The organism is Mucilaginibacter lappiensis (assembly GCF_900155965.1).
GTDB lineage: Bacteria > Bacteroidota > Bacteroidia > Sphingobacteriales > Sphingobacteriaceae > Mucilaginibacter > Mucilaginibacter lappiensis.
Window position 1 is genome coordinate 692,058 of sequence record NZ_FTMG01000001.1, and the last position, 57,671, is coordinate 749,728.

A 57,671-nucleotide genomic window follows, 5' to 3' on the forward strand; every position below is an offset into this window, starting at 1 on the left:
CCCTTTACTAACCCCAGCCTTATCAGCCAGTTCCTGAATGGTTATACGTTTGTCTTTTCTTATTTCTTTTAAACGGTAGCTAATCTTCAGGATAATATCGTCTTGCATAGTAATTACTTTCGATCAAAAGTAATCAAAATTTAATAATGATACCCGTTACGCAATACAGGAAAGGGACTAAGGTACCTAACTTTATTTTGACTGATCTTAATCCTATAACTTATTTGAATAGTAATACAGGCAAGTCGAGCGGAATCAAAAAAATAGCCACTAGTTATTATTCAAAATCATGGTTTACACTATTTCAAGGAAAAAAATCACATATTATTGATTATCAATAATATAACACCGTGTTAACCATAAAAAGTGTAAACCATGTAAACCCACTTTTTAGCAAGTGAGCAACCTGTTCAAACAGTATACGTTATTATAAGGTTCGCTTAATTAAACCCATCAGTTACGGGCTTCCCACGCCAGCTTTGTGGCATTTTCAATCCAAATACCCAGGCTATGGTAGCAGCCGTATCGTACGTAATGATCACATCTTTTATTTCATGATTTTTTTTGACACCAACACCGTTTATTATCCATGGTATTTGTATCTCATCCAATGATTTACCACCATGTCCTTTATTAATACCACCGTGATCGGCTGTCACTATAATAATAGTTTCGTTTTCGATACCTGCATCTTTTAGGGCCTGAACAATTTTACCAATGCGCGCATCAACCTTTTGTAATTCCTCATAATAAGCGGGGGTCCGATGACCTATATTATGCCCCACACCATCAGGCTGGCTCACATGGATAAATGTAAAAAGGGGTTTCTCTCTTTTAATGACACTCACCGTAGTATCCACACAAAAATCATCTCCTGCATCGCCACCCGGTATCACAATATTGATAGCATCTTTTTCTATCAGCGGAGCTATACCACCCCAACTATAAATAGCAGCAGTTTTAGCTTCTGGCCTTTGATCACGGATAACGCTAAAAATAGTTGGAAAAATACCATACTTAGTGGTTGTGACTGACGGAATTTCAGGAACTTTACTATTCCATTCTGTATAGCCATGCTCTGTTATGCCTGCTCCCATTAACATTGATGCCCAATTATCGGCACTTGATGATGGCATTACACACCTTGCTTTTAACGACCATGAGCCTGTTTCCATCAGATGTTTTAAGTTAGGCATTTTTGCGTCGGGCACAGCGTAAGCCCCAAAACCATCACAACCTATCAATACGATATGTTTTACATGTTTAATTTGTGCACTTAGTTGTGAAACTAAGCCAATCAGGCAAAGTATAATAAATGATCTTTTCATAATATAATGGTTAAACTAATCAGGAATTAAGGTTAATTTTTCTGGGCGAAATGGTTGGCACAACCTCGTAGCCCATTTCATGTTTGGGCATACCCAGTTCGATAGGCGACGGACCAACAAAAGATGTGCTGGCGCCTTTTAATGAGAAACTTCCGCGACTATCTATTTCAGCTACCGTGTAGATGGGATCTTTATAAGGTACTGTGTATTTGATATAAGGATATTTCTGATCAATTTCTGCATTATAACGCATCTTAACGTAGGAATCACCCAACCATTGGTAAGACATGCTATTGATCTGAACATAAAAGATATCATTAATCTCATTTTGATAATCCAGGTGATGGTGACCACTAAATACCAACCGTACTTTTTTAAAACCTGCATCCTGATTAGCTCGCTCCAGAATCAGCCTGATCTGGGTAGCATTTTCAATACCACCCATATCGTTATCTAAACCTTGATGACAAAATATAATAGTGGTAAGTTTGGTTTGCTGCAGATCTTTTTCCAACCATGCCTGTTGTTCTTTACCGATAAAACGCGCATATCCTACCGGTCTGTCTGGCGAAGGATTGTGCTCATTTCCATTTAACACTACAAAATGATACCCGTTTTTATCAAAGGAATAATATTTAAACGGCGCTTTCCAGAAAGCGATCACCTGATCATGGGAGAAACCACCGTCATTATCATGGTTACCAATCACGAGATACCGGGGACCAGTGAATTGTTCCCATATTTTTAAAAATGGAAGATTTCTTTCATAGGGTCGGCAAAAATCACCTAACTGAATAATGAAATCAATCTTTTGTTTTTGCATATCGTCTACGAAAACCTGCAAACGTTTTTCACCGTCATGCATAATGTCCTGATGTATATCCGCACATATCCCAAACCTGATATTCACTTTAGCCGGAGCGTTCGATAATTGTACAGAAACCGGCGAGGCGATTATTTTTTTAAATGGGGTGATCATCAAACCACCTACTGCCAATTTTTGAATAAAGTTTCTTCTGTTTTGATTTTTCATGGGATAAACGAACTATGTTTTAGCTTACTGTGCAATGCTACCTATTACTGCACCAATAGGATTTACTGAGGTGAAGTTAAATCCTAACAATTTGGCAATGGTTTTTGCGTACTGATCCTGATAAATCTGTCCATTATTTTTCACCTCGCCCAGTGGCTTTATCTTAGGGCCCATAGCCATTAACCAGGTATCATTAGCATGCGGAATACTGGCGCCATGACTTGTCCATTGTTTTCCTTCCCCTCTCCCATGATCGGGCATCACTATGATAGTGGTATTGTTCTTATAAAAGGAGTCTTTCTGCATATAATTCCACAAACTACTAATCATAGCGTCAATGTTATGGATGGCATCCAAATAGAGATCATAATTACCTCCGTGTGCATGATCATCTGTATCAGCAAGGTCAAGGTAAACTACCTTTGGATGTTTGGCCTTAATATATGATTTAGCCAGTGCGTAGGTAGTAGCATCCAAACGTTCGCCGTCACCCCATATCTGAGGCTCATAATGCTGAATTTCATTGGCCAGTTTTTCGGCCTCTGTAAGATTATCTCCTTTAATGTCTTCAAACGGATTATTAACCATTATGCCATTCCTATTCCGGTTTATAATTCTGGCCACAGCATCCCACGATGCAAAAGCTACAACTTTGCCTTTATATCCTTTTTGCTGATCAATAAATTCCAGTACATTTTTGTTTGGGTTATCAGGATAGTCGTTTGAGTTCACTTTAGGATCTGCGTACCCTGTTAAGTTTTCACTTCGGCCTGGGTATGAAAACCAATACGGGTTTTTAACATTTACCGGGCTTCCTAAATCACGGTTGCCGTACAATTGCCCATCTTTCGCAAAAATACTCCATACAAAAGGCATCAGCTTAGCTCTTCGCTCCTGTTGATCCTCAGACCAATATTTTTTTATTCGCTGAACGGAATCCTGAGAGTTATATCTTTTGTTCAGGATCAATGCTTTCTCAGCACCCTGAAAAACTTCGTGCCATCGCAAGCCATCAATGGACACGATAATAATATTTGCCGCCTTGTCAGCTGTAGCTTTCTGAGCGGATGCGGTTATGCAGGTTACCAACAAAAACATTAATAAGAAGGATAGTTTTTTCATTTCAGTTAGGGTTATATTTTTAATTAATTAGGCCTCGTACTTAACATATTCATCATCAAAACTGCCATCGCTATACAGATTCAGCAAGGAGTAGCCCGGTACAGTTTGTTTATAAGAGCTTTTGCCATCATCACCCGGCTCCCACCAAAAACCACTGGCTGCACCATTACACAAATAACTCACATCGTTGTACCATACTTTATCCAGCAGGTGAATATGACCACTCAAACAAACTTTGATGTTTTTATTTTTGTTAAACACATCAATAAACTTCATAATATCCAGATGATTGTAGCTGCCACTTACTTTAAATGGACCAATAAAGTCAGGTTTATTATCAGTGATACCTGTACAGCTCAGGAGTGGGTAATGTGACATGATCAACGTTGGCTTACCATTGCTAGCTTGTACATCCTGAACAAACCAGTTCCATTGTTCTTCATCCAACATCCCTGGGGTTTTGGGATGATTACTATCCAGCATAATAAAGTGCCATCCATTCTTGTCGAAACTGTAATAACTATTCTTCAAACCCAACATTTTAAGTACACCAGGTTTACCAAAAAGTTCATCTCCTTTACCCTGCCACCACATGTCATGATTTCCAAGCACGCTATACATCGAAATTTCATTAACTAAGGATATGCTATCTTTCCAACAGTTCCATAGCTCAACAACACGCTCTTTTTTAATATTATCGTAATCGGCTGCATATATAGAGTCACCACCATTCAGGATCAGATCAACCTTATCTTTTTTGATCATTTCCAAACACTTTTTAAAACGGGCTACAGCATTGTACTCAGGTCGTATATGCACATCGGTAATGTGCGCTATTTTTAAAACCTTTTTCTTTTTTTGCTCCGAATTAAGGGGAGATGCAACAACAACATTGCTTAATGCCGCTGCTCCGGTAGCCAGCCCGATCTTTTTGATTAGATCCCGTCTTTTCATATAATTTGATATCGCTAAAAATTGGGTTTACCGATGTCAAATATAAATACTACACAACTAGTTTACAAATACTATACAAAAATTAACATATTTTAGTATTTTATTTAACATTGGTAAACATTCAACTGAATGAACTTCATATTTTTAAAGGCTTAGCCATAAAAAAACAACTTCATAGACCTACTTTTCATGACTCATCATTAATTATTTTCGGAAGTTATTTGGCGGGAAGCAGAAAGAATTTCTGTGAATAAGGAATAGCGTTGCCGATGCAGATTGCCAATTACAGCGGTAATATAAGCTCACCGGCTGTAAGCATGTTCTTATTATGGGTTGAAAGGTCTTTATGTAGATCTGGTATTAACCAGAGATAGCCAGTAAATAGTCCAGATTTTGTTGAGTACCATATGATTTGCCGGCTAAGCGTACTTGCTGTTCTTGCCTAATTCCCTGTAGTTGCACAGTTTGCTGCTGAACAATGGTCTGTTCATTAACCAGCAATTGATATGCATCTTCTGAAATGATCAGATCATTATCCAGTTCCCTAGTCTTGGCCTGAAGCCGGGAAGCGATGTTGACAGGCAAGCCCATAACCGACAATTGTGGCGCGTTATCTAAACCGAATTCGCCCACGAAAACTTTTCCGGCGTGTAAACCCATACCTATTTCGAGTGGGCCACCATAATAGGGTTCAGCATAAGCTTCATTAAAAAGGTTAACCGTATGAAACATTACTTGGGCGGCCTGGTATGCATTATTCACAGCTACCTTAAGTTCGGTTTGTAAACCAAATACTATATACAAACTATCGCCGGCAATTTCTACCACCCTGCCTTCGAATTTTTTCACAATTTGGCCAAAAGCTGTGAACAACCGTCGAACAATCTGTATAACGGTTTGACCTGGCTGTGATTCCATCAGTCCAGTAAAGTTCCGGATATCCAAGAACATAATGGCAAGCTCCTGCTCCTGATCAGGTGCAGCAGAGTTTGGGTTCAGCATAAAGTAATTATTTTCCATAACAGTAGGGACGATTAGCCACTTAAAACATTTTAACAAATGTAAAACGGTGACAAAGCTATGGCAAAGCAAAAAAGGCCAATGGTGCTTGCTTATCGGTGAAAACCTTAATAAAAGCGGTAAAGAAATTTAAAAGACCGTTTTGCAAAGGCTTTAATAAACTCAACAAAAAAGCCACCAGGTAAATCCGATGGCATTAACATTATATAGTTTGGTAAAACTGCAGGCGTATGAATGTATACTTACAGTTCTGTCATCGCTTTAAAAGTTACTTTACCTACATTATCAGGCTTACCTTTTGGAGCTGGGGTAATTGCGCCTTTTAGTTTTCCATTCAGCTTAATTACCGTGATCTTACGGAAGGCATAATTTCCTTTTTCATAATCATAGGTTTCGCCGTCATCATCATATAATGAATAGGTACCGGGTTGTTCACCATAGTACTTTACCTCTATATCAACCTTCTGCCCTGCTTTTGGCGCATGCAACATTACCGGCATCATAGGTATTATACCCCCATCCTTTACGTATACAGGAATCTTATCCAAACCAGGTGTTACGTTGATTACCTCGCCGTTACCGGCATATTTTCCGCTATAAAAATCATACCATTTACCTTTAGGCAATATTACTTTACGGCTGGTTTGCCCGGCAAACATAGGAGCCACCAATAAGTACTCCCCTGCCATATATTGATCCTTTACTTCTTTAGTCGCCGCTTCTTCATACGGGTTTTCTTCCAGATTCAGTTTCTTATTTTCACTTCTGGCTTCGGTATTTGTAAAACCGTCTTCCAGATACATAGCTCTGAATGGCGGAATACCTTCAAAATGATATTTAGCAAACTCGCTATACCAGTAAGGCATCATCTGCATCCGCAAGTTGGCCATTGTTTTTACCTGTTCGGCAACCTCAGAAAACGACCATGGTTTGGTGCCACTAGCCCAGGCATTGATCATAGCCATTGGCGAAAACACGTTCGATTGAAACCTGCGCAACCATTCCTCGGCTGTTTTAGATGAACGCACTTCAGGTGTCCACAGTACTCCGGCAAAGCCGCTGTTCACTAGCGCTGTTATGAAATCGCGATGGTCGTAATAGTCATTATAAATCACATAAGGAAATGATGCGCCGCCGCCGTTTGAAGCACGTACCAGACCAAAAGTGCGTTGGTTACGATTGTGATAAATTTCGCTGGTATAACGTTGCATCATAAGTCCGTAGGTCTGACGCATTTGTTCGGCATCGTGTCCTGAAGGAAAAACAGCTACATCAGGCCATAAATAATTATCGCCACCATCAACCTCATCCATCTTATAGCCACTAACACCAATATCTATTTTACCTTTTTCCAGTTCCCCAAAAAATATCTTCCGGGCCTCAGGCATACTGATATCAGGTACGATGCCATTCCAAACGGTATGCGAACCACTGTATGGCAAAATATCTTTATAAACAGGAGCCTCAGGCGATACGTAGGGATTTGTCCATAAGTTTAGCCTGATATTCTTTTTCAACATGTCCTGCACCAGCGTTTTTGGATCAGGGAAGCGGGTTTTGTCCCACTCAAAAGTACAGGGGTATGATTTACTTTGCCAGCCGGGTTCAAGACCGATGAAATCCAGTGGGTAACCTTTTTCCTCAAAAGCCTGCGCCTCCGCAGCTACGCCTTGTGCATCGGTTAAACGCTGCATGCGTTGGGTGAAACCCAGACCCCAACGCGGTGGTAAGCAACCACCACCATTCAACAAATTATAACGTCGTATAGCATCTAAAGTTGTTGGGCCTGCAAATACATAAATCTCCACACCTGCAGCGGGCACCAGGATTTCTACTCCATCAGAGTACGGATGTGAGTTCCAGTTTTTGTCCAGATTTCTATCCTGTACATCGGGTACTGTTTTACTATCCCGCCTCACTGCTGTACCGGCATACACATTAATATATCTGGCCGAGTTGATGAATACCCCGTAGCCATTGGAAGACACATAAAATGGTGTAGGCGCATGGGTGCGGCCATTATCCTTACCCGCATAATTATCTACATGCAAGGAGAGCACTTTACCCCGTTGAAATACAGTTTGAAAGTTTAAGCCAAAACCAAATATCTGCTCTTTTCTCTCCAGCGGGAAACGAAGGTAGGTTTTACCATCCTGTACGCGACCTATAATTTCGTCCTGGGCTAGTGGAAACGTTACCTTGGGCATTTGCTGTAAGCCCGCATAGTATGGCTGAGCCCCAGCAACTTTCAACAGATCAAATTCTTCGGGCTTACCAATCACTCCTTTCCATATTCCCGGTTCAACCTCTGTCCAGATAATAGATTGCGCCTTGAGTATTTCTGTAGAACTTAAAAGCAAGGAAATCATCAAAAAAAACTTCAGAATTTTCATTTCGTTATTGAGGTATAATGGTGTAGGTTTTACCTTTTTCGGTGGGAAAGTCAATTACATAACCCTTATTAAAGCTGATATCCGCCAGTTTGACATCATCAACTTCTTGGTATGTTGGTATTGCGGGTGGCCTACTCAATATGTTTTTATTTACGCCAGCAGCGGCTTTACTATTTACTTCAACCACCTTTACAGGGATAGGCGTCCGAAGCCGGCAATTGCCACCCAGGTTTGATTTAATGAGTACTTTAGTCAATTTACCTTTTTTCCAATCGATGGCTACTTCAAAATTACCACGGGCCTTAATACCCTTGATACTGCCATCGGCCCAGGCATCAGGCAGGGCTGGCAAGAGTTCTATTTCGCCGTTTTGGCTTTGCAATAGCATTTCGGTCATACCGGCCGTTCCGCCAAAGTTTCCATCGATTTGAAAAGGCGGATGTGCGTCGAACAAATTAGGATAAGTACCGCCACCACTCATTTGCTCTTTCTTTTGCACGGGATTCATATAGTTAAATGCTGCACCTAGTATTTTGTAAGCGTGATTACCATCGTGCATACGCGACCACCAATTCACCTTCCAGGCCATTGACCAGCCTGTACTTACATCTCCCCTGTATATCATGGATTGTTTGGCGGCAGCGGCCAGCTCTGGTGTATTAAACACGGATATCTGTCTGCCAGGAAACAGGCTGAACAGGTGAGAGATATGTCTGTGTGTATCCACCGGATCGTCCCAATCCTGGAACCATTCCTGCAGTTGTCCGTGCTTACCTATATGAAATGGATACAATTTATCATAAGCGGTTTTTACCTGTGCTGCAAAATTCTTATCAATGCCCAATACCTGTGCACTGCTGATGCAATCCTGGAATAATTCTCGAATAATAGACATATCCATGGTAGAGGCCATACTTATCAAATATTCCTTGCCATTAATTTTGATGGTATTCTCGGGCGATGTGGAGGGATTGGTTATCAGATATCCTGTTTTAGGATCGGTTACAAGCCAGTGCAACATAAACTGCGTGGCACCTTTCATAATTGGATAAGCGGTTTTACTTAAAAATATTTTATCGCCGGTAAACAAGTAATGATCATACAAATGCAGACTCATCCAAGCACCGCCCATTGGCCATGCCGACCATTTTACCGAACTTTTAGGATCATCATCACAACCACCCACAGTTGAGGTTTTAGCCCATATATCGCTGTTATGGTGCTCAACCCAGCCCTCCTGGATGTTATAGCTTTCTTTGGCGGTGATAGCACCATTTACAGTTAGCTCTTTTAAAAAGTCAAATAAAGGCTGATGACATTCTGAAAGGTTGGCATTTTCGGCCAGCCAATAATTCATCTCCGTGTTGATATTGGTTGTATAATTGCTACCCCATGGTGGTGATACCTGGTCATTCCAGATACCTTGCAAATTTGCCGGAGCACTGCCTGGCCTTGAACTGGCAATGAGTAAATAGCGTCCAAACTGGTAATGCAGGGTTTGTAATTGTTTATCGGGATTGGCTACACTAAAATTCCGGAGCCTTTGATCTGTAGGTTGCTTTACCATGTTGGCATCAGCACCCAGATTAAAACTCACGCGCTTAAACAACCGTTGATAATCTACTATGTGCCGTTGTTTGAGTTTTTCATATGTTTTTTGCCATGCTGCAAGTAAAACGGCATTGGCTTCAACAGCCGGATCTTTTCCCTGCAAACCTGGCGATTTGTTAAAACCATTAAAACTGGTAGCCTCTGTTAAATAAATAAGCACCTCATTGGCGCCGCTAACCTGCAACGTATTATTAACAACACTTACGCGCCCGCCCTCATTTTTAATCTTCAGGTTGATCTGAAAGTTCATTCCTTCACCTTTGGGTTCATCGTAAATTACCTGCCGTGGTTCATAATCACGATTGGCTACATAGCTTGGGGCCTTTCCTTTTAATATAAGTTTATTATCGCCTTCGTTCGCTATAGAAAAATGAAGTTTGCTTTGCAAATTAGCGGTAAAACTAATAGCACCCTTTGTGTTGGCGGCAATACGTATCATCATTACCTTATCCGGGTAACTGATAAAAGTTTCACGAGTATAGTGTACACCGCTAGTCTCATATTTTACGGTTGAAACCGCTTTATTTAAATCCAGGTCACGATAATAATGCGTAATGTCGGTCACATTAAAATCCAACAACAGGTCGCCCAAGGGTAAGTAACGAGCAGTGTACGGACCCTGCAAATGTTTTTTCCAGAGGTCTGCTGCTTTGTCAAAATCATTATCAAATATGGCCTTCCGTACTTGTGGCAGATACTCTGGCCCTTGCGGGTTGTTACCAGATTCCGGATAACCCGACCACAGATTATGATCGTTTAGTTGGTAATGCTCCTGCTTTACCCCACCAAATACCATAGCCCCTGTAGTGGCATTGCCCAAAGGCAGGGCCTCTTCCCAGGCAGCAGCAGGTTTGCTATACCATAATTTTAAATAAGGATCATCACCATGCGTTTGAGCCGATACCATGCCAGCGCTTGCCATGTAGATAATAACCAGGTAATTTTTAATAGACTGAACTTTATTAAGCTCCATATTATTTGGTTGTTATTAATTTGTAAGCCGCCACTTTTTTACCCCAAAAGGTAGGCACATATAAAATATGTTTTATGATACCATATGCAAGATCGGCAGTATTTACCTTTTTTTCCTGTATGTCCAATAAAGTTTCAATTTTGCCATCGGCAGTTACATAAAATATATGGCCCGACCAGCATGTGATCAGGAAATCGCCATTGCCAACAGGCCCAAGTCCATCGCCACCACAACTAAGCGTAATGATCGGGGTTAAATTTCCTTTGCTGTCAGATTTCATGAATTTTTGTCCACCGAGGATATAAAGATCAGGTCCTATAGCTTTAAGACCGTTCACTCCTCCTATGTTTGTTAAAAACACACTTACTTTCCCTTTTTCAATCCGGTGAATCTTTTTGGTTTTGCTATCGGGTACATAAACTATTTCCTTATCGTCCTCTGTAATCATGATCAGCAGCTTTTGATTACTTTGTCTTGATGTCTTGAGATTGAACACATGACCGAATGAATGGATATTTAAAGCCATTTCGATCTATTCCTTGGTAACCGCAGCGTATTATTACGAGCACATTATTCTCTAACTATTTCTTCCTTTCCGCTTTTAGCATTTCAGTTCCGGCTAATAAAAATGCACCGGTACCATGTGTATCGTTCAGCTCTGTTGGACGGGTATAGTAAAATTTGATATCCGTATCCATATTGGTACCGATACACACATCCTGCAGCTGACCATCAACTGTAACTTTAGTCAATAAGCCTTTCCAACCTTCCTGGGCTATGGCTATATACTTTTCATTGATCCAACCCTGGTTCACCGCCCGGGCAACGGCATAGGTATACATGGCCGTAACTGATGTTTCCAGATAAGAGTCTGGTTTATCCAATAACTGGTGCCATAAACCTGTTTGATCCTGGTAACGGGCATATCCTACTATTTGTCTCAATAATAATTTAATTATTTCTGCACGTTTAGGATGATTGGCCGGCAGGTTATTTAACAGCTCTACGGTTGCCATAGCTATCCAGCCATTGCTGCGCCCCCAGTGGCCGACACCATTTGTCTGGTCATCGGAATAATAATTATGAAAGAACAAACCTGTATTAGGATCATACAGGTATTTGTTAAAATTCTCTACCTGTTTTATAGCGTCATCAAAATATTTACTATCACCGGTTTGTTTACCCATACGTGCCAGGAAAGGGATACTCATAAACATATCGTCTGCCCAAAGGGTCATATTGCGAGGTACCGGACGCGAAAGTGTACCATCGGGTAAACGCAGTTGTTTGTTTAAGATATAATCGGCCGACCTGCTCAAATACGCCTTATAATCTTTCCGGTTGGCTAATGCATCTACATCAAATAACCCGGCCGACATAGCACCGCAGGCATCCAGATTACTAATGCTGAAAACAGCACCATACTCTACTTTTGGTACTTTAGCTTTACGAAGAGCCTCGAAATAACCCAGGTTATCAAAAATAAAAGCGAAGTTACGTTGTGAATAATCTGAGTATTTTTTGTCGCCGAGTACATCTGCCATTTGTACCATACCAATTGTTAATACACCGTTCACGTACATCCATTTATTGTACTTACTATCCGCTTTAATATCTGGTGAAGAAGCTAAACCTTTGGTTGAATCGTATTTTTCTTTGGTATTGGTATTGATAAATTTAAAGGAGGTATTTTGAATTACATTGTCTGCAACCTTTCTGATTACCTCTTCGGTATTGCTGCTTTGCCCCAAAACCGTGGTTGAGCAAAGGATCAGCAACGGGTATAAAAATCGCTTCATGTTTTATTATTTTTTGGTTACGTAGTTTTCTTTTTATTTATAGCTCTTACCGTTTTTATCGGTGTCGCGATAATTGGCCCAGCTTTATTGGTAAAGTTTTCCCTGACATAGGTTCATAACTTAATATGCCACCAACTTGAAATTATTGGATTAGCCTGAAACCTGCCAATAACTCATCATTCAACTCTGGTCGATATTCGCGTTTAGCAGGTGGTATCGGCCTTATTTGGTTCACTGATTCACATTTTTCTCAGATAAATCTCCTTTCCATTTATATCATAATCCAAATGATGAATGGTTTTAATGATATTAAGCACATATGGTAAGGTGTTAACTCTCGAAAAGTGAATAGTGGTTGTCAGATGGTTTACCCTGGTATGGTCATAATTGATATGAACATTATAGATATTTTCCAGCCGCATGACCAATTCATCAAACGGGATGCTATATAGATTGATCTCATTTGATTTCCACGCGGATACCTTTTCTGCATCTATTAGTCTAATCTGGTGGGTACCTGCTTTTTGATCATAAACTACCTCTTTGCCAAGCGTGATCACACCAAAGCTTGATGATTTGTTACCGACTTCAACCCGGCCACGGGTAACTGACAACCGTACATCACTAATATTTTTATAAAACTTCACGTTAAATGCAGTCCCTAGCACACGTGCATGTAAGCGGCCATAATGTACTGTAAATGGTGAATGATCATCATGTTTTACATCAAAATAAGCCTCACCATCAACTAATTCTATCTCTCTCGTTTTCCCAAAATGTTCAGGGAACTTCAGTATCGAACCTGAGTTTAACCAAACTGTTGATCCATCAGGAAGTTGTATGTTTTTAATATTCCCTTTGGGACTGGATACCGCTATCCAATTAGCCTCGTCATTAGCCGATAATTTTTTATACAAAAGCCCGCAGCAGCACATCAGCAGTAAAGAAGCAGCTATGGTATACCTTGCGGTTGTGGTTTTGAAGAAATGCCATCTTCCCAAAATATCTTTGTGGATATTCCGGAGCATTTCTTTTTCTACAGCGTGCATCGCCTCCTCGTCCCGAAGATGTTCCTCCCCAACTTTATCGCCGGGATCTGGCCTTCGCCATAGCGTCATGATGATCTGTTTTAAGTTTACATGAACTGTTATTTAAACAGTTTTTGGTTTTGATACTATATACAAGACTAAGGCAGCCTGGTACCAGATTTATTTTATTTTTATAGACAATGGCTAAAACATGCCCAGTTTGGTGCGCAGTATTTTTAAGGCGTTGGAAAGCTGGTTTTTAACTGTGCGGGGTGTAATATTAAGTGTTTCAGAAATTTCGTTGACAGAAAGGTGCTGCCGGCGTGATAAAATAAAAACCTCCTGCATTTTCCGGGGCAGTTCCCTGATCTCTCCATCAATTACAATCGAAAGTTCTTTAGCCATTAGATTTTCTTCATTAGTGTACTGATCAACTTCGTCAAGATATAGCAGTTGTTCTAATCTCTTTCTTCTGGCCGAATCCTGCTTATAAAAATTAATGATGTTATTTCTCAGGATCTTAAAGAGATAAGAGGGCTTATAAGCATCGGGGTTAAGGTTTTGTCTGCAATTCCATAAATTTATAAAAACCGTTTGTACCAGATCCTTAGCATCCTCCTGTGAGGATGTTGAACGATAAGCCGTTTGATACAGCGCACGCCAGTTTCTTTTATAAAACTCATCAAAGGCGCGGATATCCCCCTCTTTAATTAATACGATCAATTCAATTTCTGAAACCATTGCCTAGCACTGATATGATTGATTAGTTATTTTTTAGTTCCCTTTTGCGGGTACCTGATCCAGCAGCCACTTACTCAGATCATCTGCAGCCTTATCATTATCAAAGCTCATAGCTGCGGGTAATCTGCCATTTGTATACTCGTTGTATAGCCATGGACACCAACAGCCACTACCCTGCCTTTTCCGTACAGTGTAGTTAAAAACGTGATTGAGCGTTCGCATATCACCATTTTGAAATGCTGTTATCGAAACTGTTTTAGGCATAAGCATCAATCTTAGTTTTTTAGGGTTAATCAATATCTACTGTAATGAGATCAAACCATTACAGTAAAAACCGGGCTTAATCATCCGTTTCAATTGCCTCATTCTGCTGATAGCAGAGGCCATGACCAGGGGTTATTCGCGGTTATAATTGGTTAACTAAATTAGAGATAAATGCGAACCGAAGAACAGGAAGTTTAGGTAAAAATGCGCAAACGTTTTCGGAAAATTAACATCAGGCAAATAAGAAGATATAGCAAACGAACAAAAAACACCTCAAATATATCATTCAAGGCACTTTTTGTTCGTGATTTAAGAAAGTGTCCGATTTACGCTTACTTAGCTTTGATCAGGGCCAACAATTTGTTAAAAATATCGGTATTCTGATACACTCCTCTGAAATCGCCGGAGTGAGGACCGTATGCAAAAACCGGAACCGGCGTGCCGGTATGGTCATTGGTGCTAAAATCGCCCCAAACATATCCGTTCTTAACGCTGCCATCAAGCAGGGTTAAACCACCAGTTTCATGGTCGGCAGTTACTATGACCAACGTTTCGCCATCCTCATCTGCAAAGCGTAAAGCATTGCCCACAACCTGGTCAAAATCGCTATTTTCGGTAATTACCTGTTTCAGGTTATTGCTGTGGCCGCCATGGTCAATTTGTGAACCTTCAACCATCATAAAAAATCCCTGTGGACTATTTTTAAACGCGCTGGTAACTTTATTAAAAGCCAGTGGCAGATAATTCCCCCTCCCTTCCATTTTTGGGCGGGTTACGCTATCATTTACCAGGGCCACTATTTTGGGAGCTTGGGAGCTTAAAAACTCATCAAAATTACGAATAACAGTATAGCCCCTTTGCTTCATTTTATCCAGTGGAGTTTCGTCATTAATCTTTTCGGTAAAATCTTTATAGCCAGACCCTAATAAAATATCAATTGGCGTTGATACCATATCATTAGCAATGGCAGCAGCGCTTGAGCGCTCTGATTGATGTGCGTAGAATACGGCAGGCGTAGCATCGGTTAATTCGCAGACAACAATGTCGGCGGTTTTCTTTCCAGCTTCTGCGCTATAAACAGCCAGCGATTTCAATGGCTTACCCGACGGATCAACCCCTACTGCACGGTCATCTGTTTTTTGACCTGTAGCAAAAGCGGTACCTCCAGCTGCCGAATCAGTAATATAAGCATCGGCCGAATAGGTGATAGAAAAACCTATATTTTGCATCTGGAATATATTCAGTTGCCCCCGGTTAGCGGTATAGGTGGAATATATTTGCGATAACCCCATACCATCGCCAATACATAAAATAATGTTTTTGACTTTCTTTTGTGTCCCATCTGAACTATAAGTTGGATGGTACACCGCATAAGGTGCCGGCGATAAATATTCGCTGTGCGGTTTTTTATTCAAAAAGTCACCAAGCTCCTCTATTTTGTCAGTACCAATCACGTCAACGCCCAGTCTGATCAGGGCTAGCCAGCTGCTTTTGGTATCAGGGGTTTCCCAAAATCGGATCATTTTACCCGCTTGATGTACACTGTCTATACCCGCCTTTACTCTACTGATCTCCTCTTTGTTCAATACACCTTTTCCGTTCCATTTCAGATATTTACTGAAGGGAAAACTTACCAGCCCAACCTTTTTCCATTGCTGTGCATTAAAACCATCCATATGGTCAACATCAAAGGAAATCCAATCCGGATAGTTAGTCATTTCGGCGGCAGGTGGTACAGCACCGGTCATTACGATGGATAAACGACCTGGGTGCCCCTTATAGGAGAAATATTTTTCAAGCGGTTTTAACTCCTTGACCACCAATGGTAGTACCGCTTTGTAGTCTTCCTTAATCTCGATCAGTAATCGGAGTTTTCGCTGGCTGTCGCGATCGAATTTTTCGATCAAAGGATCTATATACAAAATTTTTAACGACCGTTTGGCGCTAATCTCCTTTTTATCGTGAGCTACCATCAACTGGCCATTTACGGCATATACGTCAGCCTCAATTGATCCAAAACCTTTTTCATATGCCCTAAAAAAGGGGATATTGTTTTTATAATCATTGTGCGAATGTGCATCGGCAACGGTATAGGTTTTTATTTGTGCATGGGCACTTATACCGGTAATTGCTAAGGCCCCTAAAATGGTAACTGCTTTTGTAAAATTATTCATGCGGAAATTGTTGATGTAAAACGGCGGTGCAATATAGCCCCTGTTTTAATTTGCGCCAAAGAAACTATTATGTTGTTAATATAAATTAAACTGAATGTTAACCTGAGCTTTTTCGTGGATCCGATTTACTCAAAAACTTTTTAAACCTCGAATTTTAACACTTTTTTAGTCAAAAACAGCATAAAAACACATGCCTTTTGTCCGTTTTAACTAAATTTTAACGCCATTTTAACAAATTTTAACAAATTTTTGATGGATTTTGAAAGCTTTAAGAAGTATTAATTTACTGATTGTCAAATAACTACATACCAAACGGTCGGTTTTTGGGCTTTATTTGGCTTTTACTAAACAGCCCGGTCCCCTTATTAAGAAGAGAACCGGGCTGTCAGTTGTTTAAATATACGAAAAATTTGTGGCATACCGCTGGGATAATTTGAATTAGTACGGAAAATAATCGCTCTGACATAGCAAAACAGGCTATTACATCGTTGTAGTTGATTTTTTTAATCCCTAATCATCTATCAATTACATTTGTGAACCATACCTATTATAGCCATGACATTATCCAGAAGAAGCTTTATCAAAACAACTGCCATTGGAACGGTAGGTCTCATCGGCGTATCGCCGCCATTTGCAAATGCCTTCGCTTTACATCTATCACCTCCTAACGATGATCTGTATGCCTTGAGCGATCAATTGTTAGGGCAATGGGCCAAAGGTCTGCTGGCGCTGCAGGTGCTGGATAAATCAAATACCGATAATTATGGCGGCTTGTATTGCCCGGCCAACAAAACGGTTCACGGCCGCGGCAGCGATGCCATTTACCCATTTTACCATCTGGCTCAAAAAACCGGTGATTCTAAATACACAGATGCTGCGGCCTTGCTTTATCGATGGATGAAAACCCGGGTGAGTCAGCCTGATGGCTCCTGGCTCAATGAACCAGTGAAAGGCTCTTGGAAGGGCACCACCGTGTTTTCGTCGATAGCACTGGCCGAGACCCTGAAAAATCACGGTTCCATCATGGACAGTGGCTTTAAAGCTGAATTGACCGACCGCCTGCAAAAGGCTGCCGACTATGTTTATACCAATTTTTCGATGGAGTATGGCAATGTCAATTATCCTATTACTGCTTCATACGCGCTATCTCTGATAGGCACTATGCTGGACATACCGAAGTATAAAGACAAAGGCCGGGAGTTTGCGCATACGGCTTTAAAATACATTACACCTAAAGATGGGTTTATATATGGCGAAGGCGGACCTAACAGCAAAGCAAGCCCTAAGGGATGCTTTTCTGTCGACCTGGGCTATAATGTCGAAGAATCGCTGCCTTCGCTGGTACTTTATGGCTTATTGACTAAGGACGAAGAGGTATTGGACGCGGTAACCCGCAGCCTGCGCACCCATATGGAGTTTATGCTGCCCGATGGCGGCTGGGACAACAGCTGGGGTACACGTAATTATAAATGGACCTATTGGGGCAGCCGTACCAGCGATGGCTGCCAGGCGGCATACACGCTGATGGCTGATCGCGATCCACGGTTTTATAAAGTAGCGTTGCGAAATACCCAATTGCTGCAGGAGTGTACCAAGGATAATTTACTATACGGCGGACCGCATTATGTATCGCACCAGGTACCGGTTTGCGTGCACCATACCTTTTGCCACATTAAGGCTTTAACAACAATATTAGAACACGAGCATAAACCGGCGAAAGTAAGTGTCGACAATATCAACCTACCTCGCGAAGAGGCCTATGGAATCCGGGCTTTTAGTGATATACAGACATGGCTGGTAGCCAAAGGAAAATTCAGGGGCACGATTACCGGGTACGACAGGGAATATAAGGAAACCAAAAACGGACATGCCACTGGCGGCGCCCTTACCATGCTTTGGCATGAGAAAACAGGTCCCATATTTGCCGGCAGTATGAACCAGTATCAATTATTTGAGGCCGATAACATGCAAGCCGATACAGACCCATTATCCATGCCGCTGACGCCACGTATAGAACTTAGAGTAGGTGAATCGGTATTTATGAATATCCATGATCTGGGGGCTCAAATAGAGCGTGGAGACATCAGCGGACAGGAGGTTATCAAAACACGATCAAAACTGGTTGATAAAAATCAGCAAAACCCACCGGCAGGGGAAGTAAACTGCCAAATAACTTACCACTTTACCGGCGAGCGGGTAATCATCAAATTCAGTATTGAAAAGAGTAGTTACGACGACCGGACAAAGATCATTTTGCCGGTGGTTTCCAGATCAACAGAAAAGTTTATGCTCCACGAAAAACTGATCCATGTAAATAAGGATAAGGCGACCTTGCAAATAACATCAACCGATAAGTTTACAGCCATGCCTACCACCAATAAAGGCAGGGTATTCAACTTTGTACCAGGCCTGGAGGCTATCCCGCTGAGTATTGGTCAAAACGAGGCTACTATTGTTGTAGAAGTTATGTAATTAATCAAACGCTGGCGGACGCGTGCACCAGTCAAAAGTGGGTTTACATGGTTTACACATTTCATGGTTAACATCAGTTTAGTTTATTAACAATCAATAAGTTACACCAATTTTACCGTCATATAATGGGTTTACATGTAAACCCACTTAGCGCTAAGTATTTAATGTGATTAAATGAGGGCAATATAAGAAACGCTCTATGTCATTTCAATCCACAAAAGGAGGCTGTCACCCTAAGCCCAGTCGAAGGGTGGAGCGCAGAGGCCTGTCCACCATGGTTCGATGGAGCTCACCATAACACCCTGCTTGCATGATGCTATCTATATAACTTAGTGTAATAAATACACATTTAATCATCCTATTGTAAACACTTTCATATCAGCCTCAAATAAGCCCTCAAAAGCAGATACACCCGGTAAAATAGAGGTATATTTGTGTATAAAATACACTATCAAATAATTGATAAAATGAGCACTCCTAAAACTATACCGGCAGCTACGGGCAATGCCCAAAATACTGCTAAAAAAATTGTTATTGTTGGAGGTGGATTTGCCGGGATAAACCTTGCTGAACAAGTAGCCAAAAACAAAAACTACCAGGTTATTTTGCTTGATAAAAACAATTATAATTACTTCCCACCCCTGCTTTACCAGGTGGCTACTAGTTTTCTGGACCCATCAGATATCAGTTACCCGTTCCGTAAAATGTTCCGTAATAAACGGATCAGTTACCGCATGGCCGAAGTAGTCAAAATCGATCCTGCATCACAAACCGTACATTTAATTAATGAAGAACTAAAATATGACTACCTGGTATTTGCATCAGGTGCAAGGATAAACTTTTTTGGGATGGAAAATGTTCAAAAGAACGCTATCCCCATGAAAACTATTGATGATGCCCTGCACATGCGTAATGCTTTGCTGCAAACCATGGAACAGGCTGCGATGACAAAAGATTTGGCCGAACGGAAAAAACTGTTAACCATTGTGGTAGCAGGCGGTGGCCCTACCGGTGTGGAAATTGCCGGTATGCTGGCCGAAATGAAAAAGAACATTTTTTTAAAGGACTATCCTGAGTTGAAAGGTACGCCGGGTGGTATCCATATTATTGATGGCGGCAAAAACCTGTTGGGCCCTATGAGCGAAAAAACTCACCAGGAAGCTTACAAGGTACTTTCTGAACTGGGTGTAAAGGTAAAATTGAACACACAGGTTAAGGATTATGATAAACACGAGGTCACTCTTTCAACCGGCGAAACCATCGAGGCAGGAACGCTGATCTGGGCCGCAGGTATTACCGCCAATACTTTTGAAGGCATACCGGAAAGCAGCCTGGGTGTTGGCCGCAGGATGATCACCAACGAATTTAACCAGGTAATTGGCCTGGAGAATGTATACGCTATTGGCGATGCCAGCGTACAGATAACAGACGAACGTTATCCGAAAGGTCACCCGCAATTGGCGCAGGTAGCCATACAACAGGGCCGCAACCTGGCTAAAAACTTTATAGCCATGCAAAAAGCTAAGCCTTTAAGTGCTTTTGATTACTTTGACAAAGGCGATATGGCCATCATCGGCAGGAACAAAGCCGTGGTCGATCTGTTTAAGAATAAGCTGCACATTGGCGGTATCATGGCCTTATTCATGTGGTTGTTTATCCACCTGATATCATTGGTAAACTATCGTAATAAATTAAAAACCCTGTATAACTGGGGCACAGCCTATCTGTCAAAAGATCAATCGTTAAGGATGATATTTCGATCTTAATGCATTAAAACGAATCTTGAAACCGGGACATGCAAACGGTCGGGTAGGCAAAACTTATCGGGCCGTTTTGTTTTCATATGGATATGGCATTGAGCGCCTTAAATCTTCTGATCAGCTTCGCGCTAATTCGTTGAAATGGCTTTTCAATAAAAACAAGCATCAGGTAACTAATTATTAAAGCAAATAAAAAAGCGGTTATAAAAGTATAAAGCCCTCCAAAGGCATATCTCCCAACAAATACCGAACTCATAGCGATTACCAAGGGCATGTGAATTAAATAAAAGCTGTAAGATATGTTTCCCAAAAAAGTAAAAACAGAATGTTCAAAAAACAGCGATAAATTCTTATTAGCCAGAACAATCATCATCATTATACAACTGCCCACAGCTATAATATAGCTATTCCATGTATGGCTAAGCAGCGCATAATGCTGTTGAATTTTCCCGGCAAATTCAAACCCAATATTGTATAAGAATATCCCCAAACAGCATGCTACGATCAGTATAACTAAAGGCCATGATTGGATGGTGTTTGTTATTTGATCTTTATATTTCGCCATTAGTATACCCAAATAAAAAACACCTATTGGCCATACGCCTGCATGATCATAGGCTAAACAGACCATTATAATCAGAAAGATAAAATTTAACACAGCACTGCTGCGCGCGATGATCATTATAAAAAAGGGCAACAGAATGGAGATCTTCATTTCTATAACCAGTGACCAGATGGGAGGATCGAGCAGGTTAAAATTAAACTCAGGTCCTATTAATACAAATGTTTTAATAAGCTCATGAATGTGCTCTTTATTCCAGTGCCAGTTCCAAAAGCCGCCCCATTCACCAGATTGAATATCAGGTATAGGAGAAATAATGAATTTATCGTACACAAATTCTTTTAGCAGTACAGAAAGAACAATGGCCAATATAAGAGCGGGATATATTCTGAAAACCCTTTTTATATAAAACGCTGTAAGTTTTAATGGCTTTTCATTATTAATAAATGGCAAGCTTAATACAAAACCGCTCAACACAAAAAAAAACATCACAGCTGCCCCTCCATTAAACACAATACCTAATGGTGTTCTTTTTAAAAAATCGACAAGGGGGTTATCAACTGCATTTTTCCCTATGATATGTATAAAAAAAACAGACAATGCGGCCAATCCCCGCAAGCTATCCAGCTGCTTATATCTGGGATGCATCACCGCCTTAGGTTTGTCTTCTTTCATGCCTGTTTAATAATCGTTACGGTGAAAAGAAGATACTGGTTGCTTTTACGTCAATATATTTAAGGCTGATGAGCTGCCCAGATATCGCGAATAGTATCCTCATCACCATGTCCATCGGGAACTTCCGTATTGGGGTTATTGGCATAGTACCAGCGTTTTTTATCAATAGGCGATGTGGTTTGCCTGCCGCCTGGCATTTCCAGGTGACCGTTTGGGTCAGTTTTCTTTAGCCAATCGTACGCATAGTGCAGCCATTTCGTACGGTAGGCTTTATTCTGATGGGCAAACCAGCTGATCTCATCATAGCCCCAAACCCAAAAAGGTATGTCACCCGCATTTTCTTCACCGGGCTTTTTGCTAACACCATAGTTATCAAACTCAACCAGGTATGGGAGATGTTCGCAAACCCAGCCGCTGGGGGTAATACCACCTTTGCTCCGCAGGTAAAGCGCATCGGTATGACCAACCTGTAGGGTGGCCTCCTCGGGTTTGCCCGGGGTTTCCATAATGCGAAGCGGAAAGGCATGAACATCCATCAACAGTTTACCATCGCGAACAAAGCCCCCGCTGGGTACATGCGAATCGCAAATAACTATGTGCCGGCGGGCATGCTTGTTGGCATACTCTCTGATCAAGGTCAGTATCTGCGCATAGTTATCCAGGTTAGCATCATTTTTGTTCATGAGTTCCACCTGTCCGAAATGGATTCCCTCGATACCCGCGTCGATATATGATTTGGCCAGGTAGTAAAAGAATAGTTTGGTTTCGGCCCTACTTACATCTGGTACAGAACCATGGCCCCATTGACCTTTAAATTTGCCATCGGGATACAACATATCCGCGTAATTAAAATTCCGCTTTTGTACTGGTATCCCCAAGGCTTCAAAAGCCCAGGCAGGGATAATCAGCTGCTCCACTTTAGGGGTCACGATCTCAAAGATGCAGGCCTGCAAAATGATGTCGGCATCGGCCACATGTACCTTTGCTGCCAATTCTTTCTCTTTGATCAGATTTTGAGGAATCTCATCTTCCTCGCCCCACTGGCAAACAGCCCGGCCAATAAATTTGGCCCCGATATTTTTAATCATGCGCAGGTTATCATCAAAACTCCCCTTGCCTACCAGCAGGCTTTGCATGGTGATGGAGCGGTTGAGATAATTTCCCAACACCTTACGCGATATTTTTCGGTCGAATTGATAATCGCCATGATCGGGCAGCGTGGAGGCTTTACTAAATACACAAGTAAACAACAGAGCTGCTATCATAGCACAGCCATAAACTCTTTTTAGAATTGATACGGGTAGGTTCATTATCCAGGTTTTAACAGGTTTGCGAAGTGGGGTATAACACAAATCTATCGTCCTGAATAAATATTTGATTAAAATATCATTAATGGAGAGGGAAGTGGTAAAAGAGACATGTCATTGCGAGGAGGAGCCCCCTCTAAATCTCCCCCGGAAGGGGAGACTTTTGGAAAATATTTTAAAGCCCTCCCTTCCGGGGAGGGTTTGGGTGGGGCTCCCCTTTTTATTCACTCCAGGGCGAGTGCAAAATACAATCGCAGAAGTTTTTGCGGTGGAAATTCGGGATCATGTAGGCGCATACATCGGCTTTGATATTACCAAACGTTGTTTCTGTTTTATGCTCAAAACCGCCGAAGAAGGTTGGGATAATGTTTTTCTTGAAATCATTACGAGGGAACGCGTATATGATCTCTTCCCTTTTTTCGGTGCTCAGGTTTTCATAGCCCTCACCCATTACATCAAGGCCCACGCCCGAATACATCAGGGCAACTTCGGGTTCTTTATGCTCGGCAATTCCAATGGTAGTATGCAGGGCAATAGTGTCCCAAACCAGCTGTAAAGACTCTTTAGGCAGTCCATGGCTTTTCAGAAAATCGCGGGCGGCATTGGCGCCGTCAACTTCAAAACGCAAATCGGGACTGCTATAGTGCTTGGTTAAACCCAGGTCATGAAATACCGAGCTCACGTATAAAAGTTCGGCATCATACGGCAAGTGGTTGCGCTTTCCGTTCAGCGACGAAAAAAGGAATACCCGCAGGGAATGGTTATAGATAAATTCAGTACCATGCTCCAATAAAAGTTCGGTGGCCTGGGTAGCGATAGTACTATCGGGAATGGCTATCCCGGCTATTGTTTTTATTTTATTTACAGACATATTTTGTTGATTTTATATCAGCAAAATTAGCTGTGATACAGCACCCGGTAAATGTTAAAAACGGCCAATCACATGCCAATATTTACAAAGCGACCGCGGTAATCATTGGGTGATATCAGTGTGTTTTTCTTAAAAAAGTGACTGAATTGATCGGGCGTTGAAAAGTTAAGATGATAGGCGATCTCCTTTACCGGTTTGGATGAGAACTGCAGAGAGCGCTTGGCTTCGGCGATGATTTGTCCGTTAATAATATCCTTGGCGCCTTTACCACTACACCGACGGCACAAATCAGACAGCTTGCGGGCCGGGATGCCCAACTGACGGGCAAAATCGGCTACCTCATGCGTACTTTGGTACTGGTTGCTCACCAGTTCCAGGTATTGCCGGTAAAGCTGATTTTCGTAACTATCAAATCCTCGGGCAAGGGAGGCGTTCACATTGGCAATCTTGATCATGATGATCTTTAAATAAGCAGCCATAGCATCCAGCTTATTGGGGTACTCATCCTTTACATACTCTTGATGAAGGGCACGAAACAGCATATCTAATTCTGAATGATCAGTATTATTTAAGGGTAATTGTTGATTGTCGACAGCATTATTAAACAACACTGCCTTGCAATTGCTGGCACTACCGGGTGTTTTCTCCCAAAAACAATCGCCAAAGGAAAGTTCGTAACCAGTCATAAGGGCTCCTTCCTCAAAGGTATACAGCTGCCCTTTGGCTAATAGAAACAGTTCATTTCCTGAGATTGGATAAATGCAGTCATCAATACGGAGGTTACCCCTTCCTTCTTCTATCATAAAAATACGGTGGTAATTGATCCTGTAAACCGTTTGCGCTTCAAAAACATGAGCGCGCAGAAAATTGATGGCAAAGGAATCTTTCAGTTCCTTGTCAATCCGCATCCATGAAAGATCATGTTTTTCCATCGTGATCGCAAACCTATAAAACCATGGTGAATATAAAGTCACCGCTGTTTAAATAATTTTCTATTTTGCTTTTCCCCGTATTCACCGACAATTTAGGGTATTTGGCCGAAATCCATTAAAAAAAGCTTAACTGCCTCATCATATTTGACTCATTATTTAATGACTTATGATGAACAACGACTTAAACAACAGGAATATTTTAATATCGGGCGCCAGCATAGCCGGCCCTGCCCTGGCTTATTGGCTAAACCAATATGGGTTTAATGTTACGGTTGTTGAAAAGGCTCCGGAACTGCGCAAAGGCGGTTACCGTATCGATTTGCGCGGCGTAGCGACAGATGTAGCGCAACGTATGGGTATTTTGAATCAGGTAAAGGAACTCAATACCGCCATGCGTGGTTCATCTATGATTAATGCCGATGGTAAACGATATGCCGATCTGAATGATCCCAATATATTTGGCATGCGGCAGGATGGCGATGTAGAGATTATGCGGGGCGAACTCTCAGGTATACTCTATGCCGAAACAAAAGATCAAACGGAATATATTTTTGATAATTCCGTTACCACCCTCACACAAACTAATGAGTGCGTAACTGTTACTTTTAAAAATGGGGAACAACGTGAATTCGACCTGGTTGTGGCTGCCGATGGTTTGCGGTCAAATGTGCGCGGGTTAGCGTTTGATCAGGAAAAGATATCTGTTAACCATCTGGGCTATTTTGTGTCTGTTTTCACTATTCCCAATTATTTTAACCTCGACCATTGGGAACTGAATTATCCGGCGGTAGATAAAATTGTAAACATATACAGTACCGGTAAAAACCGGGAGGCCAAAGTGCTATTGATGTTTGCTGCCACAACCATTGAATATGATCATCGCGACGTAGCACAGCAAAAACAAATAGTGATTGATCATTTTAAAGACGGGGGGCCGGTTATCTCCAAAATACTTGACGCTATCCATGATACCACCGACTTTTATTTTGATGCCATAAGCCAGGTAAAAGCAGAAAATTTATCAAACGGTCGCATAGTATTACTAGGCGATGCAGGTTATTGCCCCTCTCCTGCCTCTGGTCAGGGAAGCAGTTTGGCATTTGTGGGTGCTTATATATTAGCCGGCGAGTTGGCGGCCTCATACGGTAACCATCAAGCCGCATTTGCCAATTATGAAAGCCAGATGAGGTGGTTTGTGAAAGCCAATCAACAATTGGGGGTAACTGTTTTAAAAGATATGGTGCCCAAATCAAAAAAGCAGCTTTGGCTGCAAACCACGATGCTGCGCCTGATGCTTAAACTGCCGGGAAAAGAGAAGATACTGAAAAATTTCCTAAAAGAAATGCAACGATCTGTTGATGAAGCCGCTAACGCTATAGAGCTTAAAAATTATGATCATCACAAACTACAGACCATCAACAGCGATCAGGTTTAATACTTAATCACCCGCCTTGCTTAATTTATAATTAAACCAAATGCCTCAGATGTTTATCTACAGCTTCAATCAGTTGGGTCATTTCAAAGGGCTTGCTTAAATAGGCATCAGCCCCACAATCACGGGCAATATCGGCCAGATTTGCCCAGCCAGACATCAGTACTACCGGAATATGACTGGTTAAAGGATGATTTTTGATAGATACGCATAACTCACTGCCAAAGCCATCTTTTAACCTGTTATCAACCAATACCAGGTCGGGCATGTGTAATATCACGCCCTTTATGGAGTTTTTATCCAATGAGGCAGCGGTCTCGTAACCCTCTTCCCGAAGGATCAATTGTATAGCTTCAGACAAATCGGCATCGTCTTCCACAATAAATATTTTCTTATTCATAGGTTTATTGATGTAGATAAACAAATTTACGTAACGCACCATTAACAATCAATTACTAATTAAGTTATTTAAAAATAAAGCAATACTTTAACTGAGTTTTTACATTGTTGTGTTTAATACTGCAAATAGGGTTGCGCTTAAAACAATTTTCTTTAATTTCAATTCGGAAGTACTGACCACAAAACATAACTATCTGACCACTCATGAAAACAGTAACATATCCCGGAAACCCATTTCCACTTGGCGCTACCTGGGATGGCGAAGGAGTTAACTTTACACTTTATTCTGAAAATGCTACCGGGGTTGATCTTTGTTTATTTAACAGTGTTCATGACGAAGTAGAATCGGCACAGATACCCATCACCGAGTATACCGAATTGATATGGCACATTTACATACCAGGTTTAAAACCCGGGCAATTATATGGTTTCAGGGTATACGGGCCCTACGAGCCAAAGAATGGCCACCGTTTTAATCCCAATAAATTACTGGTTGACCCTTATGCTAAAGCCGTTGCCGGAACAATTGACTGGAACGATTCCTTGTTTGGATATGAAGTTGGCAGCCCGGAAGAAGACCTTAGTTTTAGCAAAGCAAATAGTGCCGCCTTTATACCCAAGGCTGTAGTTATTGATCATCATTTTGATTGGGAAGGTGATAAAAGCCCCGATATTCCCTACTACAAATCGGTAATATATGAGGCTCATGTAAAAGGGTTCACCAAACTTCATCCGGACATACCTGAAAACATCAGGGGGACATACGCAGCTATTGCCCATCCGGTAGCTATTGCTTATTTAAAAGATTTGGGCGTTACTGCTATTGAATTAATGCCCGTGCACGATTTTCTTTCCGACAGGCATTTGGTTGATGAAGGGCTTACCAATTACTGGGGTTATAACACTATCGGTTTCTTTGCCCCTGATGCACGCTATGCCTCCTGCAGCGTATTGGGTGAACAGGTTACCGAATTTAAGAACATGGTTAAGGAATTGCATAAGGCCGGTATAGAAGTTATTCTGGATGTGGTATATAACCATACTGGCGAAGGTAGTCACCTTGGCCCCACTTTATCTTTCAGGGGGGTTGATAATGTATCTTACTATCGATTGGTTGATGACGATAAAAGGTATTACATGGATTATACCGGCACTGGAAATACGCTGAATGCCAATTTACCCAATGTTTTGCGCTTAATGATGGACAGCCTCCGTTACTGGATAGAAGAAATGCACGTTGATGGTTTCCGTTTTGATCTCGCAGCTACGCTGGCCCGCGAGTTGCACGAGGTGAACCGACTGAGCGCGTTTTTTGATATCATACACCAGGATCCTACCATATCACGTGTTAAATTAATAGCAGAGCCCTGGGATCTTGGCGAAGGCGGATACCAGGTGGGCAAATTTCCGGCAGGCTGGGCCGAGTGGAATGGTAAATACCGCGATTGCATCCGCGACTATTGGAGTGGTGCCGAAAGTACCCTGGCCGAGTTTGCTAACCGCATCACCGGCAGCTCCGATTTGTATAAATCATACAGAAGGCCCACCGCCAGTATCAACTTTATAACTGCTCATGATGGCTTTACGCTCACCGACCTGGTATCATACAACGAAAAACATAATGAAGCCAATGGCGAAAATAATAACGACGGCGAAAGCCATAACCGATCATGGAACTGCGGTGTGGAAGGTCCGACCGATGACGCTACCATTAATAACTTACGTGCTAAGCAGAAAAGAAATTTTTTAACAACACTTTTCCTTTCGCAGGGTGTGCCTATGATTGTTGCCGGTGACGAAATGGGCAGAACCCAGCAAGGCAATAATAATTCCTACTGTCAGGATAATGAAATTTCATGGGTAAACTGGCTGGGGCTGGACAAAGAACTATATGCTTTTACCCGCAAGCTCATTAATTTACGAAAAGAACATGCCGCCTTTTCGCGTAAAAACTGGTTCAATGGGCAACCGGTTCAAGGTAACGAAATTGCTGATATAGCCTGGTTTTTACCCAATGGTTCTGAAATGAACGATGATAACTGGACCCATGATTTTGCCAAATCCGTTGCCGTATTTTTAAATGGTTTAGGTTTGCACACCGTTAATGCAGAAGGCGATAAGGTTGTTGATGATAGCTTCTACATCATCTTTAACGCCCATGATGAGCCTTTGAGTTATAAACTACCACATGAAGAATACGCGCTTAATTGGGAACTCCTGATTGATACCGCCAACCCGGATAATAACGGTACTATCCGAACATTTAAGGCTGAAGATACGATTCAAATAGATGGCCGATCTGTTGTGTTACTTCAACATCAGCTTGTTCATGATATGGGGACAAAACAACAATAGCTTTATTTTACCCCATTGTCTGTGTCTTCACAGACAACTTATATGGCCAAGAGAAAAAGAAATTGCCTGTGAGGACACAAGCAATGGAAAAACTTATTTAAGGTAATCTGGAAACAAAAAAGCAGAATGGAGAATATCCATTCTGCTAAATCACTCTAAAACAATCACCTCTTATTAAATAGGAAGTTTCTTTCAATAATCAGGGTATTAATTTAAACACGTCTGATTATTTGTGCAAAACAAAGTTATCTATAATAATATTCGAGATTGATTATTCATCTATCTTTTGACCAATAACTGACAGTAAATCAAGTTCATTAGTTAAGGATGACTTAATACATCAGGCCTTTTATAAAAATATCTATCAGCAATAATCTTTTGGCATGTATTTCTTCCAGATGTTCTTTACGCGGAAAGCTTACTTTCTTTTGCGATACAGCGCCAACTTTAATACCATGCAAAGCATCCAACAACAAATCCACTATCTCTTCGGGGTTTTCAACAGGCTTAATAGCTCCCCGCTCTATCTCGGTTTTTATGGCTCTGCTCAATAAATTCAGTTCGGCCAAATGCACCTGCTCCACAATCTCCCAAATGGTATCCGGAAGATTTTGTTCATTCAATCTAAAAAAATCAAAGAAATTGTAATTACTTACAATAAAATCGTGATTCGTATTTATCTGGAAAACAAAAGCATCTTTTAAATTAGCAAAGGTGTCGATATTATCTTCCAGGTTTTTTAAGTAATCATTGGCCAGTTTACGCATTACTGCAATGTACAACTGGCTTTTATCAGGAAAGTAATAATAAAGCAAAGCCTTTGACATAGACAGATCCCCGGCGATTTCATTCATAGTTGTTTTTGAATAACCATAATGTAAAAACCGTTGGTGGGAGGCGTCTAAAATTTTTTCCCGCTTTATATCCTGATGGTCATTGCCTGCAGCCATTTGATCTATAATTATATAAAACCCTAAGTCAGATCACATTCCTGACTTTTTTAACAAAACTATCAAAAATTCTATAAATATAAGTACCAACACCTGTCACATGCGTTATTGCTAAAACAATTTTACATTCTAACTATTTTCAAAGTAGATTTTATAAACACATCTGCCATAAACATGGAAAGTAGATTACCTCCCGATTTGTTTGAGTTTTCGCAACGTATTCCTGCCATATTATGGGATCTGGCCATTGCGGTAATAGCTATTTTAATAGGGCTTGTTATCAAATTTATAGTTACCCGCCTCTTTAGCTTATATGCCAAAAAAGAAACGTCCTATTCGTTTTTCAGATCGGTGATCATTAACCTGGGCAGGTCCATCACCTATTTTATCCCACTTTTCCTGCTTAACTTATTTATCCCTTTTATGCGAATGGATAAAATTTATGTAGCCCCCCTTGATAAGATTGTCGAAATTTTACTAACTATTTCCTTTGCAGGTATATTGGTTCGATCTGTAAGGATACTGGAAGATTATATTTACCATACTTATGATCTGAATAAAGCCGATAATTTAAAGGAGCGAAAAATACGCACGCAGATACAATTTATGCGTAAGCTTTTGGTGGTGATTATTGTTTTTGTGACCATAGCCATTATCCTGCTGAGTTTTGAGAGTATGCGTAAAATTGGCACCGGACTGTTAACAGGCGTTGGAATAGGTGGTATTATTGTTGGTTTTGCTGCTCAGAATTCATTAGGTAATTTGCTGGCCGGGTTCCAGATCGCTTTTACGCAGCCTATACGTATTGATGACGTGCTGGTGGTGGAGGGCGAATGGGGACGCGTTGAAGAAATTACGCTCACCTATGTTGTTTTAAAGATATGGGATGAGCGCCGGCTTATTTTGCCCATCAATTACTTTATACAAAAACCATTTCAAAACTGGACGCGCACCTCTGCCGATATATTAGGTACTGTGTTTTTGTATATGGATCATACCGTGCCCATAGAGGCCATCAGGAACGAATTTGAACAGCTGCTCGTAAAAACACCTTTGTGGGATAAACGGGTAAAAGTAGTACAGGTAACCGATGTAAAAGAACGGGTTATTGAGATCAGGGTACTCATGAGCGCACGGACATCATCTGACGCGTTTGATCTTCGTTGTTATATTCGCGAAAACCTGATCACCTTTTTACAACAAAATTATCCGGGGAGTTTACCAAAAACCAGAAATGAATTAGGCAATCTGGAAAAGTATGTTCAGCCCAAAGATCAGAGCTAAACCGCCTGTTTTTAAACAAAAAGGGGCTGTCTCATCATTAATTAATGAGACCGCCTCTTTTGATTTTTATATCAATTAAACCGTTTCTACTTCCAGAACCTCTTTATGCGGCTCAACCGACTTTTTACCAAAAAGCCAGGATTTAAGATTATAACGGATAATGTACATACACGGCACCAATATCAGGGTAATGATGGTTGCGAATCCAAGTCCGAATATCATTGTCCAGGCTAATGGGCCCCAGAAGGCCACGTTATCGCCACCAAAGTGAATATGGGGTGCAAAGTGGGTAAACATACCCACAAAGTCGATATTAAAGCCTACTGCCAATGGTATTAAGCCTAATATAGCTGCGGTTGCTGTCAGTAATACCGGGGTCATACGGGTATGTCCTGCTTCTACAACAGCGTCATGAAGGTTTGCACCTTGCTCAATGAGCATATCCGTAAACTCCACCAGCAATATACCATTACGAACTACCACACCCGCAAGAGCGATGATACCCACACCAGTCATTACGATAGACATGGTCATACCAAATATACTTACACCCAGCAGAACCCCGATGATACTAAAGAATATCTCACTGATGATAATAAATGTTTTACCGATAGAGTTAAACTGGATCATTAATATGATCAATATTAACCCAAATGAGGTAGCCAAAGCTCCCAAAAGAAAGTTCATCGCTTCCATCTGATCTTCCTGACCACCACCTTGTTTGATAATAACATTATCAGGCTTTTTAAAGTTATTAATAGCCTGCAAAATATTCGCATTAACCTCGTTAGCGTTAAATGGCTTAATTACGTTGGAGCCCAAAGTAAGTACCCGGCGCTGTTGCTTACGTTTAATATTACTATAGGTATTGGTATAGCGTATATCCGTAAAGGCCGATATAGGTACCTGGCGAATCGCCCCGCCTGTAGCAAGGTCACGATAAGTAATCTTCATATTCCTTAACTCTTCCAGGCTGCTGCGTTGATTTTCTAAGGCCCTTACCTGGATCTTATAGTCATCTTCCTTTGTATTCCTGAAGTTACCGGCAGGCATACCAAATATGGCTGTTTGTAAAGCATCGCTTATAGTTTTTGTACTTATACCTTCCCTGTTGGCCCGTTCCCGATTAATATCAAACACAACCTCAGGTTTGTCGCTCTGCACGTCGGCTATCAGGTTTTCAATACCAGCAATATTTTGTTTGGCAAGATAAGTCTTTAGGCGGTTACCGGTGGCTACCAATGTATCCAGGTTATCACCAACAATCTCAATACTAATATCTTTCTGAACAGGAGGCCCGCTATTTTCTTGCGCTACGGCAATCTTAGCGCCCGGTATACCCTGTACAGCCTTCCGGATGTTAGCTAGTACTACTTTAGTATCCTTGCCGTTTCGCTTGCCAAATTCCACAAAGGCCACAGTAACCTTACCTTTGTTTTCATAATCACCCTGATCCTCATCCTGAGGATCAGATACACCTTTAGTAACATTTGATATTACGGAAGAAACAATGTCTTTATCAGGTGCAACCACATCGGCCACACGTTTTTCGATCTTTTTGGTAACCTCGTTAGTATAAGCCTGATCCGTACCAATTGGCATAGTGATGTAAACGTAGGCAAAGTTTGGATCACCTGACGGAAAGAATTCAACTTTAGGCGACCTGGCTATCATGAATACAATGGTCAAGAAAAACAACACAATAGTACCTAACAATATGATCACCGGCCTGCGAACCGCTTTCTCCAACAAATCTGCATACCATCTCTGAAACTTTGGCCATGCTTTTTTCTGGAACCTGTCTATTACTTTGAGTAAAAAGAAGTGGTTTAACAGATATAAAAGTATGGAAAGTACCAGGAAGTTACCCATACCCATTGTCCAGATACCTGCTAAGAATAGCGCATAGCTAAATATAGCCAGGCCGGCCATAACACCTACGGTTATTGTCGTTTTCCGGTCAAATCTTGGGTTATCATGTTCGCCTTCATGATGTGGTTTCATAAAATCAACCGCAAATACCGGGTTAATAATATAAGCCACAACCAATGAAGCCAGCAGGGTTATGATCAGCGTAATGGGCAGGAAGAACATAAAGTGTCCTATCAAACTATTCCAGAACGCTAACGGAACAAACGGAGCAAGCGTGGTCATGGTGCCCGAAAATACCGGAAGAAACACCTCACCTGCAGCCATTTTAGCCGCTTGTTTAATAGGTACTTTACCATTGGCAAAAATACGGTGCGTATTTTCGATCACCACAATGGCATCATCCACCACAATACCCAATGCCAAGAGGAACGAGAACAGTACAATCATGTTGAGTGTAAACCCAATGGCTGGCATTATTAAAAATGCAATAAAGCATGACAAGGGTACGGAAAGCGCCACAAATACGGCATTGGTTGTTCCCATAAAAAACATCAGGATCACGGTCACTAATATAAAACCAATGATGATGGTATTAATCAGGTCATTAAGTGTAGTACGTGTTTTGTCAGACTGATCACCAGTTACCACAATATCCAACCCTTTAGGGAATACGGTTTTCTGCTTTACTTTGATAAGATCATTGATCTTATCTGATGCTTCGATCAGGTTTTCACCCGCTCTTTTACTTACGTTAAGTGTAATTACGTTTTTAAAATTGGGATTGTCATTTGTTTTTAGGCGGGCGTAGCTTTCTTGTTCCAGGAACGAATCCTTTACATCGGCTATATCCCTCAGGTAAACAGCCTGGCCTTTAGGGTTACGAATAACCATCGCAGCTACTTCATCGGCATTCTTAAAATCTCTTTTAATATCTATAGCTCTGCGTACACCATCAGATTTAATGGTACCTGCAGACGTAAGGATATTTTCGTTACCCACCATCTGGGTAATATCGCTGAAACTGACTTGGGCGGCTGCCATCTTATTCAAATCAACATTGATCTGAATTTCCGGTGTTAACGCACCTACTTCATCAACTTTTGAAATCTCTTTATAGCTTTCAATTTCATCTTTTAAAACATCAGCATACTCTTTCAATTTCTTCAGATCATAATTACCCGAGATATTGATATATAGAATAGGTAAATCAGCAACGTTTATATCAGAAATAATGGATTCTTTTAGGTTCTGATCTCCCTGTGGTAAATCCTGTTTGGCTTTATCCACCGCATCCTTTACATCAATCTTGGCATCCTTAATATCAATATTGGCGTTAAACTCTGCCGTAATCACCGAAGAGGTTTGAACAGAGTTCGATGTAACCTTTTTTAATCCTTTTAATGACTTCAATTGCTTCTCTATCTGCCTGGTAACCAGGTTTTCGATATTCTGAGGCGATTGCCCCAGGTAGGCTGTAGTAATAAACACCTTTGACTGTGCTATATCCGGAAAATTTTCCTTGGGTAAACTATTGTAGCTTATCAGCCCCAATACCGTAACCAGAAATATGAGCACATAAACGGCAGTCTTGTTATCAATGGCCCAGCTTGAGGGCCCAAATTCTTTATTCAGATCTTTCATAATCAACAGATCAAACGTTAATAATTAGTTAGCAGACTGTAATACCTTGATTTTATCACCATCCTCAATTTCGGTAGCTCCTTCGGTAACCAGCTCATCACCACTTTTTAATCCGGATAATATTTCGGTATTGCCGCCATAAGTTGTTCCTGATTTTACATTCACTTTTTTGGCAGTTCCGTTTTGATTAACATATACATAATCACCATTTTCTGATTTCAGGATGGCCTTAACCGGCACTACAATGGTGTTTGCCTTGGAGTAATTGGCTATCTGGATAATAGCCGTCATATTAGGGCGAAGGCTTTTACGTACAGGTAATTTTATTTCCACACCAAAGCTGCGTGATGTAGGGTCGATAACTTTAGCAGCAAAAGTTACTTTGGTAACTAAAGAATCCTGGGCATCTGGCACTAATATTTTTACCTGGTTACCAGTATTTACACTGCCTGCATAAGATTCTGGCACATCGGCTTTAACTTTTAAAACGTCGGCGTTCACCACACGGATACCTGTTTGGCCTGGTGATGCCGCCTGACCTAGTTTAAGATCCATTTGGTCAACAGTTCCATTAATTGGAGATACTATGCGGTATTGACTAGCTTGCTGTTTTAAGGCGCCTAATGCTTTTTTACTGCTTTGCAAAGTTGTTTGCGCCTGCAAGAATTGCACTTCGGTACCTATTTTTTGATCCCAAAGATTTTTTTGGCGGTTAAACAATGTTTGGTTCAAATCAACCTGGGACGCACTTTGTGCTATATTTTGTCTCAGTACATTATCATCAAGCTGGGCCAATGTTTGCCCTTTACTTACGTGCTGCCCAACTTTTACATATATACCGGTAATTACAGCCTGTGCTTGCGGATAAGCTGTTACGTTATCCTGTGCATCAATTTTACCCTGTATCTGAACATAATTAGTAAACTGAGTGGGTTTTATAGCAATGGTGCTTACATCAGTAGTTTTAGACGAATCTTTTGAACCAACCTCAGCCTGTAATTTGGTGATCTTTGAGTTCAGATCGGCCTGCTGTTTTTTCAGGTCGGCCAATTCAGCTGATTTATCTTTAGCTTGTTTACTGGAGCAAGCCGCCAAAAAAATAAAAGCCGGTATGTATAGTAGTTTTTTCATTGGAGTAATTTGTTTTTTTAATGGAAATGAAGCTATCATGAGTTTATTTCTTTTTGAGCGGTAGCTCATGATGGTTTCATTGTCTTTTTTTATATAGTAGGTTTAGTAATTGTTTATTTAATACGGCCATATGCCTTGTCCAGGTCAACTTTGCTTATTAAGGCATCGTAGAGTCCCTGTATATATTTATCATTTGCATCATCAAGAGAGGTTTGAGCTTGCGTTACTTCGATACTTGAGCCAACTCCCTGTTGATATTTTATTTTAGAAACACGTAACACCTCTTCGGCTAATTCCCTGTTTCTTTTTTGATTATTCAAACTTTGCAGCCCGTTAACATAGGCCACATTAGCTTGATTAGCTTCCAGTTTTAGTCCATTTTTTGAGTTTTCTAAATCATTCTGGGATTTTAAAACCGCGATTTTTGATTGTCTCACCTGGTTTAAACGTTGCCATCCATTAAATATGGGGATGTTTAAAGTAAGGCCTATGTAGCTTGAAGGAAAATTCATTTTGTACAAGTTACCAAAACTATTATTCTGATAAGAAGAGGTATAACTTGCATTAGCTTTAAGCGTTGGTAAGTACTGTGATTGCTGGCGCTTTAAATCAAGTTTTTTAAGTGCAATACCTGTTTCTGATAAACTATATTCAATACGATTATGATAAAATGAGGTATCCGCCGCAAGGTCTGCAGTATCATCTAATTTAATATCCTCGAGTTTGTCCTTTAAAGAAAGCGCATTTTCTATAGGCATCCCCATTTGAAATTTTAAAACCTGATAGTTTAAGGCAAGAGACCGGATGGTATTTTCGCGGGTGGTTACTAAGTTGTTATACTGGACTGCGATACGATCTACATCGATCTTTTCAACCGTTCCTTGTTTATTTTGGGCTGTAGTTTCATCAAACTGCTGCTTTAATTGTTTAATATTTGCATCTGTTAATCTTAACTGCTCATTACTAACCAATACCTGGTAGTAAGCCTTGATAACCGATACACTAATTTGGATCTTGTTACGGGTTAGGTTTTTTACTGAAAGCTCCTTATATGTTTTAGAAGCCTTTAAACCAACAAGGTAGCTACCGTCAAAAAGTATCTGATCTGCTGTTGCACCAACACTTGACTGATACTTAACCCCAAACTTTACAGGAATAAAAGTACCTGCTGGCTGGCCAAATACTTCTCCGGGCAGCAACGTTGTCGGGATTTTTAAGTAATCCTGAAAAGTAGCCGATCCGCTTATCTGAGGCAAACCTATACCTCTTGTTTCTTTAACTTTGTACTCAGCACTTTTAACATCAAGCCCGGCATTCACAATAGAATCCTGATGCTCATATGCATAGTTGATGCAATCCTGAACACTAAAGTTAAAAGTTTGATTATTAGGTGGCGCTTCCTGCGCATAACTTTTAAAGGCTATGGCGCAAAATAATGTTGCCGTAAAAAGTAAGTATTTCATTTTATATACTGTAGTTGGGTTATTGTTCTGTTATTTATTTTTACTAATTCAAAGGTCTTGTCGGCAAATGACAACCTTATGTCAGCAACTCGTTTATTCTTCGTGTATATTTTTATATTGATTTAAAAGCTTGTAGCCTTTAAGGGTACAAATTCCATAATTAAAATGCTCCAGGAATTGTACCTGCACCTTCCAGAGATTAAACTCAGCTATCGGGAATATTTCGGTATTAAAACCCAGCTCAATCTGATTCACGCGCATCCTTGCCAGTATCTTTACGTCAATATCCTGACGGATATAGCCCTGTTTCATTCCCTTTACTAAAAGCTCTTCCATAGTGCGGATCAGTACTTCTGCTTTAAACTTTTGAAATTCGGCCCAGGCTTCGGGATGATACTTTTGCATATCATGCACCACTATTGGATTAATTTCGGAAAATATCTCTTCCGAGCATTTCATCATGTTAATCATTTCGTCAATTACATTGTCTGATTTACTAATGATGTCCGTTATCTGATCCTCATCCTCTTTTAGTCTTATTCTGAGCACTGCTGTTACCAATTCATTCTTGTCTTTAAAAAACTGGTATATTGTTTTTTTTGACATGCCGATATGTTTGGCTATATCATCCATGGTAATGCTCTTGATCCCTGCTCTTAAAAACAGTTCCAGGCTCCCTTGTATTACTCTTTCTATTTGACTCATTGACTTTCCGGGTCAAAACTAAGGAAACATTTTTTGATTTCAAAGTTTCCATCAGAAAATACAAATTCCTGACAAAGCGCTTTTAATATACTGATACTATGTTATTTATTTAGACCACCTAATTGCTTTTGATATATAACAATTGAGCATCCAAAAATGGGACATCAGATCACAAATATTTTATAGTTCCAATTTGCGCCTCTACTTATTGAGCATCTGCACATCAATTTTCTTACCTTTGCCAAAATTTATAAAGAACATGACGCTTTCTCCGCTTTCAGCAATTTCGCCAATTGATGGCCGTTACCGTAATACCACCGCTGAACTTGCCAACTATTTTTCTGAATACGCCCTGATTAAATACCGTGTATTTGTTGAGATAGAGTATTTTATTGTTTTGACAGAAAACTCTTTACCTCAATTAAAACATTTTGATGCAGGTGTGTCGGAAAAGTTACGCGACATCTATAAAAACTTCAGTGAGGCCGACGCCGAAAGCATCAAAGAGATCGAAAAAACCACCAACCATGATGTAAAAGCCGTTGAATATTTTATAAAAAAAGAATTTGACAAATTAGGAGGACTTGAGCCATATAAAGAATTCATACACTTCGGTCTTACCTCCCAGGATATTAATAATACCGCTATACCCTATACCTTTAAACTAGCTATAAATAACACTTACCTTCCCGCAATAAACGAGTTAGTTATCACTCTTAAAAACTACGCCCGTGATTGGGATCAGGTACCGATGCTGGCTCATACGCATGGGCAGCCGGCTTCGCCAACACGTCTAGGTAAGGAGATCCAGGTTTTTATAGAGCGCTTAGAGGCTCAGCTTGACTTATTGGCAGCAGTGCCCTATTCAGCCAAGTTTGGCGGCGCAACCGGTAACTTTAACGCTCATCATATAGCTTACCCGGGTACAGACTGGAAAACCTTTGGTAACCATTTTGTTAACGATATATTAGGTCTTAACCGTTCGCAATTCACTACGCAGATAGAACATTATGACAATTTTGCTGCCCATTGCGATGCCCTGAAAAGGATCAATAACATCATTATGGACCTGGACCGCGATATGTGGACCTACATATCCATGAACTATTTTAAGCAAAAAATAAAAGCAGGCGAAGTTGGTTCATCAGCCATGCCGCATAAGGTTAACCCTATTGATTTTGAAAACTCCGAAGGTAACCTGGGCATTGCCAATGCCTTGTTCGAGCATATGGCCGCCAAACTGCCGGTTTCAAGATTACAACGCGACCTAACCGATTCAACCGTTTTGCGGAATATAGGCGTTCCGGTAGCGCATACACTAATTGCTATCAAGTCAACCATAAAAGGTTTAGGCAAACTTCTTTTAAACCAGGATGCTATTAATGCCGATCTGGAAGCCAACTGGCCGGTTGTTGCTGAAGCTATTCAAACCATATTAAGACGTGAAGGCTATCCTAACCCGTACGAGGCCTTGAAAGACCTCACCAGAACTAATCAGCAAATTAACGGACAAACAATAGCAGCCTTTGTTGATACGTTAAATATAAGCGAGGCCATTAAACAGGAACTAAAACAAATAACACCGGCAAACTATACGGGGATATAATTTTAGATGTGCGGATTTCAGATGTGCAAATTTCAGATATTCGAATTTTAAACATCTGCACATCTGAAATTTGCACATCCGCACATCAAAAGTCATCTGCACATCAAAGTAATCTATCATTTATGTGTCATAACTAATTAATAGCTAACTTTAAACAAAAAAGCTACCTAAATTTGTTAATTCAAGATTTAATCAGAAAGCGAAAATGAATATCAACGTATATACAGAATTAACGCCAAATCCGGCAACTATGAAGTTCATTGTGAACAAGTTGCTCATTAATGGCAGTGCCGATTACGCTACAAAAGAAAGTGCTGAAAAATCACCTTTTGCTAAGGAGCTTTATAAATTCTCTTTTGTTAATGGTGTTTTCTTCGCCAGTAATTTTGTGACCATCACCAAAACCGAAGGCAGCGAATGGGATGATGTAGAGCCTATTATGAAAGAGTTTGTAAAAGGCGCGGTTGAATCTGAACTCAAAATACAATTAGAGGAAGAAGCCGAAGCAGGAAACTTTGAAGGTTCTGAAACCGAAGTAAAAATACAACAGATATTACATGATTACGTTCGTCCGGCTGTGGAGCAGGATGGCGGCGCAATTTCATACCGCTCCTTTAACGAAGGTGTAGTTACCGTTGAATTGCGTGGTTCATGCAGCGGATGCCCTTCATCAACCGTTACCCTTAAAGCCGGTATCGAAAACCTGCTTAAACGTATGGTTCCTGAAGTTACCGAGGTAGTATCAGAAGCATTATAAAATAATTTACACCAATTGCACTAATTGATTCGAATTACACGAATTGATTAGTAAACAAATGGCACAAATTTAATCGAATCAACCTAATGGTTATTCAATTAAATTTGTGCCATTTTTAATTAGTGAAATTCGACCCAATTCGTAAAATTAGTGTCTACTTAAAATATTTCTGGATATACTGTACCAGCTCTCCCGTTATTTTTCCATTCGTTGCCACAACTTCTCTTGACTCCAACACATCGCTTCCACAGTTAAAGGTTACTACCTCGCCACCAGCCTGCCTAACGATAACTATACCGGCAGCTACATCCCAGGAGTTTAAATTATACTCGTAAAAAGCATCAAACCTGCCACAGGCCGTATAAACCAGGTCGACAGCGGCCGAGCCTAAACGCCTCAGACCATGGCAATTCTTCATCAGATCGGCAAACAGGGCTATATAGGCATCTTGTTTTCCGAAATCATAGTATGGAAACCCGGTTGCCAGTAAACTGTTAGCTACCGTTTGATTATTACTTACCCTGATCTCGGTACCGTTAAGATACGCAGGGGCATCTTTCCAGGCATAAAAACATTCATCCAGATTTACCTCGTATACCACACCGGCCACCAGTTCATCATATTCCTTAAGCGCTATACTTACCGAAAATGAAGGTATGCCATGTATAAAATTGGTTGTACCATCTAATGGGTCGATGATCCAGTTATATCTTTCGCCAATGGTGGTTGTGGTTTTTTCCTCGGTAATAAAACCTGCTTCAGGGAGTATCTTGCGTAAACCTTCTACAATCAGTTTCTCTGCGGTTTTATCTACATAAGATACCAGGTCATTCAAGCCTTTGTATTCAATTTTATCGGCGTCAAAAGTTTTACGCTCCTGCCTTATAAAATCTCCGGCTTGTTTTGAAACCTCAATTACCTGTTCAGTTATGTTTTTGAGTTGCATGTTTGCGTAATGATAAGCTGAATGAAAATGCTTTATGTACAAAAAAGCTCGCGAAGAACAAGCTTAATGCGGCTCCTATCCTGGCTACAGGCGGATATATGCCGAAATCCTGTATTAATATTTTTATTATGGCCAAATTGGCGAAAAAGCCAAGGCAAGCTACGGATGCAAAACGAACGAATTGCTTATAAGCCGATAGTTTCGACTCTGTAAAAACCATATACCGGGTAATCAGGAAATTCACAACCACCCCCATAAAAAATGACAGAGCCAGGGATAAGGTAGAATTACGGACCGTTAAGGAAAATATCTGGTAAGTATGCCTTACTAATAAGTTATGATAAAAGAGATAAAAGGCAGAAACATCAACTAAAAAGCCTGCCCCTGCAGAAATCACAAATCTGAATACCTGGTTATCCAGTAATTTGTTGGCTTGATTACTATTAGCCATGCTTTAAAACAGCTGTTTTTTTGTCCTTATTTAACCCGTTCATAATTAAAAAAGCCCCACCAACAACCATCAGCAACGAAATAAATTCGGCCTGGGTAAAGCTGATACCGGCAACGTGGTATTTAGTGTTTACACGTATCAATTCAATAAAAAAGCGTTCAACGCCGGCCAATATCATGTAGATGCCAAACATGACGCCTGCGGGCTTAATACGGTCGCGGATACTCCATAAAAGCCAGAACAATAACAAGCAAACAATCACTTCATAAAACGATGTAGGATAAACCGGGTACGCCAACTCATGGCAAAACTTACCGATACATCCGGGAATAGCCACACCTTCGTCATTCACATTATGCGGAAATTTAAAGGCCCACATCCAATCAGGCGCCCAGCTTAGCCAGCCTGGTTTTGCTGCGGTATTGGTTATTCCCCAATCACCATCGCCCGACATCTGACAGCCTACCCTACCTAAAGCGTAAGCCAGCATCATACCCGGACCACCGATATCCAACATATCCAGCGGTTTAATATTATGTTTATTGGCAATGTATAACACAGCAGCACCGCCGCATATTAAACCACCATAAAAGGTTAGGCCGCTAAAACCTATCAGCATCCCTACGGGATCTTTCATAAATTCGCCCCAGTTCTCCAAAGCGTTAAATACTTTGGCACCGGCAAAGCCAAAAACAGCTGCCCATAGCAAAATATTGCCCATGAGCTCCTGCGGATGTACGTTTACTTCTTTAGTTACCGGTTTAGGCAGTTTTTGCTTTTCGGCCTCATAATAAGCCCAATAAGCAAATGCAGCAGCTCCGATGAGCCCACCTACCCAACTGCCGCGTAAGGATAATAAAAAATCCTGCGGGCCATCCAAAAGCAAATGATAGTTTAGTATGCAATCAACCAGTTTATAACCTAAAACAAAGCCAAAAACACCATTACCAACCAATTCATTAACCGAGGCGGGTTTACCTACGGTAACCGTTTTTTTAAACGAATGGATGATGCCTAATTTCTCTTTCCGTTTAAATTCCTGCGCAAAAGCCCAGTAAGCGCCCATAAACGCAATGGCCACAAAAAAGCCAAAAGTTTGAACAGGCAAAGGGATATTTATACCGAAAAGATATTGAAGAAGCGATGTAATAGTTGGAAACATAGGTTATAGTTTGAAGCGAATATAGTATTTTAATGCACTAATATTTCTTCGCTTTCTGTTATATCGACATCACCATCTGGTGAAATATTTGTTAAGTGAACTTTTTTAAGCTCGTTAATCAACACAGGATCATATTTGGTACGCACCTTAACATAATTACGGGTAAAACCGTGCATATAGCCCTCTTTGATATCGCCTTCAAATAAAACCTCTTCCGTTTTATGCAACTGACTTTCATAAAAGGCACGGCGTTTTTTGTCAGACAGAATATGCAGCATTTTACTACGCTCGCCGCGAGCCGAACCTGGTACCGCACCGGTCATCTGGCTGGCCAGAGTGTTTTCCCGCTCCGAATAGGTAAATACGTGCAGATACGAAACGTTCAGCTCGTTCAGAAAATTATAGGTTTCTACAAAATCCTCGCGGGTTTCGCCGGGGAAGCCGACTATCACATCCACGCCAATACAACAATCGGGCATCACTTCCTTGATCTTGGATACCCGGTTTACATACAGGTCGCGTTTGTACCGGCGGCGCATCAGGCCCAGTATCTTATCAGAACCCGATTGTAATGGGATATGAAAATGCGGCACAAAACGCTTGGAGGTGGCCACAAAGGCTATAATTTCGTCGGTAAGCAAGTTGGGTTCTATGGATGATATCCTGAAACGGTCTATCCCTTCTACTTCATCCAGGGCCTGTACCAGGTCGAAGAACTTATCTTCGCGTTTACCATTCCGGATGCCAAAATCGCCCAGGTTTACACCGGTCAACACAATTTCTTTTACACCTGATGCCGCTATCTGGCGGGCCTGTTCAATCACATTTTCAATGGTATCACTGCGGCTGCTGCCACGGGCCAGTGGTATGGTACAAAAGGTACAGGAGTAATCGCAACCATCCTGAACTTTCAGGAAAGTACGGGTACGGTCGCCAAAAGAATAGGCTGGCACAAACTCGTTTGCTTCAGACACCGGCTGATTATATACTACAGCCTTAGGCTTTTTCGTGAGATCCGTAATATGATCAATGATCTGGAACTTTTCGGCAGCACCCAACACCATGTCAACACCCGGTATTTCGGCAATTTCCTGTGGTTTTAGCTGAGCATAGCACCCTACAATGGTCACATAAGCATTTGGTGATATCTTGAGCGCTTCCTTAACTATTTTCTTGCACTTTTTATCCGCGTTTTCGGTAACCGAACAGGTGTTGATCACAAAAACATCGGGGGTATTCGTAAACTCCACCGTATCGTACCCAGCCTGGTTAAACAGGCGCCCGATAGACGACGTTTCCGAATAGTTGAGCTTACAGCCCAGTGTATAAAAAGCAACTTTCTTATTCATCTTTAAGGGCGCAAAGATAATTAATTATTGAATTACTGAGTTAGTGAATTATTGAGTTATGACAAATCATCAATTATACAATGCTGTCCTTTGGTTAATCCCACACCCTCCAAACTTTTTAAACCTTTAATTTTAACACTTTTTTAGACAAAAACAGGGCGAAAAGGCTTCATTTTTATGCACTTTAACTAAATTTTAACGCCATTTTAACACTTTTTAACAAATTTTTGATGGGTTTTAAAAGCTTTAAAAAGTATTAAATAGTTAATTATCAAATAACTACTTATCAAATGGTCGGTTTTTATGCTGTATTTTCTCTTAACCAAACAGCCCGGGTTCCTGATAAAACAGGAATCCGGGCTGGGTATATACAAATATACGCAATTTATTAGCGTTGTAAAAACGCGGTGTTTAGCGATCAGTTTTTATGTTAAAAATTGTACTATTTTCGATGTATAGCTCGCCGGGGCAGTTACAGATATAAATCATTCATCATGAAGTATAAAATAATTTCATTACTGTTGACTATGATGCTGGGCACCTTTGCATTTGCCCAACAACAACCTAAAAGCATCATATTGGATACCGACATCGGTCCCGATTATGACGACGTTGGGGCGATGGCCATTTTACATACCCTGGCTGATAAGGGCGAATGCCGCATCCTGGCTACTATAGCCAGTAATCAATACAATAACATAGCACCCGTACTAAGTGTATTGAACACTTATTTTAAAAGACCGGGCATTCCCATTGGTGTGGTACGGGGCAAAGCGGTTAATATACCCTGCGGACAAAAATGGGACTCATTGATTGTAGCCCGGTACCCGCACCGGATTAAAAATAACGATGAGGCGGAAGACGCTACAACACTTTACCGGAAGATTCTGGCCGCACAACCCGACCAAAGCGTAACTATAGTAACCATCGGGTTTATGACCAATATGGCTAACCTGCTTCAATCAAAACCAGATAAAGCGTCGCCCTTAAGCGGGGCTGCACTGGTTAAAAAGAAGGTGAAACTTTTGGTGAGCATGGCTGCTTGCTTTAACCAGAAAATGGGAATGTTCAAAGAGTTTAATGTGGAAAAAGATTCGGTTTCTTCAAAAATAACGTTCGACAATTGGCCCGGTCCTATTATTTTCAGTGGGTTCGAGATCGGCGAAAAAATCCATACCGGTTTGCCAGTCGTAAGGGATAAGTCTATCGTTCATTCACCGGTTAAAGATGTATTCCAAAAATGTATTCCGCTTGACCCTAACGATGCCAAAGGCCGGATGAGCTGGGACGAAACCGCAGTACTTATCGCCGTTCGTGGCTACGAAAAGTATTTTAGCGTGGTAAAAGGCAAAATCATATGCAACAGCAATGGCAGCAATCTTTGGGACAAAACCGGTACCCGCGACCGTTACCTCGTGCTGAAGATGCCCATCCCACAGATAGAAGCAGTTTTAAATACATTGATGATGCATCAGCCTATGTAAAATGGATGGCGTTGGGATATGATACCCCTTCCTCCCCTTCCCTGGGGAAGAAATCGCACTGTCCTCCGCTTCTTTATAGCTTAAACGATGACCAGCGCGGCCTGGTTGCCGTTCCATTCAACGGGGCTTTCTGTATGGGCAATCCAATTGTAAATCAGGCCTGTGGATTGTATAAAATCTTCGAGAGCCCGGTATTCATAATCTTTATAGTTTGGGTAATTGTACAATTCATCAAAAAGGATCACCGTTCCCGGAATAATTTTCCCGGCGTTAAACAACTCGTCCAGTACATCCATTGTTGAAGAATACAGGTCACAGTCGATATGGATAAAGGCACAATTTTCTGGATGGTTGGTGCAAAAGCTATCCAAAGTTTCAGAGAAAAGACCAATAACCAGTTCCGTGTTTTCTGCAACTAATTCCGGCGCTATACCGTTCCGCGAATAAGTATTTTTAGTATAGACCCTTTCCGTACTCAGTACCCAATCTTCGGGAAGACCGTTGAAGCTGTCAAAACCATAAATGGTTTGATTAGGCTTCTGTTGCGCAATAAATGACAATGATTTACCAGAGCCTACACCAAACTCCAACCAAAGACCGGGAATAGCTACCTGGCTGATGCAATAGGTTAAATAAGTCCAATAGGAATGTTCAGGATCGGCAAGGTCTGGCTCATGGGTATGTCTGTATCTGGATACCTTACATTTATCGCAAAGGCAGCCACGTTTATCCCGATTATATCCTTCAGTGAATTTAGTGCTTAACTTGAGGTTGTCGATTATAGGGTCGTTCATGTTGTTTTATTGTTGTGCATTTTATAGGAGATTGCGGATGCCCGCACATTTACGTCGGACCGATACTTGTCCTTACATTTAATGGAAAAGCGAATTTAATAATGACTAACAGCCAATATATTAATTTACTATCATATCTCTGTAAAGCGCAGTTTAACCCCTGTTTCAGTTGGCACGATGATGTGTTAAATCAATTTCTGCTTAAACAAAAATCCGCATGTCGGTAACAACATGCGGATTAAAGAAGGCAACTCCAATAAAAATTTAAACTGCTGATGCGTTTTCGGCTGCTTCTATAATTACACTGGCAACAATATCAGGATGCGACATAAAGATTACGTGGCTGCCTTTAACTTCTGTTACTTTGGTGTTTGAGCGGCTATACATGTTTTTTTGTATTACCGGGTTGATGCTTTTGTCCTCGGTAGCAATTAAACCATAGGTTGGTTTGTGTCTCCAGGCCGCATCAGTGATGGGGCTTACAAAACCTTTGGCATAAAATGCCCCCTGTGAGGCATACATAAATGCGGCTTCATCGGCATCAATATCGGCACAAAAACCAGCATGATATTTATCTTTATCATAGTATACAATGCCTTTTTCATCAGGAGGCAATACGCCGTTTTCTGGCGCTGCGGGAGCCGTTTCCAGCCATTGCAGTGCAGATTCGCCATTGTCGGGTTGAAATGCAGCTATATATACCAGGGCGGCAACATTGGGATGATTACCTGCTTCGGTAATCACAGCGCCACCCCATGAATGACCGGCAAGTATTGCCGGGCCACCGATCCTGTCCAGCGCCACGTGTGTAGCCAACACATCATCTTCCAATGAAGATAAAGGGTTTTGTACAACGGATACGTTGTACCCTTTTTTTGTTAATTCGTTATAAAGTGCTTTAAAGCCTGAACCATCGGCGAATGCTCCGTGCACCAGCACTACATTCTTTACATTTGAGTTTTTCATTGTTTTGTGAGTTAATGTTGTTTGAATGATTTAACAATACAAAGATGCCGCTTAAACCAAGGCAAGGGAATACAAGGATTTCCCGAAGAGTTGTAATTATTTCCCTGATACTCTTTCTGGGGTGTATATTAAAAAACAAGATCCCCAAGCCGGCGGCCTGAGGATCTGTTATTGGATATTTGCTTATTGGCGTTGATACTCAGTTCAATAACCGGTAATCACTTGGCACATAACCTGTTTTATTTTTGAATAGCCTGGTAAAATGTGAGGGATGTTCGAATCCCAGCATATAAGCTATCTCACTAACGTTTTTTTGTGTACTCCATAACAAAGCCTTAGCTTTTTCCACCAGTTGTATGTGAATGTGTTCCTGGGTGGTTTTACCTGTAAAACGATGCAGCAGATCGGATAAATAATTTGGTGAAAGATTCATCCGCGAGGCGAAATAACTTACATTAGGCAAACCACTGTTGATCAGCGTTTCCTGTGCAAAGTAATTCCTGATCAGTTTTTCAAATTCTTGTACTACGTCGATATTCACTTTTTCCCGGGTATAAAATTGGCGGTCATAAAACCTGCTGCAATAGTTAAGCAGTAGTTCAATATTGGCCTGAATTAAACCATTGGTATGTTTGTCAATATTCTGCTGGTATTCTTTACGAATGTTTTGAACACAGATATTCAGGATGTTTTTTTCGTCTTCCGATACATGTAATGCCTCGTTGGCCTCATAGTTAAAGAAAGAATACTCCATCATTTTGAGGCCTAACGCACCTGTATTAACCATATCAGGATGAAAGAACAATCCCCAACCCTCTTCTATATTCAACTCCGGACTGGGAGATACAATTTGCCCTGGAGCTGTGAACATCAGGGTTCCCTCTCTGAAATCATAATAAGAGCGTCCATATCGAAGCGTACCGGTAAACTTTTTACAAAAGATAGTATAAAACCCTACCCGGTAAGTCGTTGCATGCTTTGGGCGATTGATCTGGTTGTTATCCAGATCAATCACCGTAATTAAAGGATGCTTTGGTTTACCCACACCATAAAGCTCATGCAGATCGCTGATGGATTCAATATCGATATAGGATTCTGACATAAGGTGAATTTAGCTATTAAGTTGCGAATTAACAGTTTAGAGGATCATTTAATAAAATAGCCGCGCATCTGCCGCATATAATCCGGATCACTGTTTTGGTATTTGGTATCGATGAAGAAATGAGCATCTGCACCTACTGCATAACGCAGGCGATCCGTACCATCGGTTGCAGCCTCATAAATAATTTGTGCTACTTCTTCGGGCGTTGCTTTAGTTAAATGCGAAGCAGCTTGTGCATAATTATTAAAGAAACCGGCAAATATGGGATCGTAAGCAGCAATATCATTTTTAATCATATCAACCGCCCCTCGAAAGTTGGTGGCTATACTGCCTGGCTCAATCACTTTAACAGTGATGCCTAAGGAATAGAGCTCGTGTGCAAGTGATTCAGAGAGTCCTTCCACAGCGAATTTAGTACTGTGATACAAGCTGCCAAATGGAAATGTTATCTGCCCTCCCATCGAAGAGATATTGATGATGGTGCCGCTGCCCTGCAAGCGCATGTATGGTAACATGGCCTGAGTAACATCTATTAATCCAAAAAGGTTTACATTAAATTGTTTGTAAACCTGTTCGCGGGTAGCCGATTCGAAAACACCTACTAACGCATAACCCGCATTGTTAACGAGGGCATCAATACGGCCGAAACGGGCGATACCCTCTTCAATGGCGCCAGAGATGGATGACTGATCTTGTACGTCGAGGCGGGTAACCAGGACATCGTCCAGTTGATTAAGTTCCAGTTCTTTTTCGGGTGAACGCATGGTGGCAATAACATTCCAGCCGTTGTGCTGAAATAGTTTGGCGGCTTCACGACCAATACCAGAGGATGCGCCGGTAATCAGGATTGTCTTTTTCATAACTTTATATCATTTTGTTGAGACAAAGTTCCGGATCATCTGCGCATCCCACTTGACAATATCTACGCAATGCTTAACAATTTCACGGTAAATACATACCTAAAAGCTAATTGTTTAAATGGGAAGGTCACCTATAAAAATACCCAGCGAAACGCAAACGCAATCTATCACTCCGAACTCTTATAGTATTTCAACATATCCATCCGTTCCATTCACCCGGATCCACTGCCCGTCTTTGATCAGTTTGGCCGCGTTCTCCACTCCCACAACTGCCGGTAAGCCATATTCCCGGGCAATAACGGCGCCATGCGTCATCAGGCCGCCAACTTCCGTAACCAGACCTTTGATGGATACAAACAAGGGTGTCCAGCTGGGGTCGGTAAATGCAGTGACTAATATATCTCCATCTTCCAAATCAGCATCTTCCATGTTTAAGATAACGCGTGCCCGACCCTCTATAACTCCGGAAGAAACAGCCAGGCCTGCAATAGCACCGACCGGGAGATCTTCGTGTTTGTACTTGCCGGTAATGATTTCACCGTCAGACGTCATAATACGTGGAGGAGTTAGTTTTTCATATAATTTATACTCGTCTTTCCGTTTGTCAATGATCTGGTAATCCAGTTTATTTGTACGTACTACTTCCCGCAGTTCTTCAAAGCTGAGATAGTAAATATCTTCTTTTGCATGAATAACGTTAGCTTGTATAAGCTTTTCGGCTTCTTTCCATAAAGCTTGCTTATAAACGAAGTAACGGCTAATTATAGCATATTTTGGATATTCACGATAACCGGCAAAATTCCGGATCAGGTCGATCATTCGTTTGGTTTCTTTGGCTTTTTGTTCACCATCAGGTAATGGCGCCAACCGGTTTAATAATTCCTGTTCTTTTTTCAAAGCTTCCTGTCGCCCTTGCTCAAATCTCCGGGTGCCTGCACCAGAGTCAAAGTTTTTGATATTATTGAGAATAACGGGAAGAAGTGTAATTGATTTTTCGCTCCAACGGGTTTTCGTAATATCAATTTCTCCGGCACACCGCATTCCGTATTTATTAAGATAAGTGTCAATAGCCTCCCAGATTTTCTGCCCACCATCAAATTGAACCAGTCCATCCAAAAAATTATCATCTTCTACCTGTTGCAAGTATTCAATTACTACCGGATAAGGACGAATCACATCGGCAACATGCAATAGGTCCAGGCCCATTTCCGAAGTAATATTGTTTGGCACAGATTGGGCAAGCGTATCTCCCGCATTTTTCTCTCCTAACCATTCGTTCATTTTTTCATTGATCCATGATAAAGCATTCATTCCAGTCATAATTACACCAAAACTTTGTGAGTCGGCCGAAGCTTTCTTTAGTTGCTGGATATCTTCCAGGATAAAATCAAACACATCCGGTCCTGATTTTGGCCGGATGTTTTGCTTTAACGATTCTATCCATGATTGACTGGTCCTGATCAAATCAGAAACGATTGTTGGATCGTAATCGTTTAGCGCCTGATAATCTCTATTCAGCACATTTTTAGCGGGACCCGGTTCTTCTTTATCATCAGGTAATGGTTTTAGAAAACCTTCCCGCCCGATGATAGTTGTCAATGCGTCTTTTATGAGCGGATCGGATTTTCCAAGAACATTTAGCATGGTGTTTCTGCCGGCAGATGAAGACAGCATTTGTGTAATATCAACAAACAACCTTCCACCAGCTGTACGCATGGGTGCAGGGGTTGTTAACAAGAAAAAAGACAATCCCAATGGTTTCATGGCATCGGTCATCATTTGTTGATGACCGACAGATACATATACGTGATTTTCGTGATCATCTACTTCAGGAACCGGGTATAATGTAGTGATCGGCCGACTCTGAACAATATAAAATATATCGCCTGCCAAACACCATTCGATGTCCTGAGGGCTGCCGAAATGTGCCTCGATCTTTCGGCCTATGCCTTCCAACTGTAAGATCTGTTCATCCGTCAGCGCCTGCTTATTCTGCTGTTCGGGCTCAATCTCCTGTTCTTTTGTACCACCATCTTTTAAAGCATAAATGGCCAGTTTCTTGGTAGATATTTTTTTATCGATAATCTTGCTGTTGCTCACTTTATACAGATCGGCATTTACCAGGCCAGAAACCATGGCTTCGCCAAGTCCGAAACTGGCATCAATGGATAATATTTTCCGGTTACCGGTTACAGGATCGGCAGTAAATAAAATCCCTGCCGCCTGCGGGAACACCATCTGCTGAACAATCACCGACAGGTGGACTTTACGGTGATCAAAACCGTTTTGAATACGGTAAACTACCGCCCTATTGGTAAATAGCGATGCCCAGCACTTACTGATATGTTTTAGGATGGCCTCTTGCCCGATAATGTTCAAATACGTATCCTGCTGGCCCGCAAAGGATGCCGACGGCAAATCCTCGGCAGTAGCACTGGAACGTACAGCAAAGGCATCTTTTTCGTCAAACCGGGTGAGATAATCAGCAATTTCATCAGCTATATCCTGGGTAATGGATGCGCTTTCGATGGCTTTGCGAATCTCGCTACTGAGCTCATTGATCTTATTCCGGTCTTCCACCTTTAAAACTGATAACTGATCAAGTAATTCGTTAATTGATGGCGTTGTCTCCATCATTTTAGTAAAAGCTTCCGTTGAAATACAAAAGCCATCTGGTACATGTATTCCTTCAATCCTGCTGAGTTCACCCAGGTTGGCACCTTTCCCCCCAACTATTGCCAATTTTGTTTTATCGATTTCCTGCAAACCAAATACACAAGAGCTACTGTTCTTCATTTTACGATTATTTGTTGTTGAGTTCATTTGTTGTTTCATTCATAATTTCAATGGCTTTCGAAAAATAGGTTTCAAGAACTTCGAGATCCTTTTTTGAAAAGGAGGCCATCAGTTTTTCTGACCTGGCCCGAAAATCTTTATAAAGCGGAACTAAAAGTGCCATTATATTTTCGGTGTTTGGCTCAATAAAAACCTTGCGCCGGTCGTCTACCGCAAATTTTCTTTTGACCAGACCTCTCTTTTCAAACCGGTCTATTAAACCTGTAACCGCACCTGTGGTTAAGCCTGTTAAAGTGGAAAGTTCGCCGGCTGTCATCTGTCCTTTTTCTATTAAAAAGCCTAAATATTTATGATCGGTTCCTGAAAGCCCTGCCTTTCGGGCAACTGCTTCGTGCATCTGAATGGAGGTATAGGCATAGTTTTGGCTCAATTTCCTTATTTGTTGTAGTACTTCGCTATCCATAATATATCTTATTTTCTAAATATCTTAGTTACAAAGATAATATTTAATTCGCAGAAAATCCACCTAATTTTCAATAAAAAATCATGCAGATTACCAGAAGGATCTATTAAAGGAATTAATACCCGGGCGTTAGGTGGAATTAAAAAGGCTCGTTTCGAATACGATAATCAACCGCATCACCCAGTAGCTTAAAATTTACGGACTACCTTAAATCAATAACATACTCCTCATAATTGGGAGTTACTTTTCCAGGTATTGATGTGCTAAAATCAGGAAAGTACTGGATGTCCAGGTATAGGCCGGGTCACGTAGTGGCTGTCCGGTTAAGGCGTCGAAATTCTCGGCAAACCCACCTGCCTCACAGGTATTACAGAACCGCTCTGCCAGTTGACGCGCAAAATCCTTTTCACCCGATCTGTTTAACCCATCAATAATTAACAACATAGGCGGCGCCCACACGGGGCCGCGCCAATAGCTATCAGCACCATAAAGTTTGCTTTGTGGGCTTTCAGAAGCAAGGCCGTATTCGGTAACAAAATTTCCGGGCTTTTTTAAATCATCAATCATTTTATCCCTGATCTTTTTAGGCAAGCGGTCGCCTATCAACATAGGAAGATAAGCCATCAGGCTCCTGCTATCTTTGTTAACCTTGCCTGATAAAGCATTTTTACTTACAAATTTTTCTCCATCCCAAAAATTGGAGATCATTTTATTTAACGTGGTGTCAGCTCTCCTGTTCCAGTAGGCAGCCTCTTTTTGCTTTCCTAATTTTATAGCTACTTTAGCCAATACTTCCATTTGTTTTATTAAAAACGTGGCAAGGTCAGCGCCTTCAATCGGGAACTCCACCCCAAGCGCCGAACCATTATCCCAACCAGAATCATTTCCATGATAATATTCGGGCAAGCCATTATGATTACCATCCCGATATATAAACCAGTAGTTAGTCCATTTTACAAGCTTCGGATAAATTTCGGCCAATTGTTTTTGACTGAGCTGGGAATGCTCCATGAGCTGCCCAAGTGTCCAGCCGTGAATTGGGGGCTTACGGAACTCCCATACCATATGATGAGGATTGATATAATCGGGCAAAGCACCCGTAGAATCTTGCTGATCAAACACTACCATGAGTTGAGCCCAGGATAGTTTTGGTTGGTGATAGCTTAAAGCAATCGCATTGAAACAATTGTCCCAGCTCCAGATGTTGAACATCCAGTTTTTTGACATCAACATACCATACCTGCTCACAATGCCATTGGGCTTTACGATACATGACCAATTGATATACGCTGCCAATTCCCTACCTTGTTCATAAGCCGAAGAAACGGAAACGGTGTTTTTTTCCCACTGTAAAAGCTCCTTTTTTAATATCTCCATGCTTTTGGCATAAGATACACTATACTGCACCGGCAACCAGTCACTGCGATATTGTTCTATTACAATATCCAAATGACCCTGCTCGGGTTCTACCCGGAAACCATTTTTATCTTTATCGGTTTTAAACTCACCACTCCCCGACTTAATGGTCAGTACCATGCGCTCATCCCTTAATTTCCAGGTTTTGTTATATCCTGGCACCCGCAGTGTATTGCTGCTATCAAGATTCCCTTTTAAGAACACACCGGGCCCGTCGCTCATGATATGCAGCCTTTCCGGGCTTTCAAAATAAAAAGTAAGTGTGCCGAGGGTAGTTTTGCCTTGTACCTGCAAAGGTGTTGCTTCGTATTTTACGGGCACTGTTTGCTGCTCATGCCAGGGCGCTATCGTAAGCACTGTATTATTGGAAAAAACCTTTGCACCAGACAAATCACATAAATGTATTTCCTTCGTGTTATGATGATCATGATCAAGTGTAGATAATGACATATAGGAACCAAAACGACTGAAAGGAACCCTGACAAGGTCAAATTTAATATTGGAAAGATTTTGCCCATAGGCGGCAACTGTAGTAAACAGCACCATTGACAAAAGACTATAAACTACTTTAATAACACAGATTTTATTTTTGTGATACATTCTTCAAAAATTTTATAATAAGCTTAAAGCAATCCGATCAAAAAAATTCCCAATTGATTTTTATCGATTTCAAAAAGATCTTTCGTGCGATTATCATCAAATACAATCGATTACGAAGCGATGTTAAAGATATATCAAATCATTTAGTTTTTATGACATTGATAGATTTTTGTAATTTTTTTTAAAGACAATATGCGGGCAAAAGCGATTACGCTTTATCCTCACTCCAGCGGTAGCTTTCGTTTTCCAGGCCGATGAGGTCAATTACGCGATTCACTACAGTCATGGCCAGTTCTTCGATGGTTTTGGGTTTGCTGTAGTATGATGGGATAGCCGGGCAAATGATACCACCGGCTTCGGTCACCGTTTCCATGTTACGGATGTGGATGAGGTTTAAAGGGGTATCACGGGCCACCAGGATGAGTTTACGGCGTTCTTTGAGTATCACATCGGCGGCACGGGTGATCAGATCGTCAGATATACCAGCCGCGATACGGCCCAGCGTGCCCATAGAGCAAGGAACTACAACCATGGTATCAAACCTGGCTGATCCGGAGGCAAAGGGTGCCATAAAATCGTTCTTAGCGTAAAAGTGATAATCGTACTGGATAAAATCCTCATTATCAAGTTCAAAACGCCAAACATCCTTCGCATTATCAGACATCACAACGGCTACTTCCTGTATCTGATTTTTTAGCTGGCTCAGCTTTTCTAACAACAGCCGGGCGTAGATAGCGCCGCTGGCACCCGTAATGGCAACTACGATCTTCTTCTTCATAATTAATCCTTCAACAACGCAAACATACCAAAGTTACGGGCATAAAAAAGGGTCGAATACAAGTACCCGACCCTACATCTACCTATGAAAAACATGCCCTTGAGAGGGCACTACAAATATAATAAGAGTTTTTAAATTACTAAACAAATTTGTAAAAATAATTTTACGTTAAGTTTTTATAAATTCTTCTCGATAAGTAATTGAATAATACCATCAACCATACCTACCCTGGGCACATAAATACTCTTAATACCGGCATGTTTCATTACGGTAAGATATATTTCGCAGGCGGGTATAATTACGTCGGCGCGGTCCTGATTCAGGCCCAGCACGTTAATACGGTCTTTAAGTGAGAAAGATGTGAGATAGGTATATAGCTGGCGGAGCTTATTAAAACTCAGTGGTGCATCGTTTTCTTCTTCTGACAGTTTATACAGCTTGTTGATGTTGCCACCGGTACCAATACCAGCCAGCTGTTTAAAGCCACGGGTATGCTCGCGTATAAAATCCCGCATTTCGTTCCAGGTTTCTTCGTTATCCTGATTATCCAGAATCCGGATGGTACCAATGTTGAATGATTTGGATGCCATGAGCTGACCGGTTGAAAACAAGGAGAGTTCCGTGCTGCCGCCACCAACATCAACGTAAAGGTAGTTTTTACTTTTATCGATGTTTTGATCGGCATGACTGGCGTAGATTACTTTGGCTTCTTTGGAGCCGTGGATGATCTCCAGGTCGATATTTGCGTCCTGTTTAATCAGTTTAGCCACCTCTTCCCCATTTTCGGCTTCGCGCATGGCCGATGTGGCGTAAGCCAGATAATCAGTAACCTTATAAACATCCATCAGGTTACGGAAAGCCTGCATCGCCTTTAAAAGATCATTGGTTTTACGTTCAGAAATATGGTGCTGTATAAACGCATCGTCGCCCAAACGCAACGGCACCCTGATGAGCGTATTCTTTTTAAAAGAAACTGATCCATTGTTTTCAATAATGTCAGCAATCAAAAGCCTCACGGCGTTTGAACCTATGTCTATAGCAGCGTATCTCAATTTATTTATTTTTAGCTTTTAGATAATTATATATCTCAATCTGTGCGCGGTGCGACTCGGCAGAGTGAGTTTTATGGTACTTGTTATTGTTTTGGCTGTTTATTTCGCGGGCCTTGGTATTATCATGCAGTTGGATATCAATCATATCCCTGATCTCCTTGCGTAACTGCTCGTCATATACCGGGAAACCAACCTCGATGCGGTTATCAATGTTACGGGTCATGAAATCGGCCGATGTCAGATACAACAGTTCATTGCCTCCGTTGCAGTAAATATGTACACGGGCATGTTCCAGGTATTTATCTACGATACTAATCACCTCGATATTTTCGCTGTATCCTTTTACACCTGGTATCAGGCAACACATTCCGCGGATAATCATCTTGATTTTAACGCCGGCATTGCTGGCGGTGTAAAGCTTAGTAATCAGGTCCTCATCAGCAAGGCTGTTCATTTTTAATATCATGTAAGCCTTTTTACCCGCCTTGGCATTCTTGATCTCGGTATCAATCAGCTTATAAATAGCCGGCCGGGAATCAATTGGCGATACTATCAAATTCTTCAGGCCTTTTGGTAAGGCATTTTTATATAAGGCTCTAAAAACCACTACCAGATCGCCTGTGATCTTAGGGTTAGCCGTAAACAGCGTATGATCAGCGTATATACGGGCAGTTTTTTCGTTGAAATTACCGGTTGAAAGACAAGCGTAATAAGCCAGCTTCCTTTTCTCTAAACGGGTAACCAAACATATTTTAGAGTGTACCTTGTAACCGGCCACGCCATATAATACGTTTACACCTTCCTCCTCGAGCCTGTTACTCCAGAAAATATTGTTTTG

The 57,671-nt window shown here is 41.1% G+C and carries 46 protein-coding genes (2 of these 46 cut by a window edge); 8 read left to right on the forward strand and 38 right to left on the reverse strand.

The genetic code is table 11. From position 1 onward, the window contains the following. The 14 genes from BW976_RS02810 to BW976_RS02875 all read right to left on the reverse strand — a co-directional run. On the reverse strand, positions 1 to 108 hold the 5' portion of the coding sequence (locus tag BW976_RS02810) for a helix-turn-helix domain-containing protein (protein ID WP_076370149.1). Its footprint begins 474 nt before the window's first position; only the first 108 of its 582 coding nucleotides appear in the window; the start codon lies at positions 106 to 108; its stop codon lies off the left edge, out of view. 332 nt (positions 109 to 440) lie between these two features. Beyond that, the gene (locus BW976_RS02815; protein ID WP_076370151.1) at positions 441 to 1,328 is read right to left on the reverse strand and encodes an alkaline phosphatase family protein; all 888 of its coding nucleotides are present in this window, start codon (positions 1,326 to 1,328) and stop codon (positions 441 to 443) included. Positions 1,329 to 1,347: 19 nt separating this feature from the next. After that, complete coding sequence (locus tag BW976_RS02820; RefSeq protein ID WP_076370153.1) at positions 1,348 to 2,361, reverse strand: metallophosphoesterase family protein; 1,014 nt, start codon at positions 2,359 to 2,361, stop codon at positions 1,348 to 1,350. A 24-nt stretch (positions 2,362 to 2,385) separates the two neighbouring features. Beyond that, entirely contained in the window at positions 2,386 to 3,483 is a 1,098-nt protein-coding gene (locus tag BW976_RS02825; RefSeq protein WP_076370155.1) for an alkaline phosphatase family protein, read from the reverse strand. A gap of 27 nt (positions 3,484 to 3,510) precedes the next feature. Beyond that, complete coding sequence (locus BW976_RS02830) at positions 3,511 to 4,437, reverse strand: metallophosphoesterase family protein (protein WP_076370157.1); 927 nt, start codon at positions 4,435 to 4,437, stop codon at positions 3,511 to 3,513. Between the two features lie 360 nt (positions 4,438 to 4,797). Beyond that, positions 4,798 to 5,457, reverse strand: a complete 660-nt coding sequence (locus BW976_RS02835) for an adenylate/guanylate cyclase domain-containing protein (protein WP_076370159.1) — start codon at positions 5,455 to 5,457, stop codon at positions 4,798 to 4,800. Positions 5,458 to 5,699: 242 nt separating this feature from the next. Further along, a complete protein-coding gene (locus BW976_RS02840) occupies positions 5,700 to 7,850 on the reverse strand; it encodes a glycoside hydrolase family 31 protein (RefSeq protein WP_139332179.1) in 2,151 nt (716 codons plus the stop codon). Between the two features lie 4 nt (positions 7,851 to 7,854). Next, positions 7,855 to 10,434 (reverse strand): glycoside hydrolase family 95 protein, encoded by a 2,580-nt coding sequence (locus BW976_RS02845; RefSeq protein WP_245834605.1) that lies wholly within the window; start codon positions 10,432 to 10,434, stop codon positions 7,855 to 7,857. Position 10,435: 1 nt separating this feature from the next. Further along, the gene (locus BW976_RS02850) at positions 10,436 to 10,960 is read right to left on the reverse strand and encodes an SMP-30/gluconolactonase/LRE family protein (RefSeq protein WP_139332180.1); all 525 of its coding nucleotides are present in this window, start codon (positions 10,958 to 10,960) and stop codon (positions 10,436 to 10,438) included. 55 nt (positions 10,961 to 11,015) lie between these two features. Continuing rightward, entirely contained in the window at positions 11,016 to 12,233 is a 1,218-nt protein-coding gene (locus BW976_RS02855) for a glycoside hydrolase family 88/105 protein (protein ID WP_076370163.1), read from the reverse strand. Between the two features lie 239 nt (positions 12,234 to 12,472). After that, positions 12,473 to 13,351, reverse strand: a complete 879-nt coding sequence (locus tag BW976_RS02860; RefSeq protein WP_076370165.1) for a FecR family protein — start codon at positions 13,349 to 13,351, stop codon at positions 12,473 to 12,475. A gap of 114 nt (positions 13,352 to 13,465) precedes the next feature. Beyond that, positions 13,466 to 14,002 carry an RNA polymerase sigma factor gene (locus BW976_RS02865; RefSeq protein WP_076370167.1) on the reverse strand — a complete coding sequence of 179 codons (537 nt, stop codon included), beginning with the start codon at positions 14,000 to 14,002 and terminating at the stop codon, positions 13,466 to 13,468. Between the two features lie 33 nt (positions 14,003 to 14,035). After that, complete coding sequence (locus BW976_RS29205; RefSeq protein WP_175614027.1) at positions 14,036 to 14,266, reverse strand: hypothetical protein; 231 nt, start codon at positions 14,264 to 14,266, stop codon at positions 14,036 to 14,038. A gap of 332 nt (positions 14,267 to 14,598) precedes the next feature. Then, on the reverse strand, positions 14,599 to 16,440 hold the full coding sequence (locus tag BW976_RS02875) for an alkaline phosphatase (RefSeq protein WP_076370171.1): 1,842 nt from the start codon (positions 16,438 to 16,440) through the stop codon (positions 14,599 to 14,601). A gap of 555 nt (positions 16,441 to 16,995) precedes the next feature. On the opposite strand from BW976_RS02875, the gene BW976_RS02880 reads away from it, so the two are divergent. Continuing rightward, entirely contained in the window at positions 16,996 to 18,912 is a 1,917-nt protein-coding gene (locus BW976_RS02880; protein ID WP_076370173.1) for an ulvan lysase-like protein, read from the forward strand. Between the two features lie 467 nt (positions 18,913 to 19,379). Continuing rightward, complete coding sequence (locus BW976_RS02885) at positions 19,380 to 20,678, forward strand: NAD(P)/FAD-dependent oxidoreductase (RefSeq protein WP_076370175.1); 1,299 nt, start codon at positions 19,380 to 19,382, stop codon at positions 20,676 to 20,678. 73 nt (positions 20,679 to 20,751) lie between these two features. On the opposite strand, the gene BW976_RS02890 is transcribed toward BW976_RS02885, so the two are convergent. The 4 genes from BW976_RS02890 to BW976_RS02905 form a co-directional block, all read right to left on the reverse strand. Continuing rightward, positions 20,752 to 21,909: an acyltransferase family protein gene (locus BW976_RS02890; RefSeq protein WP_076370177.1), complete on the reverse strand. Its 1,158-nt coding sequence runs from the start codon at positions 21,907 to 21,909 to the stop codon at positions 20,752 to 20,754. Positions 21,910 to 21,968: 59 nt separating this feature from the next. After that, positions 21,969 to 23,219, reverse strand: coding sequence for a hypothetical protein (locus BW976_RS02895; protein ID WP_217696194.1), 1,251 nt, complete (start codon positions 23,217 to 23,219; stop codon positions 21,969 to 21,971). A 217-nt stretch (positions 23,220 to 23,436) separates the two neighbouring features. Continuing rightward, positions 23,437 to 24,087, reverse strand: a complete 651-nt coding sequence (locus tag BW976_RS02900) for an HD domain-containing protein (protein WP_076370181.1) — start codon at positions 24,085 to 24,087, stop codon at positions 23,437 to 23,439. A gap of 68 nt (positions 24,088 to 24,155) precedes the next feature. Then, positions 24,156 to 25,019 carry a helix-turn-helix domain-containing protein gene (locus tag BW976_RS02905; RefSeq protein ID WP_076370183.1) on the reverse strand — a complete coding sequence of 288 codons (864 nt, stop codon included), beginning with the start codon at positions 25,017 to 25,019 and terminating at the stop codon, positions 24,156 to 24,158. A gap of 166 nt (positions 25,020 to 25,185) precedes the next feature. Here BW976_RS02905 and BW976_RS02910 point away from each other — a divergent pair, with 166 nt between their 5' ends. Beyond that, positions 25,186 to 26,454, forward strand: a complete 1,269-nt coding sequence (locus tag BW976_RS02910; protein ID WP_217696195.1) for an FAD-dependent monooxygenase — start codon at positions 25,186 to 25,188, stop codon at positions 26,452 to 26,454. 31 nt (positions 26,455 to 26,485) lie between these two features. On the opposite strand, the gene BW976_RS02915 is transcribed toward BW976_RS02910, so the two are convergent. Continuing rightward, on the reverse strand, positions 26,486 to 26,851 hold the full coding sequence (locus tag BW976_RS02915) for a response regulator transcription factor (RefSeq protein WP_076370647.1): 366 nt from the start codon (positions 26,849 to 26,851) through the stop codon (positions 26,486 to 26,488). A gap of 203 nt (positions 26,852 to 27,054) precedes the next feature. On the opposite strand from BW976_RS02915, the gene glgX reads away from it, so the two are divergent. Beyond that, positions 27,055 to 29,205, forward strand: coding sequence for a glycogen debranching protein GlgX (gene glgX, locus BW976_RS02920; protein ID WP_076370187.1), 2,151 nt, complete (start codon positions 27,055 to 27,057; stop codon positions 29,203 to 29,205). 332 nt (positions 29,206 to 29,537) lie between these two features. Here the strand turns inward: glgX and BW976_RS02925 are convergent, their stop codons facing one another. After that, complete coding sequence (locus tag BW976_RS02925; RefSeq protein WP_245834607.1) at positions 29,538 to 30,059, reverse strand: TetR/AcrR family transcriptional regulator; 522 nt, start codon at positions 30,057 to 30,059, stop codon at positions 29,538 to 29,540. 270 nt (positions 30,060 to 30,329) lie between these two features. On the opposite strand from BW976_RS02925, the gene BW976_RS02930 reads away from it, so the two are divergent. Beyond that, positions 30,330 to 31,439 carry a mechanosensitive ion channel family protein gene (locus BW976_RS02930; RefSeq protein WP_076370191.1) on the forward strand — a complete coding sequence of 370 codons (1,110 nt, stop codon included), beginning with the start codon at positions 30,330 to 30,332 and terminating at the stop codon, positions 31,437 to 31,439. A gap of 75 nt (positions 31,440 to 31,514) precedes the next feature. Here BW976_RS02930 and BW976_RS02935 read toward each other — a convergent pair whose 3' ends face one another. From BW976_RS02935 to BW976_RS02950, 4 genes are all read right to left on the reverse strand, one after another. Then, positions 31,515 to 34,952 (reverse strand): efflux RND transporter permease subunit, encoded by a 3,438-nt coding sequence (locus BW976_RS02935; protein ID WP_076370193.1) that lies wholly within the window; start codon positions 34,950 to 34,952, stop codon positions 31,515 to 31,517. Between the two features lie 24 nt (positions 34,953 to 34,976). Beyond that, positions 34,977 to 36,083 carry an efflux RND transporter periplasmic adaptor subunit gene (locus BW976_RS02940; protein ID WP_076370195.1) on the reverse strand — a complete coding sequence of 369 codons (1,107 nt, stop codon included), beginning with the start codon at positions 36,081 to 36,083 and terminating at the stop codon, positions 34,977 to 34,979. A 113-nt stretch (positions 36,084 to 36,196) separates the two neighbouring features. After that, entirely contained in the window at positions 36,197 to 37,546 is a 1,350-nt protein-coding gene (locus tag BW976_RS02945) for a TolC family protein (RefSeq protein ID WP_076370197.1), read from the reverse strand. Between the two features lie 93 nt (positions 37,547 to 37,639). After that, positions 37,640 to 38,251, reverse strand: a complete 612-nt coding sequence (locus tag BW976_RS02950) for a TetR/AcrR family transcriptional regulator (RefSeq protein ID WP_076370199.1) — start codon at positions 38,249 to 38,251, stop codon at positions 37,640 to 37,642. A gap of 259 nt (positions 38,252 to 38,510) precedes the next feature. On the opposite strand from BW976_RS02950, the gene purB reads away from it, so the two are divergent. Together purB and BW976_RS02960 are read left to right on the forward strand one after the other, a co-directional pair. Then, complete coding sequence (gene purB, locus BW976_RS02955) at positions 38,511 to 39,857, forward strand: adenylosuccinate lyase (protein ID WP_076370201.1); 1,347 nt, start codon at positions 38,511 to 38,513, stop codon at positions 39,855 to 39,857. A gap of 205 nt (positions 39,858 to 40,062) precedes the next feature. Beyond that, entirely contained in the window at positions 40,063 to 40,614 is a 552-nt protein-coding gene (locus BW976_RS02960; RefSeq protein WP_076370203.1) for a NifU family protein, read from the forward strand. A gap of 154 nt (positions 40,615 to 40,768) precedes the next feature. On the opposite strand, the gene BW976_RS02965 is transcribed toward BW976_RS02960, so the two are convergent. The 4 genes from BW976_RS02965 to mtaB are packed head-to-tail and all read right to left on the reverse strand — an operon-like array spanning position 40,769 to position 44,522. Further along, entirely contained in the window at positions 40,769 to 41,560 is a 792-nt protein-coding gene (locus BW976_RS02965; protein ID WP_076370205.1) for an inositol monophosphatase family protein, read from the reverse strand. Continuing rightward, entirely contained in the window at positions 41,538 to 42,011 is a 474-nt protein-coding gene (locus tag BW976_RS02970; RefSeq protein ID WP_076370207.1) for a GtrA family protein, read from the reverse strand. Before BW976_RS02970 ends, BW976_RS02965 begins: the two co-directional genes overlap by 23 nt. Further along, positions 42,004 to 43,173: a prolipoprotein diacylglyceryl transferase gene (locus BW976_RS02975; RefSeq protein WP_076370209.1), complete on the reverse strand. Its 1,170-nt coding sequence runs from the start codon at positions 43,171 to 43,173 to the stop codon at positions 42,004 to 42,006. The genes BW976_RS02970 and BW976_RS02975 overlap by 8 nt, the downstream gene beginning before the upstream one ends. 29 nt (positions 43,174 to 43,202) lie before the next feature. Further along, on the reverse strand, positions 43,203 to 44,522 hold the full coding sequence (gene mtaB, locus BW976_RS02980; RefSeq protein ID WP_076370211.1) for a tRNA (N(6)-L-threonylcarbamoyladenosine(37)-C(2))-methylthiotransferase MtaB: 1,320 nt from the start codon (positions 44,520 to 44,522) through the stop codon (positions 43,203 to 43,205). Between the two features lie 494 nt (positions 44,523 to 45,016). Between mtaB and BW976_RS02985 the strand changes: the two genes are divergently transcribed. Further along, positions 45,017 to 46,006, forward strand: coding sequence for a nucleoside hydrolase (locus tag BW976_RS02985; protein WP_076370213.1), 990 nt, complete (start codon positions 45,017 to 45,019; stop codon positions 46,004 to 46,006). Between the two features lie 80 nt (positions 46,007 to 46,086). Here BW976_RS02985 and BW976_RS02990 read toward each other — a convergent pair whose 3' ends face one another. The 10 genes from BW976_RS02990 to ppk1 all read right to left on the reverse strand — a co-directional run. After that, on the reverse strand, positions 46,087 to 46,800 hold the full coding sequence (locus BW976_RS02990) for a TylF/MycF/NovP-related O-methyltransferase (protein ID WP_076370215.1): 714 nt from the start codon (positions 46,798 to 46,800) through the stop codon (positions 46,087 to 46,089). Between the two features lie 264 nt (positions 46,801 to 47,064). After that, positions 47,065 to 47,766 carry an alpha/beta hydrolase gene (locus BW976_RS02995; RefSeq protein ID WP_084192038.1) on the reverse strand — a complete coding sequence of 234 codons (702 nt, stop codon included), beginning with the start codon at positions 47,764 to 47,766 and terminating at the stop codon, positions 47,065 to 47,067. A gap of 199 nt (positions 47,767 to 47,965) precedes the next feature. Continuing rightward, positions 47,966 to 48,868, reverse strand: a complete 903-nt coding sequence (locus BW976_RS03000; protein ID WP_076370219.1) for a helix-turn-helix domain-containing protein — start codon at positions 48,866 to 48,868, stop codon at positions 47,966 to 47,968. A gap of 44 nt (positions 48,869 to 48,912) precedes the next feature. Continuing rightward, positions 48,913 to 49,728, reverse strand: a complete 816-nt coding sequence (locus BW976_RS03005) for an SDR family oxidoreductase (protein ID WP_076370221.1) — start codon at positions 49,726 to 49,728, stop codon at positions 48,913 to 48,915. 180 nt (positions 49,729 to 49,908) lie between these two features. Next, positions 49,909 to 52,524, reverse strand: coding sequence for a phosphoenolpyruvate synthase (ppsA, locus tag BW976_RS03010; RefSeq protein WP_076370649.1), 2,616 nt, complete (start codon positions 52,522 to 52,524; stop codon positions 49,909 to 49,911). 7 nt (positions 52,525 to 52,531) lie between these two features. Then, a complete protein-coding gene (locus tag BW976_RS03015) occupies positions 52,532 to 52,987 on the reverse strand; it encodes a MarR family winged helix-turn-helix transcriptional regulator (protein WP_076370222.1) in 456 nt (151 codons plus the stop codon). Positions 52,988 to 53,227: 240 nt separating this feature from the next. Continuing rightward, positions 53,228 to 55,003, reverse strand: a complete 1,776-nt coding sequence (locus BW976_RS03020; RefSeq protein ID WP_084192039.1) for an amylo-alpha-1,6-glucosidase — start codon at positions 55,001 to 55,003, stop codon at positions 53,228 to 53,230. Between the two features lie 208 nt (positions 55,004 to 55,211). Continuing rightward, on the reverse strand, positions 55,212 to 55,781 hold the full coding sequence (locus BW976_RS03025) for a UbiX family flavin prenyltransferase (protein WP_076370223.1): 570 nt from the start codon (positions 55,779 to 55,781) through the stop codon (positions 55,212 to 55,214). A 176-nt stretch (positions 55,782 to 55,957) separates the two neighbouring features. Continuing rightward, positions 55,958 to 56,833, reverse strand: a complete 876-nt coding sequence (locus BW976_RS03030; protein WP_076370225.1) for a Ppx/GppA phosphatase family protein — start codon at positions 56,831 to 56,833, stop codon at positions 55,958 to 55,960. A gap of 1 nt (position 56,834) precedes the next feature. After that, on the reverse strand, positions 56,835 to 57,671 hold the end of the coding sequence (ppk1, locus tag BW976_RS03035; RefSeq protein WP_076370227.1) for a polyphosphate kinase 1. It continues 1,209 nt past the right edge of the window; 837 of the gene's 2,046 nt are visible here — the last part of the coding sequence; the start codon falls outside the window, past its right edge — the gene reads right to left on this strand; it ends in the stop codon at positions 56,835 to 56,837.

Excerpts from the sequence above, each read along its gene's own strand:
- BW976_RS02925 (WP_245834607.1), bottom strand. The coding sequence starts at position 30,059 with ATGAATGAAATCGCCGGGGATCTGTCTATGTCAAAGGCTTTGCTTTAT.
- BW976_RS03025 (WP_076370223.1), bottom strand. The coding sequence starts at position 55,781 with ATGAAGAAGAAGATCGTAGTTGCCATTACGGGTGCCAGCGGCGCTATC.
- BW976_RS02845 (WP_245834605.1), bottom strand. The coding sequence starts at position 10,434 with ATGGAGCTTAATAAAGTTCAGTCTATTAAAAATTACCTGGTTATTATC.
- BW976_RS02900 (WP_076370181.1), bottom strand. The coding sequence starts at position 24,087 with ATGTCTGTAAATAAAATAAAAACAATAGCCGGGATAGCCATTCCCGAT.
- BW976_RS02825 (WP_076370155.1), bottom strand. The coding sequence starts at position 3,483 with ATGAAAAAACTATCCTTCTTATTAATGTTTTTGTTGGTAACCTGCATA.
- BW976_RS02965 (WP_076370205.1), bottom strand. The coding sequence starts at position 41,560 with ATGCAACTCAAAAACATAACTGAACAGGTAATTGAGGTTTCAAAACAA.
- BW976_RS02935 (WP_076370193.1), bottom strand. The coding sequence starts at position 34,952 with ATGAAAGATCTGAATAAAGAATTTGGGCCCTCAAGCTGGGCCATTGAT.
- BW976_RS02875 (WP_076370171.1), bottom strand. The coding sequence starts at position 16,440 with ATGAATAATTTTACAAAAGCAGTTACCATTTTAGGGGCCTTAGCAATT.
- BW976_RS02895 (WP_217696194.1), bottom strand. The coding sequence starts at position 23,219 with ATGAACCTACCCGTATCAATTCTAAAAAGAGTTTATGGCTGTGCTATG.
- BW976_RS02840 (WP_139332179.1), bottom strand. The coding sequence starts at position 7,850 with ATGAAAATTCTGAAGTTTTTTTTGATGATTTCCTTGCTTTTAAGTTCT.
- ppsA (WP_076370649.1), bottom strand. The coding sequence starts at position 52,524 with ATGAAGAACAGTAGCTCTTGTGTATTTGGTTTGCAGGAAATCGATAAA.
- BW976_RS02945 (WP_076370197.1), bottom strand. The coding sequence starts at position 37,546 with ATGAAATACTTACTTTTTACGGCAACATTATTTTGCGCCATAGCCTTT.
- BW976_RS02910 (WP_217696195.1), top strand. The coding sequence starts at position 25,186 with ATGATGAACAACGACTTAAACAACAGGAATATTTTAATATCGGGCGCC.
- purB (WP_076370201.1), top strand. The coding sequence starts at position 38,511 with ATGACGCTTTCTCCGCTTTCAGCAATTTCGCCAATTGATGGCCGTTAC.
- BW976_RS03015 (WP_076370222.1), bottom strand. The coding sequence starts at position 52,987 with ATGGATAGCGAAGTACTACAACAAATAAGGAAATTGAGCCAAAACTAT.
- BW976_RS02815 (WP_076370151.1), bottom strand. The coding sequence starts at position 1,328 with ATGAAAAGATCATTTATTATACTTTGCCTGATTGGCTTAGTTTCACAA.
- BW976_RS03000 (WP_076370219.1), bottom strand. The coding sequence starts at position 48,868 with ATGTCAGAATCCTATATCGATATTGAATCCATCAGCGATCTGCATGAG.
- BW976_RS02950 (WP_076370199.1), bottom strand. The coding sequence starts at position 38,251 with ATGAGTCAAATAGAAAGAGTAATACAAGGGAGCCTGGAACTGTTTTTA.
- BW976_RS02990 (WP_076370215.1), bottom strand. The coding sequence starts at position 46,800 with ATGAACGACCCTATAATCGACAACCTCAAGTTAAGCACTAAATTCACT.
- BW976_RS02820 (WP_076370153.1), bottom strand. The coding sequence starts at position 2,361 with ATGAAAAATCAAAACAGAAGAAACTTTATTCAAAAATTGGCAGTAGGT.
- BW976_RS02915 (WP_076370647.1), bottom strand. The coding sequence starts at position 26,851 with ATGAATAAGAAAATATTTATTGTGGAAGACGATGCCGATTTGTCTGAA.
- BW976_RS02835 (WP_076370159.1), bottom strand. The coding sequence starts at position 5,457 with ATGGAAAATAATTACTTTATGCTGAACCCAAACTCTGCTGCACCTGAT.
- BW976_RS02960 (WP_076370203.1), top strand. The coding sequence starts at position 40,063 with ATGAATATCAACGTATATACAGAATTAACGCCAAATCCGGCAACTATG.
- BW976_RS02940 (WP_076370195.1), bottom strand. The coding sequence starts at position 36,083 with ATGAAAAAACTACTATACATACCGGCTTTTATTTTTTTGGCGGCTTGC.
- BW976_RS02930 (WP_076370191.1), top strand. The coding sequence starts at position 30,330 with ATGGAAAGTAGATTACCTCCCGATTTGTTTGAGTTTTCGCAACGTATT.
- BW976_RS02885 (WP_076370175.1), top strand. The coding sequence starts at position 19,380 with ATGAGCACTCCTAAAACTATACCGGCAGCTACGGGCAATGCCCAAAAT.
- BW976_RS02975 (WP_076370209.1), bottom strand. The coding sequence starts at position 43,173 with ATGTTTCCAACTATTACATCGCTTCTTCAATATCTTTTCGGTATAAAT.
- BW976_RS02905 (WP_076370183.1), bottom strand. The coding sequence starts at position 25,019 with ATGGAAAAACATGATCTTTCATGGATGCGGATTGACAAGGAACTGAAA.
- BW976_RS02880 (WP_076370173.1), top strand. The coding sequence starts at position 16,996 with ATGACATTATCCAGAAGAAGCTTTATCAAAACAACTGCCATTGGAACG.
- BW976_RS02985 (WP_076370213.1), top strand. The coding sequence starts at position 45,017 with ATGAAGTATAAAATAATTTCATTACTGTTGACTATGATGCTGGGCACC.
- mtaB (WP_076370211.1), bottom strand. The coding sequence starts at position 44,522 with ATGAATAAGAAAGTTGCTTTTTATACACTGGGCTGTAAGCTCAACTAT.
- BW976_RS03005 (WP_076370221.1), bottom strand. The coding sequence starts at position 49,728 with ATGAAAAAGACAATCCTGATTACCGGCGCATCCTCTGGTATTGGTCGT.
- BW976_RS02995 (WP_084192038.1), bottom strand. The coding sequence starts at position 47,766 with ATGAAAAACTCAAATGTAAAGAATGTAGTGCTGGTGCACGGAGCATTC.
- BW976_RS29205 (WP_175614027.1), bottom strand. The coding sequence starts at position 14,266 with ATGCCTAAAACAGTTTCGATAACAGCATTTCAAAATGGTGATATGCGA.
- BW976_RS02890 (WP_076370177.1), bottom strand. The coding sequence starts at position 21,909 with ATGAAAGAAGACAAACCTAAGGCGGTGATGCATCCCAGATATAAGCAG.
- BW976_RS02865 (WP_076370167.1), bottom strand. The coding sequence starts at position 14,002 with ATGGTTTCAGAAATTGAATTGATCGTATTAATTAAAGAGGGGGATATC.
- BW976_RS02860 (WP_076370165.1), bottom strand. The coding sequence starts at position 13,351 with ATGACGCTATGGCGAAGGCCAGATCCCGGCGATAAAGTTGGGGAGGAA.
- BW976_RS02970 (WP_076370207.1), bottom strand. The coding sequence starts at position 42,011 with ATGGCTAATAGTAATCAAGCCAACAAATTACTGGATAACCAGGTATTC.
- glgX (WP_076370187.1), top strand. The coding sequence starts at position 27,055 with ATGAAAACAGTAACATATCCCGGAAACCCATTTCCACTTGGCGCTACC.
- BW976_RS03020 (WP_084192039.1), bottom strand. The coding sequence starts at position 55,003 with ATGTATCACAAAAATAAAATCTGTGTTATTAAAGTAGTTTATAGTCTT.
- BW976_RS02830 (WP_076370157.1), bottom strand. The coding sequence starts at position 4,437 with ATGAAAAGACGGGATCTAATCAAAAAGATCGGGCTGGCTACCGGAGCA.
- BW976_RS02855 (WP_076370163.1), bottom strand. The coding sequence starts at position 12,233 with ATGAAGCGATTTTTATACCCGTTGCTGATCCTTTGCTCAACCACGGTT.
- BW976_RS02850 (WP_139332180.1), bottom strand. The coding sequence starts at position 10,960 with ATGGCTTTAAATATCCATTCATTCGGTCATGTGTTCAATCTCAAGACA.